We start from the raw sequence: 56,026 nt of genomic DNA on the forward strand, positions 1-56,026 counted from the left end.
CCGTCTGAAATTTTTCAGACGGCCTTTTTTGTATCTATTTTTTGTCTTTTAACGAACCTAAATAAATCGCCAATAAAGTCAAAGTGGCGCCGCTCCATTGGATGATGTTAATCGGTTTATCCAGCCAGAAATAATCGATCAACATGGCGGCGACTGGTTCGGAGAGCAGTAGTAGGCCGGTCAGTGATAAGGATAAAAGCGGGATGGCGTAAGCAATCAATGCCCAAGCAAAGCATTGCATGACGATGCCGTAGATGGAGACTAGAATCACATCGTTTAAAGTTTTGGGGTAAAGATGGGCGGCATCGAATAGCAGCGATGGGATGACCAGCGCCATTGCGCCGCCGAAGCTTAAAATCATCATCAGCGGAAACAAACCGACTTTTTCCTGCTCATGGGTTTTGCGTACGAAAACCATAGACAGGGCCAGCATGGCACCGGATACTACGCCGCTGACAAATCCCCATGCGGCATTGTCGTTATGACCGAACTCTGGGCTGCCGATTAAGGCTACGCCTATGGTGGCCAATATCAAACTTAAAATTTGCAGGGTGCTTAAACGTTCTGAATAAAAGAAGAAGCCGATGGCGGCTAAAAAGAAAATCTGCAGGCTGTTGAGCAAGGTTGAAATGCCGGGGCCTACGGCGTGAATGCTTTCGTGCCAAAGGGCAAGGTCGAATGCGAGGAAAACGCCGGATAAGATTGCGTAGCCAACTGTTTTTCTTTTTGTGGGCATTTTTTGTCTGAAAAAACGCCCGAGCAGGGAGAATATAGGGGCGGCGATCAGCAAGCGCCAGAATGCGATGGCGTAAGAGCCGACATCGACAAATTTGACGATCAAACTGCCCAAGCCGAAGACGACGCAGCCGACGACGAGCAGGGGCGCTGCATAATTTCCTGAACGTGTGTTCATCGGCTTCTCCAAGAATCAAATGAAGGCGATTATTCCATAAAATATAGCTGGGGCGCTAATGATAAATAGTCGTAAGCCAAGATAAAGGGTTTATGATGAAAGGCCGTCTGAAAACTATTTCAGACGGCCTTTTGATGATTTTCTGGCTTGATTTCGTATTGTTGTAGTATAAAATCGTTTTACGCCGTGTTTTCAGACGGCCCGATCAGTTTTGGTTTTGAGAAAAGGATTATTGGAAATGGCAAACCCTATTCGTGCGTTTTTGGATTATGTGCCGTCGGTTGATGAGTCTTGTTTTGTAGATGAGACTTCGGTAGTGATTGGCGAAGTGTCGCTGGCGGAAGATGTATCGATTTGGCCTTATGCCGTATTGCGCGGCGATGTGAACAGTATTTCTATCGGCAAACGCAGCAATGTGCAGGACGGCAGTGTTTTGCATGTATCGCATAAGAATGCGGCGAAGCCTGACGGTTCGCCTTTGATTATCGGCGATGATGTGACGATTGGGCATAAGGTCATGCTGCATGGCTGCCGAATTGGGAATCGTGTGTTGGTGGGCATGGGTTCGATTATTTTGGATGATACGGTTGTCGAAGATGATGTGATGATAGGCGCGGGCAGTTTGGTGCCGCCGCGCAAACGTTTGGAAAGCGGTTTTTTATACGTCGGCTCGCCTGTGAAACAAGTGCGTCCGCTGACTGATGAGGAAAAGGAATTTTTGACGTATTCGTCCGCGCATTATGTCCGACTGTCCGGTCAGCATAAAATGTCAAAATAAGGAAAACCAATACAATGAACGCAATTTATCTGGCTTCGGGCAGTCCGCGTCGTCGTGAGATTTTGGAGAATTTGGGTTTCACGGTACGTCGCCTTCCTGCGGATATTGATGAAACCCCCAAAGAAAGCGAAGCCGCAGTAGAGTATGTGCGCCGTATGGCCTGCGAGAAAAATCAGGTAGCAGTAGCGCAATGGTTTATTGCTCATGATCAAGAGCCTGAGTTTGCTGTATTGACGGCGGATACGACGGTGGCGGATGGTGCGGCTATTTTGGGTAAACCGGAATCCGAAGCGGATGCGGTCGATATGCTGGAACGCTTGTCCGGACGGACGCATCAAGTATTGACGGCTGTATGCGTTTACTGGCAAGGCGTGCGCCATGATGTGGTGCAGACGAGCGAAGTGCGCTTTAAAACGTTGACGGCTGAGGAGATTGCAGCCTATGTTGCCAGCGGCGAGCCGATGGACAAAGCCGGTGCGTATGGGATTCAGGGCTTGGGCGGCGTATTTGTCGAGCATTTGCAGGGCAGTTTTACCGGCGTGATGGGTTTGCCGGTTTATGAGACCGCGCAACTACTGAAATCTTTGGGTTTGGAAGCGCCACCGTTTGCTTAAAATTAGGCAAATGCCGTCTGAAAGCGTGCCGACAAAAACGCCTGTTTCAGTTACAATACTGCCTTAAACAGCTTGCTTGAAGAAAGATATGAAAGAACATAAGGCCCGGAAACGCTTCGGGCAGAATTTTTTGCAGGATACGCGGATTATTAGCGATATTGTCAACGCGGTCAGACCGCAGCCCGATGATATCGTGATTGAAATCGGCCCGGGCTTGGCCGCCATTACCGAGCCTTTGGCGAAAAAACTCAACTGCCTGCATGTTTGCGAAATCGACCGCGACATCGTACGTCGTCTGAAAACCCTACCGTTTGCAGACAAATTGGTGATACACGAAGGCGATGTATTGCAGTTTGATTTCAACAGCATTGAAGGCAAGAAAAAAATTGTCGGCAACCTGCCGTACAATATTTCCACGCCGCTTTTGTTCCGATTGAGCGAAGTGGCAGACGATGTGATCGATATGCACTTTATGCTGCAAAAAGAAGTGGTCGAACGCATGGTGGCGCAGCCGAAAACCAACGACTATGGCCGTCTGGGCGTGATGCTGCAATATTTCTTCGATATGGAAATGTTGATTGAAGTACCGCCTGAATCCTTTGATCCTGCGCCAAAAGTAGATTCGGCCGTCGTTCGCATGATTCCGGTGAAACACCGCATCGGTAAAGCGGAAGATTTTGAACATTTTGCCAAACTGGTGAAACTGGCTTTCCATCAACGCCGCAAAACCATACGCAATAATTTGAAGGAACTTGCAGGCGATGATGATTTGCAGGCAGTCGGTATCAATCCGCAGGACAGGGCAGAACACATTGCCGCTGAAAAATATGTGGCATTGAGCAATTATCTGGTTCAAAAGGCCGTCTGAAACAGTGATGGCAATTTTTAAGCAACCTCTTATTCAAAGGGGGGACTGGGTGATTCATATTTGTGGCGCAAGTTGGCGCAGTATTTTTCCGGTAAGGATATGCCGCCTGAGCGGCACCGTTTTGAAGCGGCAATTATCGGCGCAGTTTGGGTATTGACCGGGCATCGTCTCGATAGGGAAGAGCAATTTAAAGTCAATCGGTACAATCAAGGTGGAACCTCCGACGCATAGTCAGCTGCCGCTTTTGGCTGGAAACTGCCATTCCTTTGCTTTGGCAGCGGCAAGCGCAACTTAAGCCCCGAAAATTTTGGCAGTTTGGAAAGAAATAATGATTAAATTCAAAAATGTACACAAACATTTTAAAGATTTGCACGTTATCAACGGCGTGAATCTGGAAGTCAAGCAAGGCGAAGTGGTCGTTGTATGCGGTCCTTCAGGCAGTGGCAAATCGACGTTGATTCGTACGGTAAACCAACTCGAGCGCATTGAAAGCGGCGAGATTTGGGTGGACGGCATCAATGTTGCCGATCCGAAAACTGATTTGAACAAAGTGCGTGAAGAAGTGGGCTTTGTGTTCCAAGGGTTCAATCTGTATCCGCATTTGACTGTCTTGGAAAATATTATTCTTTCTCCGATGAAAGTGAAAAACCAAAGCCGTGAAGAGGCGGAAAAGAAAGCGATGGAGCTTTTGGAACGTGTCGGCTTGGCGTATAAAAAAGACGCGCTGCCCGGTCAGCTTTCCGGCGGTCAGCAGCAGCGTGTGGCGATTGCACGCGGTTTGGCGATGGAGCCGCGCGTGATGTTGTTTGACGAGCCGACTTCCGCGCTTGACCCTGAAATGGTCGGTGAAGTATTGAAAGTGATGAAAGACTTGGCGGAAAGTGGCATGACCATGATGTGTGTGACCCATGAAATGGGTTTTGCGCGCGAAGTTGCCAACCGTGTGATTTTTGTCGATAAAGGCCAGATTCTGGAAGACGAAACGCCGGAAGAATTTTTTACCAATCCGAAACACGAGCGTGCCAAACAATTCCTGCAACAGGTGATGACACATTAAACTCAGGCCGTCTGAAATTTCAGACGGCATGATCGGTTTGAATGATTTTGAAAGTTGAAAATAATGTATTTTGTTGACCGTACTGCTGTTGTGCTGAAGCCGACCGCCCGTTTTTTGGAATGGCTGAAATCCGCCGATGAAAATATGCCTGACCTGACCGTCGAGCAACTGCGCACCAACTGCTCTGTATTCCTTGTACCGCAATTTGACGAACCCGAATCCGTCATTTCTTATTTTGACGAACGCTACCAGCAGATTTTTGAAGCCGAGTTGGCCGGCTGGGACATCGATAAAAGCAAATGGCCGCAAGACATGAGTTTGAAGGCTTTTTGGGAATTTTTCGATACCGAAATCCACGATATGGTTTTGGATATGGAAGAGGCGGAATTGAACATTACGCCTGTTTTCGACAATATGATGTAAAGCCGTGCGCAGTTTTCAGACGGCCTTAAAGCCCTCGCGTTCTTTGAAAATTCTGATTGTCTTCTTACACCTTTCGGCGGTTGCCTTATGCCTTGCCGAGTTTTACGGTTGGATGATGTGGCTGGGTTTGGCGGCATTGGCCGGCAGTTTTGCCTATGCTTGGCGCAGCGTTAATTTTCAGACTCAAAATGCGGTCAGAAAAATCATCATCGACCGCCAATACCGTGCGACGGTTTACTTGAATGACGAGGAAGAGGGAAGAAGCGCGGTTTTGCAAGACAGCAGTATGTTGACGGTTTATGCTTTGTTTTTGCAATGGAATGTTGACGGAAAAATGGTTAAACACTGCATCTTGCCCGATATGGCCGACCGTGATGCCTACCGTCGTCTGAAAGTATGGGCGCGCTGGTGCCGGGAAAAAGAAGACAAAGCAGAACTTGCGGCAGATATGGATTAAACGGCTGTTTCAGACGGCCTTTTGAAGCGATAAATACAATGAAAACATTACAAGACTGGCTTTCTCATTTGGAGACTGCCCATAGTTCCGGCCTTATCGATATGGGTTTGGAACGCGTGGGAGAAGTGAAAAAACGCATGAATTTGGTGCCACAATGTCCTGTCGTCGTGGTGGCGGGTACCAATGGCAAGGGTTCCGTATGCGCCTATTTGTCGCATATTTATAAAGAAGCCGGTTTTAAAGTCGGTACGCTGACCAGTCCGCACCTTCTGCGTTACAACGAACGAATCGCCATCAACACTCAGCCGGTTTCAGATGAACTGATTGTTTCCTCATTTGAGCGCATCGAAGCGGCGCGAGGCGAAATTTCGCTGACGTATTTTGAGTTTAATGCTTTGGCTGCCGTCGATATTTTCATGCGTGAAAATGTGGACGTAATGATTTTGGAAGTTGGTTTGGGCGGACGATTGGATGCCGTGAATGTATTCGATGGCGACTGTTCGGTCGTTACCAGCGTGGATTTGGATCATCAGGCATTTTTGGGCGATACCGTTGAGCAGGTCGGTTTTGAAAAAGCCGGAGTGTTCCGTAGCGGCAAACCTGCCGTGTGTGGTCAGAATCCTGCACCTGAATCATTGGTCAAACACGCAGAAGAAATTGGCGCAAAACTGTTGATGGTTCAGCGAGATTTTGATTTTACGTCAATGGAAAGCGTACAGTGGAACTACCGCTTCCATCCGCAATCTTCAGACGGCCAAAGCCGTAACCGCAATTCCTTGCCGTTTCCTGCTTTGCGCGGTGCCTATCAGTTGTCCAATGCCGCGTGTGCATTGACGGTGTTGGAGTGTTTGAATAATCAGCTGCCCGTTGACATCGGCGCGATTAAACGCGGTTTGCTGTTGGTTGAGAATCCTGGACGTTTCCAAGTTTTGCCCGGCCGTCCGCTGGTGGTTTTGGATGTCGGCCACAATCCGCACGCAGCACGTGCTTTGCGCCGCAGCCTGATTAACCTTGCCTTTGCACAAAAACGTACCGCCGTATTCAGTATGTTGTCCGACAAAGATATTGATGGCGTGCTGGAAATCGTTAAAGATCAGTTTGACGAATGGAATATTGCGCCTTTAGATGTGCCGCGCAGCATGACGGTGGAGGCTTTGCAGGCTAAACTAGCTGAACACGGTATCGACAATGTAAATGTTTTTGAAACTGTCGCTGCAGCCTACCGCGCTGCTTTGGCTAAAGCAACCGAAAATGATAGAATCGTCGTTTTCGGCTCATTCCATACTGTTGCCGATGTAATGGCTGTTTTGAAAGAACACTAACGAGGAAATTATCATGTCCGACAATAAACAAAAAGAAACTCCAAACGGATACGATTTAGACGGTTACGAACGACTGAAACGTCGCAACCGCCGTCGCTTGGTCTTGGCCTCCGGCTTGGTGGTGGCATCGGGTATGCTGTTCGGTCTGGCGCTGACTTCCGGCGACGATAAAAATTCACCGTTTAAAGAAGCGCCTGTCGGTCAGAGCCAAGTCAAAACGGCTGACGAGCCGAGCAAGGCTGTTGTTTTAGAGCCGAATAAAGAGGATGTTGCGATGGCTGAAGAAGCAGCCCGCCATGCGGATGCCGAAGCGCAAAGTAAACCTCAAAATGCCGGCGACGAAGAAGACAATGCGCCGGTTGAAGTATTGAAGCCAAACCGTGAGTCTGCTCCCGAAGATGTCGGCGAGCCGTTGGTTTTGATTAATGATACTTTGGATGACGGCAATATTAAAGGTTTGGAAGAGTCTGAGCGTATTCAACGAGCTGAGGCCGCCAAACGCGAAGCTGCGGAGCGCCGAGCCGAAGAACGCCGCCAACGCCAGGCAGAACAACGTGCTGCGGCACGCAAGGCACAAGCCCAACAGGAAGCGGATGAAAAAGAAAACGCATTGGCTGCTAAAAAACGTGCACTTCAAGCGCGTGCTGAAAAAGCAGAGCGTGAAGCGGCTGCCGAACGCAATAAATTGGCACAATTGGAAAAAGCAGAGAAAGCCATTGCTGAGCGTAAATCTGCCAAAAACAGCAAAGACAGCGTAAAAGACAAGGCCGAGCCTGCTAAGAAAGCAGAAGCCAAAGTTGAAAAACCAAAAAATGAAAAGGCTAAACCGGAAACGGCCAAAGCAGAAAAAGCCGATAAGGTAAAAACTGCCGAGAAGCCGTCTGAAAAAGCCAAGCCTAAAGCTGAAAAAGAAACAGCAGAAGCCAAGCCTGCGAAAAAAGCTGCCATTCAGGCTGGTTATGCTGAAAAAGAACGTGCGCAAAGCCTGCAACGTAAAATGAAAGCCGCAGGTATCGACTCGACCATTACTGAAGTGATGACCGATAAAGGTAAGGTGTATCGCGTGAAATCAGCCAGTTATAAAAATGCACGCGATGCAGAGCGCGATTTGAACAAATTGCGTGTACATGGCATTGCAGGTCAGGTGACCAGTGAGTAATTTGCCTGTTGCCGATTTGTTGGCGACCACCGTCATCGTCATCTGCATCATTATCTCGTTGACACGGGGTATTATTGCTGAAGCAGGGGCGATGGTGGCGTGGGTGGTATCGTTTATTGCAGCCAGAACGCTTGCCGTTCCGTTTGCCGATGTGGTCTTTAAATCGGTTGAGTCGCATTCTTTGGCGGTTGCCATGGGTTTTGCCGCTGTGTTTTTTCTGGCATGGCTGTTGCAGAAACTGGCACGATCGCTGTTGAGCAGTTTGATGTCTGCCGTTGGTTTGGGAAGCATCAACCGTTTGCTTGGCGGCGTATTCGGTGCAGTGAAAGGTGTGATTTTGGTGACACTGGCAGTGATGGTTTTTTCACACACTGATTTGCCGAAAACGGAAGAGTGGCAAAGTTCGCACACAATTCCGTATTTTGAATCACTTGCTGATGCTGCGATGCCTTATCTGCCAGGGAAAGATACCGCAATGCCGCATCTTTCGGGTAAAGCAGCTGAAGTTGAAGAATTGGATGATTGAATTTGACGGATTCAGACGGCCTATGGGTCGTCTGAATCCGTTTTTATTTGCGTAAATTTGACATCATATTGTCAACAATTCGAGCAAACTCATCTAAATTATTTTATAATGACAGCTTACCCATTTAATCTTCAAACTCGGAGAAGCACGATATGTGTGGTGTATTAGGTTTGGTCAGTCATGAGCCGGTCAATCAGATGTTGTATGATGGTTTGCAGATGTTGCAACACCGTGGTCAGGACGCAGCAGGTATTGTTACTGCCGAAGGCAATATATTTCATATGCACAAGGGCAAAGGCATGGTGCGCGAAGTGTTCCGTACCCGCAATATGCGCGACTTGGTCGGTAATGCAGGCATTGCACATGTCCGCTATCCGACTGCAGGCAATGCGGGCAGCAGCGCAGAGGCTCAGCCGTTTTATGTCAGCTCCCCATTCGGCATTGTTTTGGCACACAATGGTAATCTGACTAATACCGAAGAGCTCTATGAAAACGTATGCAACAAACACCTGCGCCACGTTAATACCAGCTCCGATTCTGAAGTCCTACTCAATGTATTCGCACACGAATTACGCCGCGAAGTCTCTAAAAATACAGCCCCTTATCAACTTACCATCGACAATATTTTCAACGCCGTTTCCGAAGTACACCGCTTGGTGCGCGGCGCATACGGCGTAGTAGCCATGATTGCAGGATACGGCATGCTGGCTTTCCGGGATCCTTTCGGTATCCGTCCGTTGGTTTTGGGTTCGCAAATTGACGAATCCGGCAAAAAATCTTATGCTGTTGCCTCCGAATCCGTTGCTTTCAATGCGCTTGCCTATGATTTGGAACGCGATATCCAGCCGGGCGAAGCTGTATTTATTGGTTTTGACGGCACGATTATTTCCCGTCAATGCAGCGATAAAGCCAAATTAAGCCCTTGTCTTTTTGAATATGTTTATTTTGCCCGACCGGACTCCGTCATCGATGGCGTTTCCGTTTATCAGTCCCGTATGGATATGGGTGTATCTTTGGCAGAAAAAATCAAACGCGAGCTGCCTGTCGATGATATCGATGTCGTGATGCCGATTCCCGATACCAGCCGACCCAGCGCGATGGAGCTTGCCGTTCATCTCGAAAAACCTTACCGCGAAGGTCTGATTAAAAACCGCTACATTGGCCGCACCTTTATTATGCCTGGCCAAGCAACACGCAAAAAATCAGTACGCCAAAAACTCAGCCCGATGGAAACCGAGTTTAACGGCAAAAGCGTTTTATTGGTGGATGATTCCATTGTACGCGGTACGACCAGCCGTGAAATCGTCGAAATGGTACGCGCGGCAGGTGCACGCAAAGTCTACATTGCTTCTGCCGCTCCTGAAGTACGCTATCCGAATGTGTACGGTATCGATATGCCGACCCGTGAAGAACTGATTGCAAACGGCCGCAGCGCAGCAGAAATCGCAACCGAGATTGGCGCAGACGGCATCGTCTTCCAAAACTTAGAAGATTTGGAAGCAGTAGTCAAAGCACTCAATCCAAAAATCGAATCCTTTGATTCTTCATGCTTTAACGGTGTTTATCAAACCGGCGATATCGATGAAGCATATCTGAACCGTCTCTCTACCGAAAAATCAGGTTGTGGCGGCTTGAAAGTTCATCCAAGCAAAATGGAACACAGCATCAGTATCAGCGATAGCGATGATGAAGAATAAAGTAAATTGACTTACAATAAAGGCCGTCTGAAAATTAACGTTCAGACGGCCTTTAATTATGTTTTAGACACATCATGAGTACCGAAACCAAAAATTACATCACACCTACCGGTTGGCAGGCATTGAAAGACGAACTGTATCATCTGGTCAACAAAGAACGCCCGGAAATCGTCCAAATCGTTAACTGGGCGGCAAGCAATGGCGACCGCAGCGAAAATGGCGACTATCTTTACGGTAAACGCCGTATGCGCGAAATCGACCGCCGTATCCGCTTCTTAACCAAACGCTTGGAAGCAGCCGTTGTCGTCGACCCTGAAGCGCGCGAAGCCACGGACCAGGTTTTCTTCGGCGCAACCGTTGGCTTACTGCGCGGAGACGGTCGAGAACAAACCGTCAAAATCGTCGGCGTAGATGAAATCGATACCGCTAAAAACAAAATCTCATGGATTTCCCCTTTGGCACGCAGCCTGATTAAAGCGCGCGAAGGCGACGAAGTTGTCTTGAATACGCCGGAAGGGCAGGAGGTTATAGAGATTTTGTCGGTAGAGTATATTAAGATTGAATGATTATATATGAATAAAAGCTATTAAGGCTGTCTGAAAAATAGACTTCAGACGGCCTTTTATTGATTGTATCTACACTTTTAAGATTTTCCGGCTTTATCCCCGATTTTGCTTTCTTTGCCTTGAAGCAGGTTTTGAATATTGCTTTTATGGCGGTACAACACCAATGCTGCAATGAATACGGTTGCCCATGCCCAAGAGGCGTGCGGCATCATGAAGAAGGCGAAGATGGGTGCGCAGACGGTGGCGACCAGTGCGGCGAGGGAGGAAACTTTGAAACCGAACGCCATAACCAGCCAAATCAAGGCGCAGAGCAGGGCGGTTGCAGGGGAGAGGGCGAGCAAGACGCCCAATGCGGTGGCTACGCCTTTGCCGCCTTTAAAATTGAAAAATATTGGCCACATATGGCCGACCAATGCTGCAATGGCGACCAGGGCTATTGTTGCATCCGACAAATCTAAAGCATTTTGCAGACAGCGCGCCAAGATGACAGCAACCAAGCCTTTTACTGCATCGCCGAGCAAAGTTAATGCGGCTGCTTTTTTCTTACCGCTGCGCAAGACGTTGGTGGCACCGGGGTTGCCGGAGCCGTAAGTGCGCGGATCGTCCATGCCGTAATATTTTGATACGATGACGGCAAAAGACAGGGAGCCGATAAGATAGGCGGCAATAATGGCGAGTACATTGAACATTTTGGGTGCTTTACTTAAAATGGGAACGGTTATTCTATCAAAAAAACGGACAGGCAAATGGATAAAATCTTTTTGTACGGCATGAAAGCCGATACTTTAATCGGCGTATATGATTGGGAACGCGAGCGTAAACAGACTTTGATTTTGGATTTGGAAATCAGTGTTCCCGAGCGTACGGGCACAAGCGACGATATCGGCGACACCATCCATTATGGCGAAGTATGTGAAGTCGTACGCCGTAACCTTGCCGAACAGGATTTTTTACTGCTGGAAACGTTGGCGGAACATATCGCCCAATTGATTTTAAATGATTTTGGTGCGGCCAAAGTGCGCGTCCGTATTGTGAAACCGGGCATCTTGCCTGATGTGGCGCAGGTTGGTATTGAAATTGAACGTGCTCGGGAATGAGGCTTGTCTATGCCGTCTGAAAAAGGATTTCAGACGGCCTTTAATATTCAATAATTTGGAAATGAGGTAAAAAAATGGATTTGAAAGAAACTAAATTAAGCAGCGAGCCAATCTACGAAGGTTCTTTTGTTACCATTAGTCGCGATCGGGTGCGCCTGCCCAACGGCAATGAAAGCCAAAGGGTTGTGATCCGACATCCGGGTGCTGCGTGTGTGTTGGCGGAAACGGAAGACGGCAAAGTTGTTTTGGTTCGCCAATGGCGTTATGCTGCGGATCAGGCGACGTTGGAATTGCCGGCGGGTAAATTGGATATTGCAGGCGAAGATCCTGCCGAATGCGCTTTGCGTGAGTTGGCGGAAGAAACGCCATACGTTGCCGACAGTGTTAAATTGTTGTACAGCTTTTACACGGCAGTCGGTTTTTGTGATGAGAAAATGTATCTCTACCAAGCGCAAGGCGTGCGTTTGGGCAGCGAGTTGAGCAATGATGAAGATGAAATTACTGAAACTGTCTTGATGAGCAAGGAAGAGGTGCGCACTGCATTGGCAAACGATGAAATCAAAGATGGTAAGACTTTGATTGGTTTGCAGTATTGGTTGACTCAGAATTGATATGTTAAGATACGAACAAGGCCGTCTGAAAAAGCTTTCAGACGGCCTTGTTTTATTTTGTAGCCGGATTTTAACCTAATAAGGCTGGTGCAAACCGTGTAATCGTGTCGCGTAAAACGATAAGTTTGCCGTGGAAGAAATGGGACGAGCCGGCAATAGTCACAACCGGCAGGCCTTGGGGTTCTGCCCATGTCAGGGCTTTGTTGATTTCGACGACTTCGTCTTCCGCACCATGGATCATCAATGTTTTGGCGACATCGGGAACGTCGGATGGTTCCAGGCGGTCTTTGTAGTGATGGACGGCTGCACCCATCAGCAACAGCAAATCAGGCGTGCGTTCTTGGGCGGCAAAGGTGGAAACGTAGCCGCCGAATGAGAAGCCGGCCAGGGCGAATTGCGGTGCGTCTGGATGTTGCGCGCGGGCGTAGTCGATAACGGCAATGCAGTCTTGTGTTTCGCCGCGGCCGTAGTCGTGTTCACCTTCGCTGTTGCCTACGCCACGCAGGTTTGGCAGATAGCAGTGAAAACCGAGTTGCGATAAGGCTTTGGCGGCGGTTTGGATGACTTTGTTGGTGTTGGTGCCGCCTTGCAGGGGATTGGGGTGGTTGATGACGGCGACGCCGCGGGCGGACTCTTGTGTGCTTGGCAGGTAGATGGTTTCCAGCAAACCGGCCGGGCCGGGGATTTGAATGATGTCGGGTTTGAGCATGAGTGTGTCCTTGTTTGTTTTTTCAGACGGCCTGAAGCGGTTTACAGATAAAAATTCTTGCCGTTGTTTTGATTGTTGGCTTTCAAATCAGCAAGCATCCGTTTGAAGTCCAAGCCGTATTTTTCGCTTAATTTTTCGGCGCGTTTTTTCAGGTTGTCGAGATTTTGTTCTTTAGAGCTGCTTTGGAAGGCCATGACCGCTACGTTGCCGTGGCTCTCGGCAGGCAGTTCGAGCACGCGGCCGTCAAAGACGTTGAGCAGGCGTTCGACAAAGCGTTGATAACGCTGGTCGCCGCTCCACCAGTTGGTCACAAATACGCCGTTGGGAGAGAGAGCGTTGCGGCAGTCTTGGAAGAAGGGTTCTTCCACCAAAGCATCGATAATCTGTTCGCCGTCAAAACCATCTACTAAAATTACATCGGTATTGTGGCGGAACACTTTAATATATTCCGCGCCATCCGCCTCGATAATTTCAAAATTTTCGCCTTCGTGCGGCAATTCAAACAGGCTGCGCGCCACGGCGATGACTTGCGGATTGATGTCCACGGCGGTTTGCTTGGTATCGGGCAGGTAGCTGTCTATCCAACGGGCAAACGAGCCGCCGCCTAAGCCGATTTGGGTGATGTGTTTGGGCGGGTTTTCTGCAAACAGCAGCCAACCCATCATGGCGCGGCTGTACGACAACACCAGCTCGGACGGATGATCGACATTCATGGAGCTTTGAATGGTGTCGCTGCCCAAGTGCAGGGAACGGATATTGCCTTCTTCGGAAATGCCGACTTCGGGCAGATGGGATTTGGCTGGGCGCAGGCGGCGGTAAGGATGGCGGGGTGGCATGGGCAAAGACGGAAAGATGTAAAAGGCGTTATTTTAACAGAAACCATGATGTTTTGCGCTGGGGCGGTTTTCAGACGGCCTTTGAGTGTGTTGGATAGAAAGATAATGCATGTATTTAATTTTCTTTAAAATCATTGGTTTTTATAATTTCGTGAGTAACTTTGTTTTAAAATGCTTGCCAAGATGGGAACTTATCGGCATAATGCCGACTTCCTTGCCGGTATAGCTCAGTTGGTAGAGCACCTGACTTGTAATCAGGGGGTCCCGAGTTCGACTCTTGGTGCCGGCACCAGTTAAAGACTGATGGTGCTGTAAGGCATTTCAGTAAGCCGGTATAGCTCAGTTGGTAGAGCACCTGACTTGTAATCAGGGGGTCCCGAGTTCGACTCTTGGTGCCGGCACCAATTAAAAGCCCGATTGTGAAAGCAGTCGGGCTTTTTGCTTATGCTTTGATATTTTAAAAGCAGACCTTATAATACCGCGTTTCCATTTATAACAAAGGGCTGCCCGTCGGGCGGAACACACAACACCATGATTACCGTAAACACTTTGCAAAAAATGAAAGCAGAGGGCGAGAAAATCGCCATGCTGACCGCTTATGAATCCAGCTTTGCCGCGCTGATGGACAATGCCGGCGTAGATGTACTGCTGGTCGGCGATTCTTTGGGCATGGCGGTGCAAGGTCGTCATTCCACTTTGCCGGTGAGCTTGCAGGATATGTGCTACCACACTGAATGCGTGGCTCGCGGCACTCAAAATGCCATGATTGTCAGCGACTTGCCGTTTGGCGCGTATCAGCAGAGCAAAGAGCAGGCATTTGCGGCGGCGGCCGAATTGATGGCGGCCGGCGCGCATATGGTCAAACTTGAAGGCGGCGTCTGGATGGCGGAGACCACTGAATTTCTGCAAATGCGCGGTATCCCTGTTTGCGCCCACATCGGCCTGACCCCGCAATCCGTGTTTGCATTCGGCGGCTATAAAGTTCAAGGCCGAGGCGACAAGGCGGAAGCGTTGCTCAACGATGCCAAAGCGCATGATGCTGCAGGTGCGGCAATCGTATTGATGGAATGTGTTCCTGCAGAGTTGGCGAAAAAAGTGACTGAGACCGTTTCTTGCCCGACCATCGGTATTGGCGCAGGCGTGGATTGCGACGGTCAGGTTTTGGTGATGCACGATATGCTCGGCATTTTCCCCGGTAAAACCGCCAAATTCGTGAAGAACTTTATGCAGGGCAAAGACAGCGTTCAAGCTGCGGTCAAAGCCTATGTGGACGAAGTCAAAGCAAAAACGTTCCCATCTGTCGAACATACGTTTGCCGGATAAAATAAAAACCAGGCCGTCTGAAACTTATTTCAGACGGCCTTTTTGATAAATAAAAGCGTATAATCGGCGCGTGATTTCCGTTGATGAAACGGCGGAAAAGATAAAGGATTTTTCAAACCATGCAAATCATTCATACGATTAAAGAATTGCGCGAGTGGCGCAAAACTGCCGGAAAAGTGGCATTTGTACCGACCATGGGCAATCTGCACGAAGGCCATCTTGCGCTGGTGCGCGAAGCGAAAAAACGTGCCGATAACGTTGTAGTCAGTATTTTTGTCAACCGTCTGCAATTCGGACAAGGCGAAGATTTCGACAAATATCCGCGCACTTTGCAGCAAGATGCCGACAAATTGGCAGGCGAGGGCGTTGCCGTCGTGTTTGCGCCTGATGAAAAAGAGCTGTATCCGAATGTGGAACAGCGTTTCAATGTCGAGCCTCCGCACCTGCAAAACGAATTGTGCGGCAAATTCCGCCCGGGACATTTCCGCGGCGTTGCCACCGTTGTAACCAAATTGTTCAACATTGTTCAACCCGATACCGCCTGTTTCGGCAAAAAAGACTATCAGCAGCTGGCGATTATTAAAGGCTTTGTCGAAGACTTGAATTTCAATATCGAAATCGTCCCGGTCGATACCGGCCGCGCTTCAGACGGCCTGGCACTTTCCAGCCGCAACCAATATTTGAGCGAAGCAGAGCGTGCAGAAGCGCCCCGCCTCTATCAAGAGTTGCAAAACATTGCCGCAGCCCTGAAAAACGGCAATCTGGATTACGCCCAGCTCGAGGCCGAATGTATCCGCCGTTTGAGCGATGCCGGCTGGGTAGTTGATTACGTTGAAATCCGCCATGCACACAGCTTGGCAGTGGCTCATGTCGGCGATAAAGAATTGGTGGTGCTTGCCGCCGCTCGTTTGGGTACCACGCGCCTGATTGATAATTTGGAAGTGACTTTGGCTTAAAACCAAGCTACTGTTAAAGGCCGTCTGAAACCTGTTTTTCAGACGGCCTTTTGTTACAATAACGCTTTTGCGTTTCTAAGGTTTTTCCATGTCCAAACCCACTGTTTCCCCGATGATGCAGCAGTATCTCGACATCAAATCGCAACACGCCGACAAGCTGGTGTTTTACCGCATGGGCGACTTTTACGAGTTGTTTTTGGATGACGCGGTGGAAGCGGCGAAGCTGTTGGACATCACCTTGACCACGCGCGGGCAGATGGACGGCGTGCCGATTAAGATGGCGGGCGTGCCGTTTCACGCGGCGGAGCAGTATCTGGCGCGGCTGGTGAAGATGGGAAAAAGCGTGGCAGTGTGTGAGCAAGTGGGCGAAGTCGGCGCGGGCAAAGGGCCGGTGGAGCGCAAAGTCGTGCGCATCGTTACGCCCGGCACGCTGACCGACGCGGCGTTTTTGGAAGACAAGGAAACCAACCGCATTGTGGCGGTGAACGCAGACAAGAAAAACGTTGCCATCGCATGGGCTTCTTTGCAAAGCGGCGAATTCAAAACCAAGCTGACGACGGCGGACAAACTCGCCGATGAGCTGGCGCGTTTGCAGGCGGCGGAAATTCTGTTGCCCGAAGGCAAAAGCCTGCCTGATGGTTTTCAGGCAACCTCTGCCAACATTACGCGCCTGAACTCATGGCAGTTTGCCGCCGACGCGGGCGCGAAGTTGTTGACCGAATACTTCGGCTGCCAAGACCTGCACGGTTTCGGTTTGGACGGCAAAGAATACGAAGCCGCCGTCGGTGCGGCGGGCGCGCTGTTGAACTACATCCGCCTGACGCAAAACCTGATGCCGCAACACCTCGACGGCATTTCGCTCGAAACCGACAGCCAATATATCGGCATGGACGCCGCCACGCGCCGCAATCTCGAAATCACGCAAACCCTCTCCGGCAAAAAATCGCCGACCCTGTTTTCCATACTCGACGGCTGTGCCACCCACATGGGCAGCCGCCTCTTGGCACTCTGGCTACACCACCCCTTACGCAGCCGCGCCCACATCCGTGCCCGCCAAGAAGCCGTTGCCGCGCTGGGTTCGCAATACGAAACCCTGCAAGGTCGTCTGAAAAACATCGCAGACATCGAACGCATCGCCGCCCGAATCGCCGTCGGCAACGCCCGCCCGCGCGACCTCGCCGCCCTGCGCGACAGCCTGTTTGCCCTGAATGAAATTGAATTGTCCGCCGAGGGCAGCAGCCTTTTGGAAACCCTCAAAGCCGTTTTCCCCGAAACCCTGCCTGTTGCCGAAACTCTCAAAGCCGCCGTGATGCCCGAGCCCGCCGTCTGGCTCAAAGACGGCGGTGTTATCAACCAAGGCTATTCGGCAGAACTGGACGAACTGCGCCATATCCAAAACCACGGCGACGAATTTCTGCTTGAGCTTGAAGCGCGCGAACGAGAACGCACCGGCCTCTCCACCCTCAAAGTCGAGTTCAACCGCGTCCACGGCTTCTACATCGAGCTATCCAAAGTCCAAGCCGAACAAGCCCCCGCCGACTACCAGCGCCGCCAGACCCTGAAAAACGCCGAACGCTTCATTACCCCCGAACTCAAAACCTTCGAAGACAAAGTCCTGACCGCGCAAGAGCAGGCATTGGCATTGGAAAAACGCCTGTTTGAAGCCCTCCTCAAAGACATTCAGACGACCCTTCCCCAGCTTCAAAAAGCCGCCAAAGCCGCGGCTGCCCTCGACGTACTTTCTACGTTTGCCGCGATTGCAGCCGAACGCGGCTTCGTTTGCCCCGAGTTTGCCGACTATCCGGTCCTCCATATCGAAAACGGCCGCCATCCCGTCGTCGAGCAACAAGTGCGCCACTTCACCGCCAACCACACCCGCCTCGACCACAAACACCGCCTCATGCTCCTGACCGGCCCCAATATGGGCGGTAAATCCACCTACATGCGCCAAGTCGCCCACATCGTCCTCATGGCGCACACCGGCAGCTTCGTCCCCGCCGATGCCGCACAAATCGGGCCCATCGACCAAATCTTTACCCGTATCGGCGCATCGGACGACTTAGCTTCCAACCGCTCCACCTTCATGGTCGAAATGAGCGAAACTGCCTACATCCTCCACCACGCCACCGAGCAATCCCTCGTCCTTATGGACGAAGTCGGTCGCGGCACTTCGACTTTTGACGGTCTCGCCCTTGCGCAAGCCATTGCCGAACACCTGCTGCAAAAAAACAAATCCTTCAGCCTCTTTGCCACCCACTATTTTGAGTTAACCAAACTGCCCGAAGCCCACGCAACGGCAGTCAATATGCACCTCTCCGCACTTGAGCAAGGCCAAGACATCGTCTTCCTCCACCACATCGAACCCGGTCCTGCCAGCAAAAGCTACGGTATCGCCGTTGCCAAACTCGCAGGTCTGCCCAACCGCGCTTTGAAAGCGGCTCAAAAGCATTTAAACGATTTGGAAAACCAAGCCGCCGCCAACCGCCCGCAGTTGGACATTTTCAGCGCAATGCCGTCTGAAAATAGGGCAGATGAGGAAGGGAAAACACAAGAAATTGAACCTGTTGATAATTTGCAGGCCAATGAATTGGCTGAAGCTTTGGCGCAAATTCAGCCCGACAACCTCACGCCGCGCGAAGCCTTGGATGCCTTGTATCGCTTGAAAGAAATTTGCAACAAGGTGTCGTAAATAACTCAAAGGCCGTCTGAAACAGGAGAAACATATAATGAGTTTTGCTGACATTACCGTGGTTGGTATTACCGGTGCAGATTCTTATACCGAGGGCACGATGTATGCAATTATCCGCAGCTGTGCCGAATTGCCTGGAAGCCGTGGATTGCTGATCAGCCCGAGCTGTCCGCAAGGTTTGCCGGAAAATATCCGACATCAGCCTTGCCGGCCATTCGGTTATCTCGAATATAATCTGTTTGTTTTGTACCAACTGATGTATTACATCGATACTGATTATTGTTTGATCGTTCAAAATGACGGCTGGGTGTTGAACGGTCAAAACTGGCAGGATGCCTATCGGGAATATGACTATATCGGCGCACCTTTGCCGATTTTGTTGGAAACCGAAGCCGACGGGCAGTTTTTCCTGAAGGGAACCGACCAATATTTGGCCAAACAACATCTGATTCAGACTTCTCCAAATTTGGACGAGCCGCAGAATGGCGGTTTCAGCCTGCGCAGCAGACGGCTTTTAGCTATGCCACGACAACTGGGCTTAAATGTAGAAATCCGACCGCCTTTGCCGCCGAAAGACGAAAAAATTGCCGATATGGAATGGCTGATACGGCTGCACCACGAAGATATGTTTTTGACGGCGCAACATCGTTATAGATTGCAGGACTTGGGTTTGAAATTCGCGCCTCCGAATATTGCTACACAATTTTCTTCAGAAGTACCGTTTATCAATCAAATGAGGAATGTCCCTTTAGAGCGTGTCTTTGGGGCGCATTGGATGGGCAATGTGGTCTTGACCGGCTGCAACCGTGTCCGGTTTGCCCAATTGAATGAGGATAAATTGGAAACATTCTCCCGTTTTTTTAGAAATTTGGGTTATGAATTAGAATAAATGAAGGCCGTCTGAAAGTTCAGACGGCCTTTTTTAATGGCTGTTAATGTTGATGATGGTGGGCATGGCGTGCAGCCGCGCGTTTGGTACCGACAGGCACAATCAGCGTTGCGTAAGTATTGTCTTTCTGACATACGCTTTTATCGCCGTAATCGGTCTCGTTCACGACTTTGATTTTCCACAAGCCGTCAATCAACGTAATCACATTGACCACGCCGTTTTTATCGGTTTTGCCGGAGAAGCCTTGAGGCTCGCGGTGGTCATGGGTTGATTCCAAGTCCATTTCGGCCAAAGTGTCCGAGCTGGCGGTAACGGTGGCTTTAACCAAAGGCTCGCCTTTGTACAGGACTTTGACCGGCAAAATGCCGCCGGCTTTGACTTCGTTCGGATTTTGCAGCGGAACCAGTTCCAGCTCTTGGCCGATAGGGCGGGTCAATACCGCTTCATCGACTGCGCCGTTGCCCACTTGGACAAAGCTTTTGCCGAACATTTGTGCCTGTTCGCAATAGGTGGCACCGGCCAGTTGTTTTAAGGTTTGCTGTTTCCAGCCATCTTTGTTTTTCGACCAGAAAGTAGGCTTGTAGGTTGCGCTGACCCAGTAGGAACCTTCAGGCAAAGCAGCTCTGGAAACGTATTGATAGTTTTCGCCTTTATTTACCAAATCAACGGTTTTCTTTGAGTTGCCGGTCAATTGCAGCGGTTTGAAAATATGCACGCGGTCGTCGGCGATTTTTTCGACATTGGGGAAGTCATGGCTGTAACCCAAATCCGCATGCAGGATTTGGCCGGCAGGCTGATGTGTCGGTGCGGCCACCCAAACATCGTGCGCCTGTGCCGCTGCGCCTAATCCCAGCAATCCTAAAAGCATCCATTGTTTCATCGTTTCTACACTCCATTTTTCGATTATTGAACAAAACGCCTAATGATTCGGCAAATACGAACGGTACTCTTTTTTATTAACTTTGTAAATAATATGGTTTAGATTTTATAGTTATAAATAATTATTTTTTGATTTCAGACGGCCTCGGTTTATATAACCAAAACTGATAAACCCAAAAGCAAACATTATTTCCCGTTTGCCTCCGATCCCGATAAAGTATCGCCATACTTTTAATAGGAGCCGACCATGAATATCCGTACCCTTTCTTTTGCCGCATTGACCGCCGCGCTGGCGTTGAGTGCCTGCTCTCCCAAAAACGAACAATCTGCCGACAATGCAGCTTCCGCAGGCAAGGGCGGTAATGTGAAGCTGTTGAATGTCTCTTATGATGTCGCACGAGATTTTTATAAAGAATACAATCCTTTGTTTGTCAAAGAGTTTACCGCAAAAAACGGCGGACAATCGGTTGAAGTCCAACAGTCACACGGCGGCTCCAGCAAGCAGGCTTTGGCTGTCGCCAACGGTTTGGCTGCCGATGTGGTGACCATGAACCAGACTTCCGATATTGAGCTTTTGGTGAAAAAAGGTTTGGTCAAAGCCGATTGGAACACGCGCCTGCCGGACAATGCCGTGCCTTATACCAGCAACGTCGTTTTCTTGGTGCGCAAAGGTAATCCGAAACACATCCAAGACTGGGGCGATTTGGCCAAAGACGGCGTGCAAATTGTTTTGGCCAACCCGAAAACCACCGGCAACGGCCGCTACGCCTTTTTGGGTGCGTACGGTTATGGTTTGAAAGTGAATAACGGCGATGAAGGCAAAACCAAAGATTTTGTGGCCGCATTGCTGAAAAACACGCCTGTATTTGAAAACGGCGGCCGTGCGGCGACGACGACTTTCAGCCAACGCCATATCGGCGATGTCTTGGTTACCTTTGAAAATGAGGCCAACTACGTCAGCAAAAAGCTGACCCAAGACCAATTTGAAATTGTTTATCCAAGCTACACTATTCTTTCCGAAGCGCCGGTTGCCGTCGTGGACAGCGTAGTCGACAAAAAAGGCACACGCGCCACTGCCGAAGCCTATCTGCAAAACCTCTGGAGCGAACCTGCCCAAGAGTTGGCCGCCAATCTTTACCTGCGTCCGCGCAATGTTGAAGTATTGGCAAAACACAAAGCCGATTTCCCTGAGATTGAGACGTTTAATCCGAATGAGAAATTTGGCCCGTGGGAAGAAATCATGAAAAAATTCTTTGCCGACGGCGGATTATTTGACCAGCTTTCCAGTAAAAAATAGGGCTTAAACATAGAGGCCGTCTGAAACTTCAGACGGCCTTTTGTTACAATAAGCCTTTTTCTTATCCATCTTTTCCCATGTCTCAACGCAAAATCATCCATATCGATATGGACGCATTCTACGCTTCGGTAGAACTGCGCGAGCAGCCGCACCTGAAAGGGTTGCCGGTCGTTGTGGCGTGGGACGGTACGCGGTCGGTCATTTGTGCCGCTTCTTATGAGGCGCGCAAATTCGGTTTGCACTCGGCCATGTCGGTGGCGACGGCGAAAAGGCTGTGTCCGCAGGCGGTGTTTGTGTCGCCGCATTTTGATTTGTACCGCCAAGTATCGGCGCAGATTCATGCCGTGTTTCGGCGTTATACCGATTTGATCGAGCCTTTGTCTTTGGACGAAGCCTATTTGGATGTTACCCGAAATTTTGAAAATATCCCGTACGCCAGCGAGGTGGCTAAACGCATTCGTGCCGAAATTTTTGAAGAAACCGGTTTGACCGCCTCCGCAGGTATTGCACCCAATAAGTTTTTGGCAAAAATTGCTTCAGATTGGCGGAAGCCAAACGGGCAGTTTGTGTTGCCGCCGCAAAAAATCATGGCGTTTTTGGAGAGCCTGCCGTTGGGTAAGATTCCCGGTGTCGGCAAAGTCACGCTGAAAAAGATGAATGCCCTCGGTATGCAAACTGCCGGCGATTTGCGCCGTTTTGAGCGCGGCGAACTTTTAAACCATTTCGGCCGCTACGGCTACCGCCTTTATGATTTGGCACGCGGTATTGACGAGCGGCCTGTCAAAGCCGAACGTGAACGCCTGCAAATCTCAACCGAAATTACCTTGCCCGAAGATTTGTCTTTGGCGCAGGCTTCAAGTCATTTGCCGCACCTTGCCGAAGACCTCTGGCGGCAAATCGAACGCAAAAACGTCGAAGCCAAAGGCGTTACCCTCAAACTCAAAACCCATGATTTCCGCATTATTACGCGTTCGCTGACGTATTCTTCCGTCCTTCCCGACAGCGCCTCGCTGCTTCAGGCGGCGCATACTTTGTTGCAACGCATACCGCCGCAACGCGAAGACGCCTTCCGCCTGATCGGTATCGGTGTGAGTCATTTGCTGCCGAAAAACCAGCAGCAGACGCTTTGGTTATAAAGAAATAGAAAAGCATTCTTTCCGTTTGAAGATAGGGCGCAGGACAATATTGTTCCATAACCATATCGGCAGCCGTTTCAACAGGCCGTCTGAAAATTATTAGGAACAACCAGCCATGTCTTTATTCCGTCCACAACTCTGGAAAATCCCCGAAATCAGCGATGCCGAACGCCGCCGCCTGCCTGAGTTGGCAGCCGCTTTGGAGCGCCGTTTGCAAGACATTGCCGTACGCTATCCGCAAGCCGTGTTCGCATCCAGCCTTGCAGTTGAAGATATGGTCATTACCGATGCCGTGAGCCGTCTGAAACTACCCATCCGCATCATCACGCTCAATACGGGCAAACTCAATCCCGAGACCGCCGCGCTGATTTCCGAAACCAATGCGCGTTATCAAACCGAATTGGAAGTGTTTTATCCCAACCGACAAACCGCCGATGAATTTGAAGCGGAATTTGGCACGACCGCGATGTACGACAGCGTCGAGTTGCGCCGCCGTTGCTGCCATATCCGCAAAATCGAACCGCTCAACCGCGCTTTGCACAACGCCCCCGCATGGCTGACCGGACAACGCCGCAGCCAGTCCGAAACGCGCAGCGAATTGAATTTTGAAGAGCTGGATACCGGCCGCAACATCGCCAAATTCAATCCTATTTTTGATTGGGAAGAGCAGGATGTTTGGGCATATGCACACGAACACCAAGTTCCGCTCAATGCGCTTTATCATCAAGGCTATCCCAGTATTGGGTGCGAACCCTGCACGCGTCCGGTCAAGCTAGGCGAAAATATCCGCGCCGGGCGATGGTGGTGGGAAAGCAAAGACAGTAAGGAATGCGGTTTGCACAAATAATCAAAGGCCGTCTGAAAACGTTTCAGACGGCCTTTTTGACGGCTTAACAAAATGATTTATCAAGAATTTGTTTTTCGTTCAACGAAAGTGGAAAGCAGGGCGGTATCGATGTCCCATTTCCAAATGCCGCGATCCGAGCCGTCCATGCCGCGCAGGAAGAGGTAGCGGATGGCGATTTTGGGCAACGGCTTGCCGCGCAGGGCATAGTAGCGTGCGGTGGCAACGGCGTAGATCAGGGCTTGCAGATAGTAGTGATGATGTGCCACGGCTTCGTTCATCGCCTGTTGCGTGTAGGCGCTTGCATCGTTGCCCAAATGGTTGGATTTGTAGTCGATTAAAACGACATTGCCGTCTGAATCTTGGCAAACCATATCAATAAAGCCGTTCAAATAGCCTTGTAAATCATGGAAGTCAAGCAGTTGCGCGGCTTGAACGCATTCGGGCGGCAGGTTTGCTTCGCTTGAGGCAAACCAACGGCGCAAGTCGTCCAGTTTGAAATCGTCCATGTACAGGGTAAACCCCATTTCGGGCAGGCGTCGGGTCGGCGGAATCTGCGACAGGCTCTCGTTGATTAAAGGCGTAAGGCGGCAGGTATCGAGCATGGTGATTACCATCGGCAGCCATTTGTCTTCAAAGCTGTGGCGTTGCAAAACTTCGGCAATCATTTCGGATTGGCTCTCGGCAGAGGCGGCGAAGTCGAGTTTTTCCAGCATTTCATGCAAACATACGCCGGCATTGGTGCCGTGGGGGAAATGGTGGATATCGAGGCCGTCTGAAAGTGGGGGCGGCAGGTTTTCAGACGGCATGGCACGGTCTGCGCTTTCTGCCGGATCGATGGCAGGTTGCAAAGGCTCGTGTTGTTCGTCGGTTGACTTGGTATGCCGGCTCAAACCGGTAAAGCTGGTGTGGCGGATAAAGTCAAAATCGCGGCGTTTGATGCTATGTGCGCTAAAAGCTTGGTCTTGCTGGCGGCTGTATTGGTAGACGGTTTCCGGCGGGGCTTCTTCCGTGAATGCAAACTCCGTATTTTCAGGCGTGTTTGTGATAAAGCGTTGCCAGTTGGTTTTGAGCATTTCCACAACGTCTGTCGCGCTTTTATAGCTTTGGCTGACGCTTTCGCGGCCGGCATCCGGCAAACCTTCGAGCAGATAGGCAAAAGGATTGTTTGGCGTACAGTTTTTGTTGGCGGCGGCGTAGATATTGAGCTGTTCTTCGGCGCGGGTAAGGGCGACATAAAGTAGGCGTAAATCTTCGGCCGTCTTTTCGTCGGCAAGGTGGCTTAGTTCTGCTTCTGAGGTTTGCGATTTGGCCAGCAGCTCGGTTTCGTGGTTGTCAGTATGCAGGATTTTCCAGTTTTCTTTGGAATTGTCTTTGGTATCCCATGCGAAGGGGCAGTAAACCAAAGGATATTGCAAACCTTTCGACGCGTGCATGGTAACGATTTTGACCAGTTTTTCGTCGCTTTCAAGACGGATGGTTTGCGCGTCTGATGGGAAATGGCCGCTGCGCGCACGGCTGATTTGTTCGTTCAGCCATTTATGCAGGGCGGCAGGGTTGCGGCTTTGGCTGTCTTCTTCGGCCAAAAGCTCCAGAATTTGATAGTAGTTGGTCAGGCTACGCTCGTTGCCGCCTTTGAGCAGGCGTGTTTCGATGTCATGTAGGGCGGCAAACTGCTGCACGGCGGCAAAAATGCCGCCTTTCCGCCATTTTTCCATGGCTTGGGCAGACGACTCCAGCCATTTCAGCAGCTGGTGTTCGTTGTGGTTGAGTTCGTAAATCTCTTTGGCGGTATAGCCGAACAAAACGCCGGTCAAGACAAAGCGCAGCCAGTCGGTTTGCCTTGGGTTGAGCCAAAAGCCGATCAGCGCGGACAGAGAGTCTGCCTCGGCGGAATCGAAAACGGACTGGCGCGACAGCAACACGCTTTGGATACGGCGCTGTTTCAGTTTCCCTGCAATCATCGCCGCTTCGTTGTTGGTGCGCACCAAGACGGCAATATCGCCGGATTCCAACGCGCGGCCTTTGAAGTTCAGACGGCCTTCGGCTGCTTCATTGAGCGCAAAGGCAATTTCATCGGCGCAATATTCGGCGGCACAGCCGCGCAAAATCTCTTTGTCGGTTTGGTCGTCCGTATTGAGCCAGCGCACTTGGATGGCGGGGCGGTGTGGCGACAGCCGGCTTTCGGCGCGGCTAGCGGAGACATCGCTGTAATCGATGTTTTCCAATACGAAGGGGTGTTTTTTTTGTTTGAACAAGGCGCTGATGCCGTTAATCAGTTTGGCATGGCTGCGATAGTTGACAGCGAGGGTGTAATGCCTGTCCGCATCTTGCGCGGCTTGCAGATAGGCGTAAATGTCCGCACCGCGAAAGCTGTAAATCGCCTGTTTGGGGTCGCCAACGAGAAACAGCGGGCAGCCTTGTTCGATAAAAATTTGGCGGAAAATTTCGTATTGCAGCGGGTCGGTATCTTGGAATTCGTCAATCAGCGCGATTTCCCAGTTTGCTGCCGCCGCTTTTGCCAATGCGTTGCCGTGTTCATTGGTGGTCAATGCCTGATGGACATCCAGTAGCAAATCGTCAAACACACGCTCGCGGCGTGATTTTTTTTGTTCGGCAATGGATTGGTTGATGTAGGAAAGTAGGTCGAGTTGCAGGCAGATGAAGACTGCTTCTTCTGCGCTTTCCATTGCCTGCAAATCACGACCGAGATTGGCCAAGGCTTGCAGCTGAATAATTTCCGGCGCATCGGCATCGGCTTTATATTCTTTTTTCAGTTTGCTGTTGAGTGTATCGACACTGAAATGGTTTAGTTTTCCTAGTGTTTGTTTGCTTAGGCGGGGCAGACGGTTGGATTCGGAGTTTGTTTTTAAATCGGTAAAAACATTTTCAAAGGTATTTCTTCTGTAGATCTGGCCGTTAAGTTTGGGCAAGATTACCCAAAACGCTTTTTCCAAGTCTTCCAACTGGCTGCAAACTTTTTGCCATGTTTCTTGAAGGTTAGCTTGGGCTTCTTTCAAATCGCCTTCGGGCCGTCTGAATTTCAGATAGGGGCGGCCGGTATAGCTTTTGATTTCGGCAAGCATTTCTTCAGGCGTGCATTTCCGATCAAAAACCAATTGTGCCAATGTGGCATCGGTTGCCACTTTTTGCCGCCAAAAGTCTTGCGCAGGAATCAGCAGCCTCTCGCGCGAGTCGTCCGACAGCTCGACATCCAAAGGTGCGCCGCACAAAAACGCGTAATCGCGCAAGACGCGCTGACAGAAGCCGTGGATGGTGTAAATCGATGCGTTGTCAAACTGGCTCAGCGCGGCTTTGAGGCGGAGAGTCAGGCGATGGCAGCTTTCCTGTCCGTCTTGCTCGCCTAAAGCCAAAGGAATCAAGCGATTGAGAAAGTCATCGGGGGATTTTTTCTCTTTTTCGTAATATTTGTTCAGGCCGTCTGAAATATGTTCCGGCTCGCCGCCCAAGGTTTGGATTTCGTTCAAAACCTGCAACACTTCGTCCAAACGCGCGCGCAAACGGGTTTTCAGTTCTGCCGTCGCCGCTTTGGTAAAGGTAACGACCAGAATTTTCTCGATGTCTTTTTTTTCTAAAACAATCAGTCGGGTAAAAAGCGCGGCAATGCCGTAGGTTTTACCCGTACCGGCAGAAGCTTCGATGAGGTTGGTACCGTCGATGGAAAGTGTGAGCGCGTCAAAAGGAAGGGCGGAAGACATGGTTGGAACGGAATAATATTAGCGAGGCATTATCATAACAGAGATAGTGTGTTGTTTTGCATTGATGATAAAAATGCCGTCTGAAAACTTTCTGTTTTCAGACGGCATGTCTTAATGGCTATTAAATGACTTCAATAGTGCATTTTAGTAGCGCAAACGGCGTCTGGCGTAGCTTGGTTGGCGAGGATGGTAGGTATAACGGTTCGCCGCAGGAGCTTTACTGTCGTCATAGTAGTACGCAACATTATTACCGTTGATGGTCGTATTGTTGACGCTCAAACCGGTTGGAGAGCCGGTAGTGATAACAACATTGTCGCTTTGGATGGTGTTTGCCGTATTGGTTACGGTGGCGTCGTTTTTACCTTTGGCGTTGATGCCGCCGTTTGGTTTGCCTGAAGCGTAGCTGCCGTTGACATTGACGGTCAGATTTTTTTCGTTAACGCTGCTGATCGCGCCGGAAGTATTGACTTTGTTGCCTTCTACTTCAACGGAGTTATTGGATACCAGGTTGGTACCGTGCAGGTTGACGTCGCCGTTGTTGGCATTGATTTTAATATCGTTGCCGGCCACTACATTTGCGCCTGCGGCGGTAGAAGACGCGTTATCGGTTTTGTTGACGCCGACAGAGCCGTTGACGTGAGGAACGGCAACACCGGTTTCAACATTGATTGTCGCGCCAGCGCCGATACCGACATTAACGGCTGTACCTTGGTTGGAGGCAGTATTGGCTGACTCGGTGAAGGTTACGCCGTTGCCTGCGGTAATGTTGACGTTGTTGTTGGCAGTAATGTTGGATGCGATTTCAGCAGAGTCTTTGGCGTTGATGACAACATTGGTCGCATTCATATCGCCTTTGACGGCGGTAGATTCTTTTTTGTTTTCATCAGCGTAGTTGACGTTCAGGTTGGCATTCACATCAACGTTTGAACCGTCTTTGGTGTATGCGCCGACAGTCAAAGAAGCGCCTCCTTGTTTACTGCTGCTGTTGCTGGTGTTGTGGGCGGCAGTGTTGTGGTATGAACCTGCATCAATGTTGATCGCACCGGTAACATCATATTTTGTACCTTCATCAGACACTTTGTCATTTGCCAAAACGATGGCATTGCCTGCGTTGATGGTGGTTACGGTTGCAGTGGATTCATTGTGGGTCGAAGAGTTGCCTTGACCTTGTGCAGTGATTTCACCGCCGATGCCTTTGTTGGTGCTGATGCCAACAGAAACGACCAAACCGCCGCCGTTTTGTTTCACATCGGATTTTGCACCGCTGTGTGCCGCTGCATGGGTAACGTTTTTGGCAGATTCAACCACATTGCCGGTCGCGTTAATCACGGTACCTTCTTGATTAATATTGCCGTTTGCAGTGATGGTAGCGTTGCCGCCGGTGTTGATGTTGGATACATGGGATGTATTCGTTACGGTAGTTGCATCTGTTTTGGTGCTGGTAATGCCGACAGATACGCCGACGCCTGCAACGTTATTTTTTTCGTATGCAGTAGCAGATACGCCCAAATCGGTTACGCGGCCGGATTCGGTCACAGTGCTGCTGCCTTTGGATGCAACAACATTGACGTCATTGGCTGCGGAAATGTTGACAGATTCTTCGCCGTTGACTTGGCTGCCGCTGACGGTAACGTTTGAGTTGGAAGACAACTGGGTGTTTTTACCGGTCAAAATGCTGCCGTTCAGGCCGACAGAATGGGTGTCGGTGTGGGTATCGGTAAATTTGATACCGGCTTTGGCAGTCACGCTGCCGTTTTCTTTATTGGTTTCGATACCAGAGTAGCCTTTGATGGAATACTCGTTGACCTGCTTGTTTTCTACTGCTTTGGCTGCATCAATGGTCAAATCGCCTGCGGAAGACAGTTGCAGTTTTTGTGCCGCAAACAATGCAGAACCGATCACATTGATGTCTTTGTTGGAAACAACGGTCAGGTCGGCATTGGAAACCAGGGTAGAACCGGTTACTTTTTCAATGCTGCTGTTGCTGCTGGTTTTAGAGGTAGTGATATTGAAAATCGTACCTTTACGCGCGCTTTGTGCGGAAGTATCGGTGCTGGTGGCGTTTTTAATATCAACATTGCCTGCTTTGGAGCTGACGAATGTACCGGCTTGGCCTTCAACGGTACTGCCGTAAACGTTGACGCCGTTTTTTGCACCCAAGACTACGTTTGAGTTGGCAGTAATGCTGCTGCCGTGCAGGTTTTCTGTACGGTTGTTTTGAACTTGGCTTTCACCGCCGAACAGGCCGCCCCAGTATTTTTTCTGGTCATCGAGGCTGTTGGTATTAGTGGTGGTTTGAGTGCCCAAGTTGATCTTGTTGACATCGGTAACGACATTGCCGTTTGCCGCGATGCTTGCGCCGTAAGTGCTCAAATCGCCTTCGGAAATCAAACCGATATCACCGGCTGCGGAGATTTTGGTTTGATGGGCGGTAGAGTTTTTGGAAGATTTTGTAGCGATACCGGTTTTCAGGGCGGCAGTTTCATTTTTGAAGCTGACATAAGTCGAGCTGCTGTCGGTTTCGCTGTTGCTGCTCAATACGATTCCTTGTTGGGCGGCAATGCGAGCATCAGCAGCCGAGTTTAGTTCGGTCGCATCCAATTGAACTTTGCCTGTGGTGGCAATATTGACAGAGCCGGCATTGATTTTGGTTTGATGCAGGCTTTCGTCAGCAGAAGAGCTCAGGTTGTTGTTGTACCAAAGGCCTTTGCTTTGAGTATGGTCGGATTCTATGCGGTTGGTGGTTTTTACCGCGTTAGAATTGAAGTTGCCTGTGGCAGATGCGGTCAGCGCGCCGGCATTGATGTTGGCTGCGCTCAGGTTGAGGCTGCCGCTATTGTTCAAAGTCAATGACTCGGATGCATTGATATTGCTGGCGGTAAAGGTTTCCGTTTTGTTGCGGTCTGAACGGAAGTGCTGAACATTTTTCGCCTCTTTGCCGCTGGAAGACTTGTTAGCAGAATGGCTGTTAACCGTGCCTTTGATGTCGGTATCGCGGGCAAACAATTCCATTTGTGCGCCGGTCAGATTGGCAGACTGGATGCTCAGGTTGCCTTTGCTGTCGATATTCAGGTAGCGGGTGCCGGTAATCGCCGCATTTTGAATGTTTTGTTTGGCGCGTTTGTCGGTCGCGTGGATGCGGATGGTACCGGCACGCATACTGCCGAAGATATGACCGTCAAGCACCGGCGCATTTGAAGCAGCGTCCAATGCTTCGATTTGCGCGGTTTTGTAGTCGAAGTTGCTTTTGCCTGAAGAAACGTTGATGGCGTCGGCGGCATTAACATTGGCTGATTTACCGACAACAACTTGCGGCGCGAGCAGGTCAACTACGCGGTTGCCGCTCAAATTGCCGTTTACTTGCAGTTGTTTGCCATTGTCGCTGATATTAAAAGATTTCAACGTGCCGTCTGAAACGGTTGGCGTACCGACAACCAAGGATGTGCGGTTGGCATTCAGGATGCTGCCGCCGTTGTGGGTAATGCCGTTAGGGTTTGCCAAAACATAGTCTGCGGCAATACCGAAGATCTCTTGCTGACCCAAGATCAGAGAAGGGTTTTTGCTGACCACTTCGTTCAAGATCACAGATGCGGCCTGACCTTGGAAGTTTTTGTTGGCAGACAGGTTTCCGGCCAGTTGGGATTTACCGGCAGACAGGGCGTTATTCAAAACGGCACCGTGTTGGGAAACGTTGTACTTGTTATATTGGTTGTGAGAAAGACCTTGGGCCGTCGGTGCGGCAATGTTGACGATGTCAACATTGTGTTGCTGCTGTACCGAAGTTTGGCCGATGGCTTCGATATTGGCCGCTACCGCTGCATTTCCCAGGAATGCAAAGCACACGGCGACAGTTACTTTGCCAGAAGCTGAGAGCTTAGGCTGATATAAAGTGTCGATTTTCATGGATTTTAATCCTTATTTATCGTGATGGAGATTGAATCAGAAATCCCATATCGGGTATGAGATTTCTGTTGAGGAAATTTTGAATGTATTAACATTGTTATAAAATTTTTTACAATAATACCACCAGTACGGCCTTGTGTGCACTATTTCAAATGCAAATATAAACCGCCCATCTTATTGATATTAATGAAAAATTAATAATGTTAAGATGGGCGGTTTATATATTGGATAAAAGGATATATATTTACATAACTTTAAAATGGAATGCGCAAAGAAACGGTCACATGATCCTGTATTTCACTGTTTGATTGGTTGGGCATGCGCGCAAAACCTTTGCCATAGTCGGCAGAAAGTTGCCATTTATCCGCCTTGCCCAAATTCAAACCTGCAACCACACCCATGGCGCGTTGCGAACCTTCGTTATTGTTTTTGGCAACGCCGATGTCTGCACCCAGATAAGGCTCGATATAGATGCCGTGAGGCGTATTGCGGCGGAAATAAACGGTATTGCTTAACAGGACTGCGCTGTTTGCGCTCAAAGAAGTTGAACGGAAACCGCGTACATTTTGATGACCGACGACGTCCATTTCTTTGGTGGCAAACAAATCATGAGGGCTATATTGGGCATCGATTTGGTGATGGTTGCGCACGATCCATTTACCCAATGGGCGGTTTTGAATCAAATTGCTTTGCAAGGATACAGAGGTATAGCGCTTGTCGAACGGCGTATGTTCGGTATTTTTCGCAAACCCTTGTTCCACGCCGATATTGTTGAGCCAAATACCGTTTGGCAGGATGGTTGTATGCGACAGGCCGACTTGTGCCGAATAGATTTCCGGGCTTTGCAGTTCCAGTTTGCTGTCGGCAAATTTTGCAGTCTGTTTCACATAATCGATGCCGGCATAGGCGGAGGTAATGTGTTTTTGACTGCGTGAAAATACGCGGTCCGCTTTGATTCCTGCCGCTTTGGATTTGGAGCGGTAGGCATAGCGCGTTACGCTGGGCGTTAAGATGCTTTGCGATTGCGACGCGGCGGCGTAAGTGCTGAATGTCCATGCGCCATAAGGTACTTGGTAGAACATACTGCCGCCGCGACTGTAATGGCTGTCGTGATTGTTTAGATTGGTATAGCCGTTTAGATAAAGGGAGTCGCTCAATCCCAACGGGCTGCCGACATTCAGGCTGCCGCGAAGTGTCGTGGTATTGGGTTTGCTGCCTTTATTGTCGATAGTCACGCTACCGCCCCAATGTTTTTGGGCATCGTTGTTGAGTTGGATGGAGGCGGTGCCGTCATCATGCGGATAAACATCGATGCTGACGTTGTTGCCGGCAACATGGTTTGCCTGTTCAATACCTTGGTCGAGGTATTGGATGTTCAGCGGTTTGCCTTGATGATCGGGGAAGAGGGTATTGACATTGACCGTACGGGAGCCGCCGGTAATTTCACGGATTTTGCCTTCGATGACTGCCAATTTCAGGACGCGTTCAGGCGTGGTTTCAAATTTGATTTGCGTATGCGGATAGCCTTGAGCGATATATTCGGCAACGATATCCCGGTTCAGTTGGTTGATACTGTTTTGATTGATGCATTTGGGTAACTTGGCTTCAATCTTTTTGGAATCGATGAGGGTAATACCGGAAAGCTCAATACCCGTGTAATCCAAGCATTCGGTATTGTTTTCAGACGGCATTTCTTGTGCAACCGCGTCATTATCTTGCTTTTTCTGCAAATCCCATGCCGACTGCTCGCGTTTTTGGATTTCGACGGAATGAATTTGGTCGAGATTGTCGCGGAAGTCTTTGTCGAATTGGTTGGGTACGTTTTTATCGATTTGATCAAGCGGATTCGGCGTATTGGCCGCATAGGCGTTTAGCGCGGAGAGAATCAATACAGGCAAGGGAAGAAGGCGGGATTTATACATGGTGTCGTAATTTTATAGGGATAATGATTGGGTTTATTTTATCGAAAATAGCTGCTTGGGCGTATCAGTTTTTATCGTTGTCTGTAATCAGGGTTTATTAAGCAACAAGTGGATAAATTTCTATGATAATACCATAAAAGTATTAAGGGAATTTAAATAACAAAAACCTGCCTTTTCAAAGGCAGGTTTTTTTCAGACGGCCTTTGAGCCGTTAAAGATTTTGCAAACGCTCGACAGAAGGTGCGTAGTAGTAAGCACCTGATACGGCTTTAGACAAATGTTTCAACAGCAAGTCGGTTTTGCCGTCAGATTCGCCGAACATATTGAGCAGTTGAACTTCAATATTGTGCAGCGTGTTGCAATAGGAAGTGAACATCAGACCATGTTCGCCACTGAGTTTGCCGAAGGGCAGGCTGCGGCGAACGATTTTCAGGCCAACGCCGTTTTCTTTGACATTGACGCGACCGAGATGAGAGTCGGGCAGGCGCACGTCTTTGCCGAATTCGTCATTGGTTTCTTTGCTGCGGCCAACGCTGGCTTCTTGTTCGGCAGTAGAAACAGCATCCCATTTTTTCAAATCGTGCAGATATTTTTGAAGCAAAACATAGCTGCCGCCGGCATCCGGCTTGCCTTCGGGAATGATGGCAACATTGCGCACATTGTCATCGCCCTGCGGATTTTCCGTACCATCGACAAAACCGTCCAAGCCGCGGTCTTCATACAGGCGCAGGCCGTGTTCTTCAGTGGCTACTCGGATGCTATCACCGAATGCGCTGAAAACAGATTGGGCCAAGGCGTAGGCGGCTTTTTGCTCGGTGGCTTGAATGTGGATATAGAGGTCGTGTTGGGTGGAGGGTGCGAGGCCGTTGCCCAATTCTGGGAAAGGTTTGATTTCGCTGCCTTCGTCAGTATGGCCGAACGATTGCCATGCGCGGCTGCCAAAGGCAATGGTCAAACCCAAAATATCATTCGGAAAACGGGTTTTCAGTTTAGCCAGAGCCTCCAAAGAAAGACGGCAGGCAGATTTGATGTCTTCATTGCGGCCGTCTGAAATGTCTGCTTCGATAAAAATACCGGCTTGTGCGTGATCAGGAATAATGGCTGATTGGGGATGGCTCATGATGATTCCTTTCAAAATATTATGGGTTTTTACGCGGGGGATTATACACTGAAAGTTTCAGACGGCCTAAAATCTGCCTTTTGATTTTTTAGGGCGGAAAGGCATGTTTGGCAAGATGTTTTTTGTGAGCGTCATTCTGTTGCAAGTGTTTACATTCGGGCTCGGGCGTTCGCTGCAATGGTTGTTTGCGCCTTGGATTGGCAAAGTCGGCAGACGTTGGCTGATGGGTATTTCCTATTTCATTACAAACGGCTTGTTGGTCGGTTTGCTGCTGGAGTTGGGACATATAATATTCCGCGCGATGGCGTTTTGGATGGTGATCTTGCTGTTTGTGATGTATGCCGCGCTGGCGACATTTATCCTGTATCTTTTGCTGCGCCGTTTTATGGCACGCCAACTGCTGTCACGAAGCCTGCGGCTGTTTGCGCCTTTGTTTGTGGCCGGTTTGCTCGGTTTTGGGATGTATAACGCCTATACGCCTGTTGTTCGCCATCAGACTGTATTCATCAATAAGAAAATGGATAAGCCGCTGCGTATCGGCGTGGCCAGCGATTTGCACTTGGGGATTTTGTTTGGCGCGCGTCAATTGGACAAGCTAACGGACATCATGAAGCGGGAAAAAGTCGACATGGTGTTGCTGCCGGGGGATTTGATGGACGATACCGTTGATGCCTACCTTAAAGAAAACATGAAACCGCATTTGCAGAAGCTGACTGCGCCGATGGGCGTTTATGCCACTTTGGGCAATCATGACTGGTTCCGCGATCAGAAGCGTATCAAACATGAATTGGAAGCGGCAGGTTTGACGGTTTTGGCCAATCAGGTTCTGGAAGTGAATGGTGTGTTGCTGGTAGGGCGGAGCGATGATTTGGATCGCAAGCGTCCCAGTGCGGAGCAGCTTTTGGAAGGTCAAAATACCCAATTACCGGTTTTATTGATGGATCACCGTCCTACTTCAATCGAAACCCATGCCCGGCTGCCGATTGATGTGCAGGTCTCCGGCCATGTCCACAACGGCCAAGTTGCACCTGCCAACCTTATCGTCCATACGCTTTATCGTCTCGCTTATGGTTATGAAGCAATCGGCAACGGCCATTTCTTCACCACTTCGGGCTATGGCTTCTGGGGCATTCCCCTTCGTTTGGGTTCGCAATCAGAAGTGTGGATTATCGACATCAAGTCAAAGCATTGAAATAGAAATATAAACTTCAGGCCGTCTGAATTTCAGACGGCCTTTTTTATGAAAATTGGGAAAAATATTGAAATTGGATTATAATCAATGTAAAAAATCAGCCACCGATATGAGTGGCATCATAACTAGGGAACTTACTATGGGTATTATTAGTCTTGCACTTATCTTCGTATCAATCACCGCCGTCTTATTGTATTTCAAACAACAGTTGAAAGACCGCAAAAAAGACTGTCGCGAATCTTTTGTCTCTTTGCGCATTGCGCTCGACTGCCGCCATCAGGCTGTCCGTCATGTATTGGATGCATACAGCAAACACCTGCAAGAGCAGGGCATTGCATCGGATCAAAACGTTCAGCAGATGTGTGCCGAAGTCGAAACCGCATTGGCGCAAACTGTCAAAACATTTTCCGAATCCAAAATCAAACATCTGTGTGAAGCCGAAACAGCATTGAATTATGCCCTGAAAAAATTGCAAACTGCCGTCAACGGTCTTTTGAAACAGTATCCTGATAAGAAATTGGCCGGTTTGATGGAAATGCTGAATGCAGCAGAAGCGGAAGTCGCATCGGCACGCCGCACTTACAACCGCAGAGCCGGAAGTTACAACCATCATTTAAACAAGCTGCCCAACCGTCTTGTCGCCAAGCCATTAGGCTTTGACAAGCAGGCAGGATTGGTTCGTTTTACGGAAAATCAAACGCAACGCATGAGCAGCAATATGTTGGCTTAAAAATTAAGCAGTTTGCTGAATAAGCGATAAATAAAAGGCCGTCTGAAATATTAATTTCAGACGGCCTTTTGTGTACTGTTAATGAAAAGTACTTAGGCTTTGGCTAATTTATTGAGCAAAGCGGATCAGGCTGTCGGCAAGCTTATCGGCTGCAGTTTCGTAACCTTGTGCAGAGAAGTGAACGCCGTCTTTGGTTGCCAAGCCTTGAGCCATCCAGCTTTTCATGCTGCATGCGCCCCCCATTGCATCTTGCCAAGACCAGAACATGATTTTTTCGTCACGGGCAACGCGTTGCTGCATTTGTTGTACTTCGCTGAGCAAGACCGGACGGTTGCCGCAGCTGCCGTAGGCGGTTTTCAAAGATTCCGGAGCGCCGAGGATCAGGATACCTGCGTTGGGCAGGGTATTTTTGATTTGGCGGATGTAATTGCGCCATGTCCGTTCGGTAGAGGAAATATCGAGATTGCCGGAAAAGGCTTCATTGGTACCGTAGGCAAGGATGATTAAATCGGCTTTGGTTTGTGCCAAATCTTCCCACATGCCCGGCCGCCATTTTGACCATTGGGATAACTGCGCGCCGTTGATGCCCATGGCGGAAACAGTTACGCCGCGTCCGGGGCGTTCGATATTAATGAAACCGATTTGCCAAGGCATGCTGCTGCTGAGGGTCATCGGTAGGGAGGCATTGGTATGCATCAGTTGCCAACCGTTTTGTGTGGCAGGGATTTCGTGGCCGTTGACGGTCAGGGTTTGCTCGGACCAAACCGGTTTGCCGAAAATGGAGATTTGTTGCATATCCATGTTGCCGTCGGCTGCGCTTAAGGTAACGCTGCCGCCATCGGCGCGTGCTTCAATACCGCCGAAAGAAAAATCGCTGTGTGATTTGCGGCTGCTGATGGTGTTCCAACCGCTGCCGTTGTAGCGGACGGTTGCCATACGTTGGCCCTTGACGGTGTTGGGATAAACCCAACCGATGCCGCCGTTGCCCCATTGTTGTTGCAAACGGCGACGAAGGCGGTCGGTGAAATAGTCGCCGGCGGTGTGGGAGTCGCCGACTTGGATAATACGAAACTTGCCGTCTGAAGCATTGTTGAGCTGTTGGAGTTTGTTCAGCCAGGCAGGGCGGTTGGAGTCGTAGTTGCTTAACAGGCCGTCATTGGAGGCGCAGGCGGTAATAGGGAGTGCGAGAAGCGTGAGGAGTAAGGTTTTATTAAATTTCATGGTTGTGTATCGTGTGTAAAATTAATTTTTTCCATAATTTTTCCGGCCAATAGCTTTTGGCCTTCTGCGGAAAAGTGAATGCCGTCCTTACTGCGGTAACGGATGATTTTTCCATCTACTTTGACAGAGTCGGCATATTCTTCTGCGCCATTGCTCAACAGTTTGTCGGTCGGCAGCCAAATGGCTTGAGGCGACACCGTACCTGACAGGATTTTGTCGAGGTAGCGCATCTGTTCGTTGAGCTTGGCTTTTTTCATGTAAGGAATGCCCAGCCAAATGACTTGGACATCATGTGTAGAGGCTGCATCAAGAATACGGCGGACGCGGTTGAGGTATTCTGCCTCCCATTCGGGGGAGGCGAACTTCAGGTATTTTTTACCCATCGGGAAATCCCAAGGGTCGTTAGGGCCTAAGAATACAACCAAAACGCGGATGTCGGGTTCTTTTTGCAAAGTTTGTTCGATGGTTTTCGGCCAGTCGAAGAAATTGGGGTAGGATAAACCGGTGCTTTGTTTGCTGAGGTTGACCGATTGTACGCCATATTCTTGCTTGAGGTGCTTTTGTACGAAAGGTGCAACGCCCTGCATCAGCGAGTCGCCGGCAAAGAAAACTTTGTTGCCTTTTTTCAATACAACCTGCGTTGCCGACTGATCAGCCTGATTGCTTGGCTCGCTGGCTGCGGTATCTGTATTGTTAGCCGCATCGGAAGCAGCAGGGTCTTTTTGATTGTCCGATACTTCAATGTTTTCCGTATTTTCAGACGGCCTTGCTGTTTCAATGCCAGAGTCTTCCGAAGCCAAAGCGTCTTCTGTTTCCAGTGAAGCTTTCAGGCCGTCTGAAAATTCGTAGGCTTTTTGTTGCCAATCCGCACCGATACGCCACCAAGCATATTCGGATAAAGGCTCAAGCGGACTGTTTTCATGATAGGTCTGCTGCCAATAGGCATTGATGGAGTTTTGGGCAAACCACGTCAGCGCAACCGCACTGAGCAGAATAGAAACAAACAGGGAGATAAAGCGTTTCATGTTCTGCTCCTTAGAAGTTGGCATAAATAAAGCCGGGAATGCCGGATGGGGCGAAGACGATAATCAGGGCGAGGATAAGCGTGATGGGGATAAACCACAGCCATGCAGGCAGTTTGTCCAAGCCTTTTACCGATGCTTCAAATAAGCGAAGCAAATACGGGTACAGCAAAAGCATCATCGCAAATGCACCCAGCAACATAAGGTCGGTCGGCAGAGGTGCGTTCCAACCTTTATCATTGGCAAATAAGGCGCTGAACAGCATTTCCGTATCGGCAAGCGTTGCGCTGTTGAATACGACAAAAGCGAAACAAACGAAATGGAAGGTAAACAGCCAGGCGAGCGGTTTGCCGATTTTCAGACGGCCTAAGGCATTGCGGCCAACGATTTTATCGCCACAATTAAGAAATACTAAAGCCGCACCGTGCAACGCGCCCCAAATCAAAAAGCTCCAGCCGTAGCCATGCCAAATGCCAGAAAGCAACATGGCAATCATTAGGTTGAGCTGGGTGCGGCCGAAGCCTTTTTTGCTGCCGCCCAAAGGGATATAGATATAGTCGCGAATCCAAGTGGACAGGCTGATGTGCCATCTGTCCCAGAAGTCACGGATGTTGATGGCGCGAAGCGGCGCGGCAAAGTTTTTCGGCAGCTGGAAGCCGAGCAGCATGGCCAAGCCGATGACCAAATCTGAGTAGCCGGAAAAGTCGAAAAAGAGTTGGAAGGTGTAGCCATAAATCGCAGACAACACGCCCCAGCCGTCGAACTGGGCCGGATTTTCAAAAACAGGCGATACCCAGCCTTCCGCCAATACGCCGGCAAGCCACCACTTTTTGGCAATGCCCAACATAATCAGGCCAACCGCCAAAGCCGGATAAATCAGCTGGCGTGCCTGTTTGGTGCGGATTTGCACCAATGCGCCTGCTTGTTCGCCATCTATGCTTTTAAAAGCGGCTGCACGGATAATCGGGCCGGATGTGATGGTGGGGAAGAAGCTCAGATGCAGTAGGAGCTCGTGCCATTCAAAACGCTCTCCCTTAGGCTCACGGTAGCAATACACCAAGTAAGCCAGCGATTGGAAAGTGTAATAAGACAAGCCCAGAGGCAAAAGGATGTCGATGATGGCGCTTTGTCCTGTATATTGCTGAATAATCGGGCGGAAAAAGTCGAAGTATTTGAAGAAACACAAAACAGTCAATGCCGCCAAAATACCGCAACCCAGCCAAAATTTGCGGATATGCTCGTTTTCAGAAAACATCAGCACGCTGACCAGGTAAACCACAGACGAGTAAACCAAAATCAGCGCGGCAAAGATGGGGTCGATACGGTAAAGCCAGCCCAGTCCGGCAACCAAAAGTAAAACGTTTTGAACTTTCGGCAAACGTGCAAATGCCCAGTACAGCGGCAAAAATACGATAAAGAATACCGCAAACTCAATAGACAACAACGGCATGACAATTCCTTGATGTGTTTAAACTTTCAAACTTTTCGATTGATTGTTATTTTTGGGCGTTAAGTTTGGCACGAATGACTTCAACTACTGCAGGTAAAATCGAAATTACGATGATTGCCGCCATGACTAAGCCCAGATTGTTTTTGACGATGGGGATATTGGCGAAGAAGTAGCCTGCATAGGAAAACGACAATACCCACAACACTGCGCCGATAATGTTGTAACGGATAAACGTCGCGTAGTGCATATCGCCCATACCGGCGACAAATGGCGCAAACGTCCGCACAATCGGCACAAAGCGGGCAATGATGATGGTTTTCCCGCCGTGTTTTTCATAAAACGCATGGGTTTTTTCCAAATACGAACGGCGGAAAATTTTGGAATCAGGATTGGCAAACAGTTTTTGTCCAAAATACTTGCCAATCATAAAGTTGGCCGCATCGCCTAAAATGGCGGCCGCTAAGAGCAGCAATACCATGACATGGATGTTCATGCCGCCGATGGCCGCAATACCGCCGGCAGCAAACAGCAGCGAGTCGCCGGGTAAAAATGGAGTCACGACCAAACCGGTTTCGCAGAAAATCACAACAAACAAAATCGCGTAAATCCACGGGCCGTATTGGGCGGAGAGGTGGACAAGGTGTTGGTCGATATGGAGGATGAAATCAATAAGGGTAGAAATCACTAGGGTTCCCAAATAAAAAGGTCGTCTGAAAAAGAACAGACAAATGTTTCGGCCAGAAGTTCGACATTGTAAAACCAAAGCGGAATAAAACCAATGCCGTAAGCGCGTCAAGATATGTTTAGAAGTGCAGATATGTTGCAGGTATAGGCTTCAGACGGCCTTTATCCTTGATGGTGAACCGCAAAACAACGTAAAATAAAACCGATTTCAACCTAACCGGTGCGCCTTTGTGAACCAGCTCATCTTCGATTTTGCCAGCCATGATTATCCCGGCTTCGACAAATTTCTGGGAACAGAAAATGCCGAGCTGGTGTATGTGTTGCAGCACAAACATGGGCAATTTATCTATGTTTGGGGCGAAGAGGGTGCAGGCAAAAGCCATCTTTTGCAGGCATGGGTCGCACAGGCGCTCGATGCCGGACGAAATGCCCTCTATATTGATGCCGCCGCCACGCCGCTGACAGAAGCCGCGCTGGATGCGGAATATCTTGCCATTGACCAAATCGAAAAGCTTAATAATGAAGAACAGGCTTTACTGTTTGCCATCTTCAACCGCTTCCGCAACAGCGGCAAAGGCTTTTTGCTTTTGAGTTCCGAATATACGCCGCAGCAGCTCGTTATCCGTGAAGACCTGCGTACACGCATGGCGTATTGCTTGGTTTACGAAGTCAAACCGCTGACCGACCGGGAAAAAATCGATGCGCTCGTCAGCATGGCGGCCGCCCGTCAGGTAACCATCGATCCGGAAATCTTTGAATACCTGATGAACCATTGGCGGCGCGATATGGACAGCCTGATGCAAATGCTCGATACCCTCGACAACTACGCCGTTATGATGGGCAAGCGCATTACTTTGCCGCTTTTGCGTCAGCTTTTAAAACAACAGGAAACCCAATGAAAAACCTTGCCATTTTCGACCTCGACAATACCTTGATCAATACCGATTCGGATCACTCCTGGCCGCAATACCTGATTAAAAAAGGCATAGTCGATGCGGCTGAAACCGAGGCGCAAAATGAAAAGTTCTACCAAGACTATCAAAACGGTTGTCTTGATATTGATGCTTTCCTCAAATTTCATCTCGCGCCTTTAGCCCGTTTCAGCAAGAAGGAATTGGCTGAGTTTCATCGCGAGTTTATGGCCGAATATATTGTTCCGCACATTTCTCCGATGCAGCGTATGTTGGTGCAAAGCCATCAAATGGCGGGCGACGAAATGTTGGTTATTTCTTCGACCAACGAATTTATCATTACCCCTATCTGCCAGCTTTTCGGTATTCACAATGTTATCGGCACACAGCTTGAAACCGGCGAAGACGGCCGATATACCGGCAACTATATCGGTACGCCCAGCCTGAAAGAAGGCAAAATTACCCGATTGAACCAATGGCTTGCCGAGCGTGGCGAGACATTTGAAAGCTACGGTAAAGTTTATTTTTACAGCGACTCCAAAAACGATTTGCCTTTGTTGCGTATTGTGGACGAACCTGTTGCCGTCAATCCGGATGCCGAGCTGGAAAAAGAAGCCAAAGCAAAAGGTTGGCCGATTTTGAATTTCAAATAACGATCAATCAGGCCGTCTGAAATATTTAACCTAACCACAACCCTAATAAGGATAAAACATGAAAACGACTAAACTCCTCGCCTCAGCCCTGTTGTTTGCCGCTGTATTCGGTACTGCACAAGCAGCCGATACCGAAACTCTGGAAGCCATGAAAGCGCAAAACGGCAGCGTTAAAACCGTTTTGATGGATGTCTTCACAACTCCTGCCGGCAACGTTGACCGCGTGAATATCATTCAATCCAGCGGCAATCCTGAAATGGACGAACGTGCAGTGAAAAGCGTTTCCAAATATCCTTATCCAAAACGCAAAACCGCATCTAAATATCAGCACACTGTTACTTTTGAAACCAATGTTGAAGTAATCAATAACTGATTCGGACGCAAGGCCGTCTGAAAAACAGAAGGCGTTTTGATTGGGAAATTCCCTGTCAAAACGCTGTTTTATTCTTTAAACAAGTATAACCAAAATTGCCGTAAAACCACACGCTCCGGTGCTATACTGAAACAAATAAACCGCTTAATCATACATCATGTCTCCCCGTCCAGTTACCATTACTTCCTACAATATGCACAAAGGCATGTCCGCACTCAACCGCAAAGTGCAAGTCAACCGCATGGCTGACGCGCTGGGTGCATTGGGTTCGGATGTTTTGTTTTTACAAGAAGTCCAAGGACAACATCTCAACAGAAGCCGCCGTACCGACTTTCCCGATGCACCGCATTACGACATCATCGGCGACAGCCTCGATTATCATCGCAGCTACGGCAAAAATGCCGTCTATCCCAAACGACACCACGGCAACGCCATTCTCAGCCGCCTGCCGCTGAAAACGGAAAACAACCTCAACATCAGCGTCAATAAACTCGAACAACGCGGCCTGTTGCATTGTGAGGTCGTACCCGAAGGTTGGGAAGATCCGCTGGTGTGTTTGTGCGTCCACCTCAACTTGCGCGAGCCGGACCGCCTCAAACAATACCGAGCCATCAGCGACTACGTTGGCCGGTACATTCGTCCGGAAAGCCCTTTGATTATCGCCGGCGATTTCAATGACTGGCGGCAGAAATCAGCGCGTGAGCTGGGCAGTGCATTAGATTTGAACGAAGTATTTGTCGATAATACAGGCAAACGCCCCAAAACCTTCCCTTCGCGCCTGCCAATCCTCAGCCTTGACCGCATTTACACGCGTAATCTTGATGTCATCGATTCTGAAATCCACAACAGTAAAGACTGGCAGCATTTGTCAGATCATCTGCCCTTGAGTGTAACGGTTAGACCTCATCGTAAAATGAATATGAAATCAGATAGAAAAATGTAAGGCTGCAATCTTTTTTAAAGCACTATTGGCAATAGATTGAAAGAAAAAGTTTTTTCACTCAGATATTTGAGACAAAAACAGGCCGTCTGAAAAGTTTCAGACGGCCTGTTTAAGTTTATAAAAAAGCGCAAACCTTTTTATATCAAAAGTTTGTGCTTCAAATCTGGTGGAGGCGGGGGGAATCGAACCCCCGTCCGAAAGTCCTCTACAGAGCGTTCTACATACTTAGTTGTGTCTATTTAGAATCTCGTCCCCATCATGCCGACCAACAGGCCTTCAGAGAACCAGTTACCTTAAATCTCGTTTCCTGCCAAGTAACCCGACAGAAAACCAGTCAATGTAGAATGACGTTGCGGTAGCTTGCGCTACACAGCCCATTGACCAACTGCTGCAACGGCAGGCCTTAAGCGGCCAGTGCGTAAGTTTCGTCGTTTGCGACTATTTTGATTCAGTGTTTAACGGGAAATCTGAGACCCCGGTATGCCCGCATCTGCTTTGCAACCCCCGTCGAAACCAAGATCGCCCCCAGATAGGAAGGGTTGATTATACGCATGTCGGCGGGCTTTGCCAAGTTGCTGTTTGATTAAAAAGGCCGTCTGAACAGCGGTTTGCTTTTTCAGATGGCCTCTTTGTTTAGGTTTATTGACGGTAGTTTTGCAAGAAGCGTTCGAGTTTGCCCATGGCCTCTTCAATTTGATGAACGGGCGGCAGGGTAACGATACGGAAGTGGTCGGGGCGTATCCAGTTGAAGCCTGTGCCTTGGACGAACAGGACTTTTTCACGTACGAGCAAATCGTAGATGAATTTCATGTCGTCGTGGATGCTGTACATTTCGGTATCGATTTTGGGGAACATATACAATGCGCCCATGGGTTTGACGCAGGATACGCCGGGAATCTGGTTGACCAGTTCCCATGCTTTGTTGCGTTGCTCGAGCAGGCGGCCGCCGGGGAGGAGGAATTCGTTGATGCTTTGGTATCCGCCCAAGGCCGTCTGAATGGCATGTTGCATGGGCGTGGTGGCACAAAGGCGCATAGACGAGAGCATGTCCAAGCCTTCGATATAGCCTTTTGCATGATGTTTCGGGCCGTTGAGTATCATCCAGCCTTGACGGAACCCGGCAACGCGGTAGGCTTTTGAGAGGCCGTTAAATGTCACGGTCAGGAGGTCGGGGGCGAGCGCGGCGATATGGTAGTGTACTGCGTCGTCGTAGAGGATTTTGTCGTAAATTTCGTCGGCAAAAATAATCAGGCCGTGTTTGCGTGCCAATTCGGCGATTTCGAGCAGGATTTCTTTGCTGTACACCGCGCCTGTCGGGTTGTTGGGGTTGATGACGACGATGGCTTTGGTTTTAGGCGTAATTTTGGCTTCCATGTCGGCCAGGTTGGGAAACCAGTTGTTTTCTTCGTCGCATAGATAATGGCGGACGGTGCCGCCTGCCAGTGTTGCGGCGGCGGTCCACAAAGGATAGTCCGGTGCGGGAATCAGGATTTCGTCGCCGTCGTTGAGCAGCGCCTGCATGGACATGGTAATCAATTCGGAGACGCCGTTGCCAATGTAAACGTCGTTGACGGTAACATCGAGCAGCCCTTTGGTTTGGTAGTAGTGGACGATGGCTTTGCGTGCGGAGTAAAGGCCTTTGGAGTCGCAATAGCCTTGAGAAGTGGGCAGGTTACGGATGACGTCAACCAAGATTTCGTCAGGCGCTTCAAAGCCGAACGGAGCCGGATTGCCGATATTGAGCTTGAGAATTTTGTTGCCTTCTTCTTCCAGTTGCAGGGCTTTTTTGTGAACCGGGCCGCGGATGTCGTAGCAAACGTGATCCAGTTTGGATGATTTGGGGAATTTCTCCATGATGTGTGTTCCGTAAAATTGTTAACAATGGGATAAATGTACTCTTTTTGCGGGTAAATTAAAAGGGCTTCAGACGGCCAAGGCTTACTTATTGCGCGCTTCGGCACGGCGAACCGTCACGCTTTTACCGCCTATGCCCCAGTTGTCCATATCGATTTCGTCGATGACGACAACGGTCGTCTCAGGGTTTTTATTGAGAACGCGTGAGAGTAATTCGGTAACGCCGCGGATCAATTCGGCTTTTTGCTCCGCGCTCGGGGCTTCGCTGCCGCCGGTTACTTTAATGTTGACGTAGGGCATGGTTTCCTCCTTTGAAAATAATGTTTATATGTTATCTTATTTTTATCAGGCCGTCTGAAATTTAATTGCAGGATTTTTCATTGCCCATGCCTGCTTTTACAAAGAATTAAGTTTTTTGGAATGGATTGTTTTTACAATGCGGTTTTATTTTGGATGGATATCATCATGAACCGTTTTCTCCAAACTTTGATTGTGGCCGCTCCGATGGTGATTGCCGCACCTTATGTGGCGGCGGAAACGCATCCGGCGCAAAAGCAGATGCAGCAGAACATTGATTCTGTGTTGAAAATCGCACGCAATACGTCTTTGACAGAGGCGCAACGCGTGAAACAGGTTGAGCAGTATGCCAACCGTTATCTGGATTATGAGCGTATTTCGGCTTTAGCGGTCGGCGCGCCATGGCGTGAATTTTCTGCCAAACAGAAAACCGATTTTATCCGTGCATTCAAAGACATGGTCATTGCGATGTACTCGCATTCCGCGTTAATTGGCGCGGCGGATGCAAATGTGCGCCTGTTGCCGAAGATGACGGCAAACGGCAATAAGTTTGACGTTTTCTCAGAAATTCAAACCAAAAAAGGCACGAAGTATGAGGTGGCTTACCAACTTTACCAAAGCGGCGGTGTGTATAAGATTTACAACATCCGCGTGGACGGTACCAGCTTGGTAACGGTATACCGCAACCAATTTGGCGAGCTGATTAAGAGCAAAGGCATTGACGGTACGATTGCCACTGTCGAAGCCAAGGGCTTGAAGAAACAATAAGGCAGATTGATAAAAGGCCGTCTGAAACTTGTTTCAGACGGCCTTTTTGTATTACGGGCTGATTAGGCGCGTTTGCGGAATTCGCCGGTACGGGTATCGATTTCGATTTTGTCGCCGTTTTCGATGTAAGACATCACTTGGATTTCAGTGCCGCCGACCAGACGTGCGGTTTTCATCACTTTGCCGGAAGTATCGCCTTTAACGGCAGGCTCGGTGTATTCAACTTCGCGAACGATGATGGTAGGCAATTCTACGGAGATTGGGTTGCCTTCGTAGAAAGTGACTTCGCATTGGTCTTCCATGCCGTCAACGATGAATTTCAACGCGTCGCCGATGTTGTCGGCTTCGATTTCGTATTGGTTGAACTCTTCGTCCATGAAGACGTACATTGGGTCGGCAAAGTAGCTGTAAGTACAGTTTTTGCGGGACAGGATTACGACGTCGAATTTGTCGTCGGCTTTGTAAATGGTTTCAGTAGCGGCACCGGTCAGCAGGTTTTTCAGTTTCATGCTGACTTTGGCGGAAGAGCGGCCGCCTTTGATGTATTCGGTTTTTTGAACGACCATAGGATCGTTGCCGACCATGAATACGTTGCCGGCGCGCAGTTCTTGTGCTGTTTTCATTGTGGTTTTCCAATCAAATCGGTTGTAATAAAACGCGCTATTTTAGCGTATTTTTTTGTGCTTTGAAATAAAGGCGGCAAGTTTTTCGACGGCACTTTTTTGGGCAAAAAGTCCGTCCCGCCATTTTGCCGCGCTTTGGCGCCATTCGTTTTGATGTGCCGTCAGGGTTTGCCATGCCTGCAGGCGTTGGTTGTCGCTGAGTGCTTTACCGTTGTTGAGTTCGTCGGAAAGGAGGCGGTGTGCCGTGGCGACAACATCCGGATAAACTTGATGCGCTTTGTCCCAAAAAGCGTGCAGCTTGTCGAGATGGATATTTTCTTCTTGCAGATAGATGTGCCAAAAGAAAGGTTTTCCGGCGAGCTGGGCGCGAACAAAGCTGTCTTCGCCGCGTATGACGGCGCCGTCGGCAAGGTTGAGCAGTTTGTCAAAATCCTGTTGGGCAACGAAAGGGATTTTGATCAGGGTAATGTGTTCGCTCTGATACACATCGCCGTCTTCAAGCAGGGCGTTTTGCGGTACTAGGCCGCTGTTTTTCAGGCTGGCGATGATTTGTGTACCTGCAAGCAGCAAGGTAATGGGTTGGCCGGCCTGTTGCCACATGGTCAGCCATTTTGCCCAAATATCGCTTTGATAGCCGAAAAGCAGCCATTCGGGCGCGTTTTTTGCGGGAAGTTTGAGTTGTCGGCGTAAGGTTTCCGTATCAAAGCGGGCAAATTCGGCGTAATCACGTTCGCGCAGCAGGCCGCCGCTTTTTTCGCTGAAACCCATAAACCAAAAGTATTTCTGTATGCCGCCGGCTTGGAGCGAGGGCATTAAGTGCAGCCTCTCGTTGCTGTCTTCTGCGCTGAGGTATTCCCAGTTGAGCCAAAGCGGTTGATGTTGGCGAATGATGGTTTGAACGTTGTCGGGCAGTTCGCAGGCGAAGGTTTCGATGACGATGTCTGGGGTAGGGGCTGTATCGGTATCTTCGGCATGGTCGGCTTGCCAGGCGTGAATGCCGATGCCTTGATGGATATTGGGAATCGAGGCCAAATCAGGGCAGATTGCCTGAAGGGACGGGAAATCGTCTGTCCATAAATGCACTTGCCAGCCGAGTTCCCGTTGCAAAACACGCGCTAGCCGCCATGAAACGCCGATGTCGCCGAAGTTGTCGATGACATTGCAGAAAATCCAGCAGGTATAAGGTGAGGTGGTGTTCATGGAAAAATATGCCCAAGGCCGTCTGAAAACATCAGAATGCGCCGAAATAGTGGAATAAATAAACAATCAGCAAAACAATCGGGATAAACATCCAAATGCTTTGCCGTTTCAATTCGGGCTCTTGTTTGAGGTGGTGTTTGATGACGTCAAAGAGGACGAATTTAAATAGGAACGTGGCTTCGCAGGCAAGGATGATGCCGTTGATGAGGTGTTGCGTTTTGTCTTCGGGCGGATTGAGGGCAAACCACAAAAGGGTGGCGAGCGGAATCAGGCAGACGGCGAGCCAGCGCAGAAGGATGGGTTTGGACATGGTGTGTGTGCAAGAAATAAAAGAAACATTATACCCTGTCGTCTTTCAGACAAGTGCAAATCAGGCTATCATTCGGTTTATTTGAAGCGAACATTTATCCCTATGCAAACCCAAGCCATCATCCGCCATATCGTTCAATGGCTCAAAGATTACGCCGAGCAGGCGCGTGCCAAAGGTTTTGTCGTCGGCGTATCCGGCGGCATCGATTCTGCCGTGGTTTCCACACTTGCCGCGCAAACCGGTTTGTCGGTTTTGTTGTTGGAAATGCCGATTCGTCAGAAATCCGACCAAGTCAACCGCGCGCAAGAACACATGGGCCGTCTGAAACAGCGTTATCCCAATGTAAAAGCGCAAAGCGTTGATTTGACTCCGGCGTTCGATACGTTTGCCGATACCGTTGACGTCAGCGAAACCGAATTTCCCAATAAACAGCTGGCACTGGCCAATGCACGCAGCCGCCTTCGCATGACGACGCTTTATTATTACGGCCAGCTTCATGGTTTGCTGGTGGCGGGGACGGGCAATAAAATTGAAGATTTCGGCGTCGGTTTCTTCACCAAATACGGCGACGGCGGCGTGGACATCAGCCCGATTGCCGATTTGACCAAAACTCAAGTGTACGCGCTGGCAGCCGAGCTGGACGTATCGGAAGACATTCAAAAAGCCGTACCGACAGACGGCCTTTGGGATACCGAGCGTACCGATGAAGAGCAAATGGGTGCATCTTATCCTGAACTCGAATGGGCGATGAGCGTGTACGGCAGCCACAAGCCTGAAGATTTTGAGGGCAGGCAGCGCGAAGTTTTGGCAATCTATACCCGATTGCACAAAGCCATGCAGCACAAAGTCAATCCGATTCCGGTTTGCAAGATTCCGGAAGAATTGTTTTAAGTTTGAATATCAAAAGGCCGTCTGAAAACGCTGGATTAAGGTTTTCAGACGGCCTTTTATATTTTATTTCAATAAGAATTGGGAATATGCTTGAAGAACAGCATCATTAGATACCAAAACAGTGTAGCCGCGGCCGCCCCCAGCAATACCCACGCGCTGATTTTGGCGATTTCCCGAATGGTGCGCTTTTGTTGGCGGCTGAACAAACGGTTCACAATCAATGCCGCGATGGCGCAAAAGAAAAAAAATCGCAAAAGCCTGCCTATCATTCCACATCCTCCCAAAAATATTGCCTCTAATTAGGGCAGGCCGTCTGAAGCCTCATGCACAAAACAAAAACGAAACGTTATAATACCCCTTTTGCCGCATCACTTGGAAATTACAAATGACAACAAATGCCTCAGTGGGCATTGTAACGCCCCGGAAAATTCCGTTTGACACACCGCTTGCTCTGGAAAACGGCAAAACCTTACCTCGTTTCGATCTGATGATTGAAACCTACGGCACGCTCAATGCCGACAAAAGCAATGCCGTCCTTATCTGCCATGCCTTATCAGGCAATTATCATGTTGCCGGCAAGCACAGTGCGGAGGATAAATACGCCGGTTGGTGGGACAATATGGTCGGCCCCGGCAAACCCATTGATACCGAACGCTTTTTTGTGGTCGGTTTGAACAACTTGGGCGGCTGCGACGGCAGCACCGGCCCTTTGTCCGAGAATCCTGAAACCGGCCGCGAATATGGTGCGGATTTTCCGGTTGTAACCGTCAAAGACTGGGTGAAGTCCCAAGCCATGCTTGCCGATTATCTCGGCATTCAAAAATGGGCGGCCGTTGTCGGCGGCAGCTTGGGCGGTATGCAGGCATTGCAATGGACGATTTCTTTGCCCGAACGCGTTGCCCACGCGCTCGTTATCGCTTCCGCGCCTAAACTTTCCACCCAAAACATCGCGTTTAACGATGTTGCCCGCCAGGCGATTTTGACCGATCCCGATTTCCACGAAGGTAATTACCGCAGCCATCATACCGTTCCTTCACGCGGTTTGCGTATCGCGCGCATGATGGGGCACATTACCTATCTTGCCGAAGACGGCTTGGGTAAAAAATTCGGCCGCATTTTAAAATCAGACGGCTATCAATACGGCTATGGCGTTGAATTTGAAGTGGAATCTTATCTGCGCTATCAAGGAGACAAGTTTGTCGGCCGTTTTGATGCCAACACTTATCTGCTGATGACCAAGGCGCTCGACTACTTCGATCCGGCCGCCGATTACGGCCACAACCTCACGCGCGCCGTGGAGAATGTGCAGGCCAAATTCTTCGTTGCCAGCTTTAGCACAGACTGGCGCTTCTCGCCGCAACGTTCGCATGAATTGGTCAAGGCATTAATCGCCGCGCAAAAATCCGTGCAATACATTGAAGTCAAATCCAATCACGGCCACGATGCGTTCTTGATGGAAGACGAAGCCTATATCCGCGCGGTTGCCGCTTACATGAACAACGTTTACAAGGACTGCCAAAAATGAATCTGCGCGACGATTTGCAACTCATTTACGATTGGATACCCGAAGGCAGCCGCGTACTTGATTTAGGCTGCGGCGACGGTGAGCTGTTGGCCGCGTTGGTGGAACATAAAAATTGCACCGGCTACGGCGTTGAAATCGATACCGACAGTGTAATTGCCGCCATATCCCGCGGCGTGAACGTCATTCAAGCCGATTTGGAAGAAGGCTTGGTAGCGTTTGGCGATCAAAGTTTTGATGTGATTGTCTTGAGCCAAACCATTCAAGCCATGCAGAACACGGAAAAAATCCTGCGCTGCCTGATGCGCGTGGCCAAGCAGGCTATTGTCAGCTTCCCTAACTTCGGCTACTGGCGCAACCGCTTTCAAATCGCCGTCGGCGGCCATATGCCGGTTTCCGAGCGGATGCCGTATCATTGGTACGATACGCCCAATATCCATTGGTGTACCCTCAAAGACTTTGATTTGCTGTGTGCCAAAAACAAAATCCGCGTGCTTGAGCGTGCGGTCATGACGGGCAACCGACAGGTTAAACATCTGCCGAATTTATTGGGCAGCCTGGCGTTTTATCGCGTAGGTTGATGCGGTTATCAATAAAGGCCGTCTGAACAGGTAATCACGAAAGCATGGCTTTTGCGGATACCTGTTCAGACGGCCTTTTATTGTTAAAGTCGGTTTAAGCCTGTTTCAATTTTTCCAACAAGGCCAAACTGCCGGCATCGACCAGACGGTAGGTTTCGTCAAAGTCGCCTGTGTACCACGGATCGGGAACGTGGTTGTAACCTGAATCGGGGATAAGGTCGGTCAGTTTGAAGATTTTGCCGGGGTGGAAACCGAGCTGCTTTTCGGTTTCTCTGAGGTTGTTGTCGTCCATCACGATGATGTAGTCGAAATGATCGGCATCGCTGGGTTTGATTTTGCTGCTGGTAAAGCCTGACGGGTCGATGCCATGTTGCTTGAGCGCGCGGCGTGTGCCTTCGTGCATGTCTTCTCCGTCGTGCCAGCCTGATGTGCCTGCGCTGGCTGTAATGACGGCATTGCCCATGCCTGCTTCGCGGGCCCGATGGCGCAGGACGTATTCGGCCATGGGGGAGCGGCAGATGTTGCCGAGGCAGACGAAAAGGATTTTGTGGGTTTTCATATGCGTGAAAATGAGCGGTAAGGTTTGAAAATAAATGCAACACGCTAAACCGTTTTCAGACGGCCTTGGCGTGTTGCATTTTCAATTTAGTTTACATGGCTGAAGAAAGGATTGTGGCCTTCCAGTTTTAACGCTTGGGCATAAGTAGGGATGTTCTCGTTTTCGCCCAATGGGTTGTGCAGCAGGTAGAGGTGCTCGATTCGGCATTCGGCCATCAGGTCGAGGAAGTTTTGCTGAACGATGGCGATATTGTCGGTTGAGGCCAGCTCCCAAGTGAAGGTCTGCGGAACGATTTCAAACGCGCTGTCTGTTGCGTTGAAGCTGAACTGGAGCTTACCGTCCGCTTTTGCTGCGGCAACAACGCCGACACGTGGGCTTTGCATACGGATGGCGCGGATGGCGTTGGTGGCAAAGACGTCCATCGCCATGCGTTGGCGGGTGTGGCTGCCGTCGGTAAGCGCGTCAAGCGGCGTATTGGGCGAGAGCGGGTTGGTAAAGAGGGTAACGCCGTCAAGGGCGAGATGCTCTTGCCAAACCTGCATCAATGGCAGGCCTGCCTGTTGCAGGTTGAGACCCAAGGCCGTCTGAATGTCTTTATTGCCGTAGCCCAGCGCGTAAACAACATGGACGGATTGACCTTCGGGCAGCGTCAATGGTTTGTATTCGAATTTTTGCAGGAATGCGCCTGCCGCTTCATCGTTTTGCTTAGCTTGGAACCAGTCGCCCGGGGTAATGCTGCTCAAGTCGGTAGATTGGACGAGGTAGGGCAGCCATTGTGTGTTTTGCGTGAGGGCGCGCAGGTTGGGGTAGTTTTGCAGGCAGGCGAAGAGGGCTTCAGTAGGCAGCGTGAGCGGCAGGGTTTGTTCTTTTTTGCAACCGGCGACCAAAACGACAGGTAGGGCAAACCATTGGGCTTCGTTATTGTTTTCTGCTTTCAGGACTTCGCCCACGCTTTGAATCAGGCTGGTGTAAGTGCCGACATCGGGCGCCATGGTCATCGCCAATGAAAGATTGATGTAATGGTTTTGGCTGAGCATGGTGCGGATTTCGGTTTGCAGTTGGCCGGCCGAAAGCTTGCGTGATGCGGAGGAGGAGTTGTGCGCCAGTTGATAGGCATTGAGCAGAAGGTAGTTTTTGATAGGGCTCTGCGGATAAGGGCGGGTATCTGGAAGAACAAAGGTTTTCATGACGGTTTGAAGTGTTGTGTTGTAATTGTGGCGATTATAGCAATTTAGTCAGTCGGTGTGCTTGTTAATACATGAAATTCAAATGACGGCAGGGTGTGTGCTTCATTTTTATGCAGTTTCAGTGTCGGTATTTTGAGGCTGAAGAGGATGGTGCCCGATGTGTTATAATCCATGACCAAACATAATTCAGAAAGGAACAAAATCATGCGCTTGCTTCATACTATGCTGCGTGTCGGCAATCTCGAACGCTCTTTGGACTTCTATCAAAACGTATTGAACATGCAACTGCTGCGCCGCCGCGATTATCCTGAAGGCCGTTTTACCTTGGCTTTTGTCGGTTATGGTGATGAAGCGGACCATACTGTTTTGGAACTGACCCACAACTGGGATACCGAGTCTTACGACTTGGGCGATGCTTACGGCCATATCGCGATTGAAGTCGATGATGCTTACGCGGCGTGCGAACGTGTCAAAGAGATGGGCGGTAAAGTGGTACGCGAAGCCGGTCCGATGAAACACGGCACGACCGTGATTGCGTTTGTCGAAGATCCGGACGGCTACAAAATTGAATTTATTCAAAAGAAAAGTGGTAGCGATTCGGTGCAATATTCATCTTAAGACATAAGATAATGGAAAAGGCCGTCTGAACATTCAGACGGCCTTTTTTTGATCAGCCCAACTGTTTTTGCTTTTCGCTCAACAGGGCGTGTACGTGAAGTGCGGTAGCATAGCGGTCTTCTCCCGCTTCAATCGGATCGAGGAAATGCAGCTCGACCATGCTGGAAGGTTGGCTGATGACCATGCAGATGGATTGCCAGAGGCTGATGTCGCCGTAGTAGGCAGTGTGCGGGTTGGGGCTGCTGCCGTCCGGATTCGGATAGCGACAGAGCACCGGAATAATCGGTACGCCTGCATCATAGGCCGTCTGAAAAAAGCTGGGTTTGAACGGCAGGATTTCACGGCCTTCGGTACTGGTGCCCTCGGGGAAAATGGTGACGGTATCGCCGTTTTTCAGTGCTTCGGTCACGCCTGCAATTTTGGCGGAATTGCCTTTGATGCCGCGGTTGCGCGAGACGTAAACCGTTTGCGCCTGTGTAGCGAGGTAACCGACCACCGGCCATTTGGCCACATCGTCTTTAGCCACGAAACGGCCGGGGAAAGCGCCGTTGACCGCCATAATGTCTAACCATGAAATATGGTTGCTGATAAGCATCTGGCCGCGGCCTTCTTGCGGCGGCGTGCCGAAAGTTTGCAGTTTCATGCCGCAGGAAGCAAGCACGCGCAGCGACCATAATTGGATTGCGCGCAGTTTGCGTTTGCTGCTGTAAAAGGGAAATAGAAAAAACATTTCGGCCATGCCGTACAAAAGGCAGCCGGCAATACAGAGAAGACGGAAGATAAAACGGATTTTAGCGGTCATTGTGTGTGTTTTTATAAAGATTAGGCAGGCCGTCTGAAGTTTCAGACGGCCTTTTATTATGAATCGGTTTTAGGGGCGAAACGCTGCAAGTAGCGGTCGGCAAGGTGGTTGATGTCCATCATGATCAGCACATCCGCGCAGTTGAATGCTTCATCGACGCAAGGCTCGCCGCAGAACCACGCGCCTGCTTTGAGATAGCCTTTGATCAGTGCGGGTACAGGTGGATTTTCAGACGGCGTGATGCTGTCCCATTTGAGCGGGTTGAGCGGTTTGACACACCATTGTGCCGGAGCGAGGTATTTGTCTTTCAAAGCATGATACAGGCCGGCCGCATCGTTGCCGCCGTCGCGCATTTCGATACTGCCGCAACCAATCATAAAGCGCAGGTTTTCGTCTTTCATGAATTTGACCAAACCGGTCCACAACAGCATAACCAAGCCGCCGTTGCGGTAGTCCGGGTGGGTACAGGCGCGGCCGAGTTCGACGGTTTGTGGCAGAATGTCTTTTAAAGGCTCAAGGTCGAATTCATGCTCGCTGTACCAACCGCCGACTTTTTTTGCAGTTTCTTCTGTAATCAGGCGGTAGCAGCCGATAACTTCGCCGGTTGCATCGTCAAACGCGAGCAGATGGTGGCAATGTTCATCATAAGGATCGACATCGCGGCCGTCATCACTTTCGATTTCCGCCCCCAGTTCTTGGGCAAAAACCTGATAGCGCAATCTTTGGGCGGCTTCGATTTCAGCTTGGGTTTCTGCAAGGCGTACGCTCAGGCCGATTTTGGGGCTCGTTTGATTGAAACGGCTGGGGGACATGATGTTTCCTGTTTGAAGAAAATGGCTGATTATAGCGGATATACGGATAGATTTATATTGATTTGCTTTGCGGTAGGGCAAATTATGTCGGGTTGTTGGAAAAAGGCTTCAGGCCGTCTGAAACTGATGGTTGTTTAGAAAGATGGCCAGGAACATTTGCCAGGATGTTTGAAATTTATGACACAAATCAAAATATTTATCCGAACTATTTAATATGAGAATAAAAATATATACAATATAACTAGTTCAAAAGTATTAATACGATTGAACGAGATATTTTTAATATTTAAAAATGGAGAATATAAAGATGAAACTAAATGTATCGCTCAGTCCTTTGTGTTTGGCTTTAGCGCTTTTTTCCGGTACTGCGTATGCGGATGGAGTTATTGTTGCCGGAACCATGCACAAGACGGGTTCTTTGGCTGTCGGTAAAGAATCCGTATCGGGCGAAAATGCCGCTGCAGTTGGCGACAAGGCTAAAGCAAGTGGCTATAAGGCGGCGGCTTTGGGTTA

At 49.6% G+C, this 56,026-nt stretch carries 56 protein-coding genes, 2 tRNA genes and 1 other RNA gene (1 of these 59 running past the window's edge); 35 read left to right on the forward strand and 24 right to left on the reverse strand.

Annotation, left to right across the window (positions count from 1 at the left end; translation table 11 throughout):
* Positions 1-34: 34 nt before the first annotated feature.
* Positions 35-913, reverse strand: a complete 879-nt coding sequence (locus tag HMPREF3047_RS05680; protein ID WP_070712527.1) for a DMT family transporter — start codon at positions 911-913, stop codon at positions 35-37.
* 238 nt (positions 914-1,151) lie between these two features.
* On the opposite strand from HMPREF3047_RS05680, the gene HMPREF3047_RS05685 reads away from it, so the two are divergent.
* The 12 genes from HMPREF3047_RS05685 to greB all read left to right on the forward strand — a co-directional run bounded on the left by HMPREF3047_RS05685 (position 1,152) and on the right by greB (position 10,380).
* On the forward strand, positions 1,152-1,691 hold the full coding sequence (locus HMPREF3047_RS05685) for a gamma carbonic anhydrase family protein (RefSeq protein ID WP_070712530.1): 540 nt from the start codon (positions 1,152-1,154) through the stop codon (positions 1,689-1,691).
* A 14-nt stretch (positions 1,692-1,705) separates the two neighbouring features.
* Positions 1,706-2,305 carry a Maf family protein gene (locus HMPREF3047_RS05690; RefSeq protein WP_070712532.1) on the forward strand — a complete coding sequence of 200 codons (600 nt, stop codon included), beginning with the start codon at positions 1,706-1,708 and terminating at the stop codon, positions 2,303-2,305.
* 88 nt (positions 2,306-2,393) lie between these two features.
* Positions 2,394-3,173, forward strand: coding sequence for a 16S rRNA (adenine(1518)-N(6)/adenine(1519)-N(6))-dimethyltransferase RsmA (rsmA, locus tag HMPREF3047_RS05695; RefSeq protein ID WP_070712535.1), 780 nt, complete (start codon positions 2,394-2,396; stop codon positions 3,171-3,173).
* A gap of 60 nt (positions 3,174-3,233) precedes the next feature.
* Positions 3,234-3,404 (forward strand): hypothetical protein, encoded by a 171-nt coding sequence (locus HMPREF3047_RS11585; RefSeq protein WP_283127038.1) that lies wholly within the window; start codon positions 3,234-3,236, stop codon positions 3,402-3,404.
* Positions 3,405-3,501: 97 nt separating this feature from the next.
* Entirely contained in the window at positions 3,502-4,230 is a 729-nt protein-coding gene (locus HMPREF3047_RS05700) for an amino acid ABC transporter ATP-binding protein (RefSeq protein ID WP_070712538.1), read from the forward strand.
* 63 nt (positions 4,231-4,293) lie between these two features.
* A complete protein-coding gene (locus HMPREF3047_RS05705; RefSeq protein WP_003747228.1) occupies positions 4,294-4,653 on the forward strand; it encodes a hypothetical protein in 360 nt (119 codons plus the stop codon).
* Positions 4,654-4,657: 4 nt separating this feature from the next.
* Positions 4,658-5,110 (forward strand): protein YgfX, encoded by a 453-nt coding sequence (locus tag HMPREF3047_RS05710; RefSeq protein WP_070712540.1) that lies wholly within the window; start codon positions 4,658-4,660, stop codon positions 5,108-5,110.
* Between the two features lie 38 nt (positions 5,111-5,148).
* Complete coding sequence (gene folC, locus HMPREF3047_RS05715; protein ID WP_070712542.1) at positions 5,149-6,432, forward strand: bifunctional tetrahydrofolate synthase/dihydrofolate synthase; 1,284 nt, start codon at positions 5,149-5,151, stop codon at positions 6,430-6,432.
* 13 nt (positions 6,433-6,445) lie between these two features.
* Positions 6,446-7,591, forward strand: coding sequence for a cell division protein FtsN (gene ftsN / locus HMPREF3047_RS05720; RefSeq protein ID WP_070712544.1), 1,146 nt, complete (start codon positions 6,446-6,448; stop codon positions 7,589-7,591).
* Entirely contained in the window at positions 7,584-8,117 is a 534-nt protein-coding gene (locus HMPREF3047_RS05725) for a CvpA family protein (RefSeq protein ID WP_070459894.1), read from the forward strand. Before ftsN ends, HMPREF3047_RS05725 begins: the two co-directional genes overlap by 8 nt.
* A 152-nt stretch (positions 8,118-8,269) precedes the next feature.
* Complete coding sequence (gene purF, locus HMPREF3047_RS05730; protein WP_070584150.1) at positions 8,270-9,814, forward strand: amidophosphoribosyltransferase; 1,545 nt, start codon at positions 8,270-8,272, stop codon at positions 9,812-9,814.
* Between the two features lie 74 nt (positions 9,815-9,888).
* Complete coding sequence (gene greB / locus HMPREF3047_RS05735; RefSeq protein ID WP_070712546.1) at positions 9,889-10,380, forward strand: transcription elongation factor GreB; 492 nt, start codon at positions 9,889-9,891, stop codon at positions 10,378-10,380.
* A gap of 77 nt (positions 10,381-10,457) precedes the next feature.
* On the opposite strand, the gene plsY is transcribed toward greB, so the two are convergent.
* Complete coding sequence (gene plsY / locus HMPREF3047_RS05740; protein WP_070712548.1) at positions 10,458-11,069, reverse strand: glycerol-3-phosphate 1-O-acyltransferase PlsY; 612 nt, start codon at positions 11,067-11,069, stop codon at positions 10,458-10,460.
* 57 nt (positions 11,070-11,126) lie between these two features.
* Between plsY and folB the strand changes: the two genes are divergently transcribed.
* Positions 11,127-11,477: a dihydroneopterin aldolase gene (folB, locus tag HMPREF3047_RS05745; RefSeq protein ID WP_070712550.1), complete on the forward strand. Its 351-nt coding sequence runs from the start codon at positions 11,127-11,129 to the stop codon at positions 11,475-11,477.
* Between the two features lie 74 nt (positions 11,478-11,551).
* On the forward strand, positions 11,552-12,088 hold the full coding sequence (locus HMPREF3047_RS05750; RefSeq protein ID WP_070712552.1) for an NUDIX hydrolase: 537 nt from the start codon (positions 11,552-11,554) through the stop codon (positions 12,086-12,088).
* Between the two features lie 70 nt (positions 12,089-12,158).
* Here HMPREF3047_RS05750 and HMPREF3047_RS05755 read toward each other — a convergent pair whose 3' ends face one another.
* Positions 12,159-12,797, reverse strand: coding sequence for an alpha/beta hydrolase (locus HMPREF3047_RS05755; protein ID WP_070712554.1), 639 nt, complete (start codon positions 12,795-12,797; stop codon positions 12,159-12,161).
* 41 nt (positions 12,798-12,838) lie between these two features.
* A complete protein-coding gene (locus HMPREF3047_RS05760; RefSeq protein ID WP_070712556.1) occupies positions 12,839-13,633 on the reverse strand; it encodes a polyamine aminopropyltransferase in 795 nt (264 codons plus the stop codon).
* 216 nt (positions 13,634-13,849) lie between these two features.
* Here HMPREF3047_RS05760 and HMPREF3047_RS05765 point away from each other — a divergent pair.
* The 6 genes from HMPREF3047_RS05765 to HMPREF3047_RS05790 all read left to right on the forward strand — a co-directional run bounded on the left by HMPREF3047_RS05765 (position 13,850) and on the right by HMPREF3047_RS05790 (position 19,490).
* Positions 13,850-13,925, forward strand: a tRNA-Thr gene (locus HMPREF3047_RS05765).
* A 36-nt stretch (positions 13,926-13,961) separates the two neighbouring features.
* A tRNA-Thr gene (locus HMPREF3047_RS05770) sits at positions 13,962-14,037 on the forward strand.
* 127 nt (positions 14,038-14,164) lie between these two features.
* Complete coding sequence (panB, locus tag HMPREF3047_RS05775; protein ID WP_070712558.1) at positions 14,165-14,956, forward strand: 3-methyl-2-oxobutanoate hydroxymethyltransferase; 792 nt, start codon at positions 14,165-14,167, stop codon at positions 14,954-14,956.
* 119 nt (positions 14,957-15,075) lie between these two features.
* Positions 15,076-15,912 (forward strand): pantoate--beta-alanine ligase, encoded by an 837-nt coding sequence (panC, locus tag HMPREF3047_RS05780; protein WP_070712560.1) that lies wholly within the window; start codon positions 15,076-15,078, stop codon positions 15,910-15,912.
* Between the two features lie 88 nt (positions 15,913-16,000).
* Positions 16,001-18,601, forward strand: coding sequence for a DNA mismatch repair protein MutS (gene mutS / locus HMPREF3047_RS05785; RefSeq protein ID WP_070712562.1), 2,601 nt, complete (start codon positions 16,001-16,003; stop codon positions 18,599-18,601).
* A 37-nt stretch (positions 18,602-18,638) separates the two neighbouring features.
* The gene (locus HMPREF3047_RS05790) at positions 18,639-19,490 is read left to right on the forward strand and encodes a DUF5672 family protein (protein ID WP_070712563.1); all 852 of its coding nucleotides are present in this window, start codon (positions 18,639-18,641) and stop codon (positions 19,488-19,490) included.
* 43 nt (positions 19,491-19,533) lie between these two features.
* Here HMPREF3047_RS05790 and HMPREF3047_RS05795 read toward each other — a convergent pair whose 3' ends face one another.
* Positions 19,534-20,370 (reverse strand): DUF4198 domain-containing protein, encoded by an 837-nt coding sequence (locus HMPREF3047_RS05795; RefSeq protein WP_070712566.1) that lies wholly within the window; start codon positions 20,368-20,370, stop codon positions 19,534-19,536.
* A 252-nt stretch (positions 20,371-20,622) separates the two neighbouring features.
* Between HMPREF3047_RS05795 and HMPREF3047_RS05800 the strand changes: the two genes are divergently transcribed.
* The 3 genes from HMPREF3047_RS05800 (at position 20,623) to HMPREF3047_RS05810 (ending at position 23,649) form a co-directional block, all read left to right on the forward strand.
* Positions 20,623-21,666 carry a sulfate ABC transporter substrate-binding protein gene (locus HMPREF3047_RS05800; protein ID WP_199900787.1) on the forward strand — a complete coding sequence of 348 codons (1,044 nt, stop codon included), beginning with the start codon at positions 20,623-20,625 and terminating at the stop codon, positions 21,664-21,666.
* Positions 21,667-21,743: 77 nt separating this feature from the next.
* The gene (gene dinB / locus HMPREF3047_RS05805; RefSeq protein ID WP_070712571.1) at positions 21,744-22,802 is read left to right on the forward strand and encodes a DNA polymerase IV; all 1,059 of its coding nucleotides are present in this window, start codon (positions 21,744-21,746) and stop codon (positions 22,800-22,802) included.
* A gap of 115 nt (positions 22,803-22,917) precedes the next feature.
* Complete coding sequence (locus HMPREF3047_RS05810; RefSeq protein WP_070712574.1) at positions 22,918-23,649, forward strand: phosphoadenylyl-sulfate reductase; 732 nt, start codon at positions 22,918-22,920, stop codon at positions 23,647-23,649.
* 59 nt (positions 23,650-23,708) lie between these two features.
* On the opposite strand, the gene recB is transcribed toward HMPREF3047_RS05810, so the two are convergent.
* The 4 genes from recB to HMPREF3047_RS05830 form a co-directional block, all read right to left on the reverse strand.
* A complete protein-coding gene (gene recB, locus HMPREF3047_RS05815; protein ID WP_070712576.1) occupies positions 23,709-27,365 on the reverse strand; it encodes an exodeoxyribonuclease V subunit beta in 3,657 nt (1,218 codons plus the stop codon).
* A gap of 144 nt (positions 27,366-27,509) precedes the next feature.
* On the reverse strand, positions 27,510-31,268 hold the full coding sequence (locus tag HMPREF3047_RS05820; protein ID WP_070459940.1) for a hemagglutinin repeat-containing protein: 3,759 nt from the start codon (positions 31,266-31,268) through the stop codon (positions 27,510-27,512).
* 254 nt (positions 31,269-31,522) lie between these two features.
* Positions 31,523-33,190 carry a ShlB/FhaC/HecB family hemolysin secretion/activation protein gene (locus HMPREF3047_RS05825; protein ID WP_070584172.1) on the reverse strand — a complete coding sequence of 556 codons (1,668 nt, stop codon included), beginning with the start codon at positions 33,188-33,190 and terminating at the stop codon, positions 31,523-31,525.
* A 211-nt stretch (positions 33,191-33,401) separates the two neighbouring features.
* Entirely contained in the window at positions 33,402-34,310 is a 909-nt protein-coding gene (locus HMPREF3047_RS05830; protein WP_070584173.1) for a Dyp-type peroxidase, read from the reverse strand.
* Between the two features lie 103 nt (positions 34,311-34,413).
* Here HMPREF3047_RS05830 and HMPREF3047_RS05835 point away from each other — a divergent pair, with 103 nt between their 5' ends.
* Together HMPREF3047_RS05835 and HMPREF3047_RS05840 are read left to right on the forward strand one after the other, a co-directional pair.
* A complete protein-coding gene (locus HMPREF3047_RS05835; protein WP_070584175.1) occupies positions 34,414-35,502 on the forward strand; it encodes a metallophosphoesterase in 1,089 nt (362 codons plus the stop codon).
* A gap of 139 nt (positions 35,503-35,641) precedes the next feature.
* Positions 35,642-36,232 carry a LemA family protein gene (locus HMPREF3047_RS05840; RefSeq protein WP_070712578.1) on the forward strand — a complete coding sequence of 197 codons (591 nt, stop codon included), beginning with the start codon at positions 35,642-35,644 and terminating at the stop codon, positions 36,230-36,232.
* Between the two features lie 108 nt (positions 36,233-36,340).
* On the opposite strand, the gene HMPREF3047_RS05845 is transcribed toward HMPREF3047_RS05840, so the two are convergent.
* From HMPREF3047_RS05845 to HMPREF3047_RS05860, 4 genes are read right to left on the reverse strand one after another with little or no spacing between them, the layout of a single operon-like run.
* Complete coding sequence (locus HMPREF3047_RS05845; protein ID WP_070712579.1) at positions 36,341-37,453, reverse strand: SGNH/GDSL hydrolase family protein; 1,113 nt, start codon at positions 37,451-37,453, stop codon at positions 36,341-36,343.
* Positions 37,450-38,478: a peptidoglycan O-acetyltransferase PatB gene (patB, locus tag HMPREF3047_RS05850; protein ID WP_070712581.1), complete on the reverse strand. Its 1,029-nt coding sequence runs from the start codon at positions 38,476-38,478 to the stop codon at positions 37,450-37,452. Before patB ends, HMPREF3047_RS05845 begins: the two co-directional genes overlap by 4 nt.
* A gap of 10 nt (positions 38,479-38,488) precedes the next feature.
* Positions 38,489-39,925, reverse strand: a complete 1,437-nt coding sequence (locus tag HMPREF3047_RS05855) for an MBOAT family O-acyltransferase (RefSeq protein ID WP_070712583.1) — start codon at positions 39,923-39,925, stop codon at positions 38,489-38,491.
* A gap of 46 nt (positions 39,926-39,971) precedes the next feature.
* The gene (locus HMPREF3047_RS05860) at positions 39,972-40,610 is read right to left on the reverse strand and encodes a DedA family protein (RefSeq protein WP_070584185.1); all 639 of its coding nucleotides are present in this window, start codon (positions 40,608-40,610) and stop codon (positions 39,972-39,974) included.
* Positions 40,611-40,839: 229 nt separating this feature from the next.
* Here HMPREF3047_RS05860 and hda point away from each other — a divergent pair, with 229 nt between their 5' ends.
* The 4 genes from hda to HMPREF3047_RS05880 all read left to right on the forward strand — a co-directional run bounded on the left by hda (position 40,840) and on the right by HMPREF3047_RS05880 (position 43,489).
* A complete protein-coding gene (gene hda / locus HMPREF3047_RS05865) occupies positions 40,840-41,508 on the forward strand; it encodes a DnaA regulatory inactivator Hda (RefSeq protein ID WP_036490522.1) in 669 nt (222 codons plus the stop codon).
* Positions 41,505-42,173 (forward strand): histidinol-phosphatase, encoded by a 669-nt coding sequence (locus HMPREF3047_RS05870; RefSeq protein ID WP_070584186.1) that lies wholly within the window; start codon positions 41,505-41,507, stop codon positions 42,171-42,173. Before hda ends, HMPREF3047_RS05870 begins: the two co-directional genes overlap by 4 nt.
* Before the next feature lie 58 nt (positions 42,174-42,231).
* Positions 42,232-42,546 carry a TonB family protein gene (locus HMPREF3047_RS05875; protein WP_003747161.1) on the forward strand — a complete coding sequence of 105 codons (315 nt, stop codon included), beginning with the start codon at positions 42,232-42,234 and terminating at the stop codon, positions 42,544-42,546.
* A 157-nt stretch (positions 42,547-42,703) separates the two neighbouring features.
* Positions 42,704-43,489 (forward strand): endonuclease/exonuclease/phosphatase family protein, encoded by a 786-nt coding sequence (locus HMPREF3047_RS05880; protein WP_039862165.1) that lies wholly within the window; start codon positions 42,704-42,706, stop codon positions 43,487-43,489.
* Positions 43,490-43,653: 164 nt separating this feature from the next.
* On the opposite strand, the gene ssrA is transcribed toward HMPREF3047_RS05880, so the two are convergent.
* From ssrA to HMPREF3047_RS05895, 3 genes are all read right to left on the reverse strand, one after another.
* Positions 43,654-44,016, reverse strand: a transfer-messenger RNA (tmRNA) gene (ssrA, locus tag HMPREF3047_RS05885).
* A gap of 112 nt (positions 44,017-44,128) precedes the next feature.
* Positions 44,129-45,343, reverse strand: a complete 1,215-nt coding sequence (locus tag HMPREF3047_RS05890; protein WP_036490528.1) for a pyridoxal phosphate-dependent aminotransferase — start codon at positions 45,341-45,343, stop codon at positions 44,129-44,131.
* A gap of 84 nt (positions 45,344-45,427) precedes the next feature.
* Complete coding sequence (locus HMPREF3047_RS05895; protein WP_003682441.1) at positions 45,428-45,643, reverse strand: tautomerase family protein; 216 nt, start codon at positions 45,641-45,643, stop codon at positions 45,428-45,430.
* Between the two features lie 165 nt (positions 45,644-45,808).
* Here HMPREF3047_RS05895 and HMPREF3047_RS05900 point away from each other — a divergent pair, with 165 nt between their 5' ends.
* Positions 45,809-46,408, forward strand: coding sequence for an MlaC/ttg2D family ABC transporter substrate-binding protein (locus tag HMPREF3047_RS05900; RefSeq protein WP_036491216.1), 600 nt, complete (start codon positions 45,809-45,811; stop codon positions 46,406-46,408).
* A 62-nt stretch (positions 46,409-46,470) separates the two neighbouring features.
* On the opposite strand, the gene efp is transcribed toward HMPREF3047_RS05900, so the two are convergent.
* The 3 genes from efp to HMPREF3047_RS05915 are packed head-to-tail and all read right to left on the reverse strand — an operon-like array spanning position 46,471 to position 48,541.
* Complete coding sequence (gene efp / locus HMPREF3047_RS05905; RefSeq protein ID WP_036490530.1) at positions 46,471-47,031, reverse strand: elongation factor P; 561 nt, start codon at positions 47,029-47,031, stop codon at positions 46,471-46,473.
* A gap of 42 nt (positions 47,032-47,073) precedes the next feature.
* Positions 47,074-48,231, reverse strand: coding sequence for an elongation factor P maturation arginine rhamnosyltransferase EarP (earP, locus tag HMPREF3047_RS05910; protein ID WP_070712585.1), 1,158 nt, complete (start codon positions 48,229-48,231; stop codon positions 47,074-47,076).
* Positions 48,232-48,262: 31 nt separating this feature from the next.
* Positions 48,263-48,541: a hypothetical protein gene (locus HMPREF3047_RS05915; protein WP_003747149.1), complete on the reverse strand. Its 279-nt coding sequence runs from the start codon at positions 48,539-48,541 to the stop codon at positions 48,263-48,265.
* A 102-nt stretch (positions 48,542-48,643) separates the two neighbouring features.
* Here HMPREF3047_RS05915 and nadE point away from each other — a divergent pair, with 102 nt between their 5' ends.
* Entirely contained in the window at positions 48,644-49,432 is a 789-nt protein-coding gene (gene nadE / locus HMPREF3047_RS05920; protein WP_003747146.1) for an NAD(+) synthase, read from the forward strand.
* Positions 49,433-49,500: 68 nt separating this feature from the next.
* On the opposite strand, the gene HMPREF3047_RS05925 is transcribed toward nadE, so the two are convergent.
* Entirely contained in the window at positions 49,501-49,701 is a 201-nt protein-coding gene (locus HMPREF3047_RS05925; RefSeq protein ID WP_003747144.1) for a protein MIGRI, read from the reverse strand.
* A gap of 116 nt (positions 49,702-49,817) precedes the next feature.
* On the opposite strand from HMPREF3047_RS05925, the gene HMPREF3047_RS05930 reads away from it, so the two are divergent.
* Together HMPREF3047_RS05930 and metW are read left to right on the forward strand one after the other, a co-directional pair.
* Positions 49,818-50,957 carry a homoserine O-succinyltransferase MetX gene (locus tag HMPREF3047_RS05930; RefSeq protein WP_070712587.1) on the forward strand — a complete coding sequence of 380 codons (1,140 nt, stop codon included), beginning with the start codon at positions 49,818-49,820 and terminating at the stop codon, positions 50,955-50,957.
* A complete protein-coding gene (metW, locus tag HMPREF3047_RS05935; RefSeq protein WP_004519858.1) occupies positions 50,954-51,535 on the forward strand; it encodes a methionine biosynthesis protein MetW in 582 nt (193 codons plus the stop codon). Before HMPREF3047_RS05930 ends, metW begins: the two co-directional genes overlap by 4 nt.
* Positions 51,536-51,629: 94 nt before the next feature.
* Here metW and HMPREF3047_RS05940 read toward each other — a convergent pair whose 3' ends face one another.
* Together HMPREF3047_RS05940 and HMPREF3047_RS05945 are read right to left on the reverse strand one after the other, a co-directional pair.
* Positions 51,630-52,094: a low molecular weight protein-tyrosine-phosphatase gene (locus HMPREF3047_RS05940; RefSeq protein ID WP_070608359.1), complete on the reverse strand. Its 465-nt coding sequence runs from the start codon at positions 52,092-52,094 to the stop codon at positions 51,630-51,632.
* An 86-nt stretch (positions 52,095-52,180) separates the two neighbouring features.
* Positions 52,181-53,281: a conjugal transfer protein gene (locus HMPREF3047_RS05945; protein WP_070712589.1), complete on the reverse strand. Its 1,101-nt coding sequence runs from the start codon at positions 53,279-53,281 to the stop codon at positions 52,181-52,183.
* A gap of 204 nt (positions 53,282-53,485) precedes the next feature.
* On the opposite strand from HMPREF3047_RS05945, the gene gloA reads away from it, so the two are divergent.
* Positions 53,486-53,899, forward strand: coding sequence for a lactoylglutathione lyase (gloA, locus tag HMPREF3047_RS05950; protein ID WP_003685011.1), 414 nt, complete (start codon positions 53,486-53,488; stop codon positions 53,897-53,899).
* Positions 53,900-53,951: 52 nt separating this feature from the next.
* On the opposite strand, the gene HMPREF3047_RS05955 is transcribed toward gloA, so the two are convergent.
* Both HMPREF3047_RS05955 and HMPREF3047_RS05960 read right to left on the reverse strand, forming a co-directional pair.
* On the reverse strand, positions 53,952-54,701 hold the full coding sequence (locus HMPREF3047_RS05955; protein ID WP_070712591.1) for a lysophospholipid acyltransferase family protein: 750 nt from the start codon (positions 54,699-54,701) through the stop codon (positions 53,952-53,954).
* Positions 54,702-54,757: 56 nt separating this feature from the next.
* Positions 54,758-55,513: a GNAT family N-acetyltransferase gene (locus HMPREF3047_RS05960; RefSeq protein WP_070712594.1), complete on the reverse strand. Its 756-nt coding sequence runs from the start codon at positions 55,511-55,513 to the stop codon at positions 54,758-54,760.
* A gap of 307 nt (positions 55,514-55,820) precedes the next feature.
* On the opposite strand from HMPREF3047_RS05960, the gene HMPREF3047_RS05965 reads away from it, so the two are divergent.
* Positions 55,821-56,026, forward strand: partial view of a YadA-like family protein gene (locus tag HMPREF3047_RS05965; protein ID WP_070712596.1) — the start only. 1,126 nt of this gene lie beyond the right edge of the window; 206 of the gene's 1,332 nt are visible here — the first part of the coding sequence; its start codon is at positions 55,821-55,823; its stop codon lies beyond the right edge, outside the window.

Source organism: Neisseria sp. HMSC075C10, assembly GCF_001815615.1.
GTDB lineage: Bacteria > Pseudomonadota > Gammaproteobacteria > Burkholderiales > Neisseriaceae > Neisseria > Neisseria subflava_A.

Excerpts from the sequence above, each read along its gene's own strand:
- HMPREF3047_RS05680 (WP_070712527.1), bottom strand. The coding sequence starts at position 913 with ATGAACACACGTTCAGGAAATTATGCAGCGCCCCTGCTCGTCGTCGGC.
- HMPREF3047_RS05685 (WP_070712530.1), top strand. The coding sequence starts at position 1,152 with ATGGCAAACCCTATTCGTGCGTTTTTGGATTATGTGCCGTCGGTTGAT.
- HMPREF3047_RS05690 (WP_070712532.1), top strand. The coding sequence starts at position 1,706 with ATGAACGCAATTTATCTGGCTTCGGGCAGTCCGCGTCGTCGTGAGATT.
- rsmA (WP_070712535.1), top strand. The coding sequence starts at position 2,394 with ATGAAAGAACATAAGGCCCGGAAACGCTTCGGGCAGAATTTTTTGCAG.
- HMPREF3047_RS05700 (WP_070712538.1), top strand. The coding sequence starts at position 3,502 with ATGATTAAATTCAAAAATGTACACAAACATTTTAAAGATTTGCACGTT.
- HMPREF3047_RS05705 (WP_003747228.1), top strand. The coding sequence starts at position 4,294 with ATGTATTTTGTTGACCGTACTGCTGTTGTGCTGAAGCCGACCGCCCGT.
- folC (WP_070712542.1), top strand. The coding sequence starts at position 5,149 with ATGAAAACATTACAAGACTGGCTTTCTCATTTGGAGACTGCCCATAGT.
- ftsN (WP_070712544.1), top strand. The coding sequence starts at position 6,446 with ATGTCCGACAATAAACAAAAAGAAACTCCAAACGGATACGATTTAGAC.
- purF (WP_070584150.1), top strand. The coding sequence starts at position 8,270 with ATGTGTGGTGTATTAGGTTTGGTCAGTCATGAGCCGGTCAATCAGATG.
- greB (WP_070712546.1), top strand. The coding sequence starts at position 9,889 with ATGAGTACCGAAACCAAAAATTACATCACACCTACCGGTTGGCAGGCA.
- plsY (WP_070712548.1), bottom strand. The coding sequence starts at position 11,069 with ATGTTCAATGTACTCGCCATTATTGCCGCCTATCTTATCGGCTCCCTG.
- folB (WP_070712550.1), top strand. The coding sequence starts at position 11,127 with ATGGATAAAATCTTTTTGTACGGCATGAAAGCCGATACTTTAATCGGC.
- HMPREF3047_RS05750 (WP_070712552.1), top strand. The coding sequence starts at position 11,552 with ATGGATTTGAAAGAAACTAAATTAAGCAGCGAGCCAATCTACGAAGGT.
- HMPREF3047_RS05755 (WP_070712554.1), bottom strand. The coding sequence starts at position 12,797 with ATGCTCAAACCCGACATCATTCAAATCCCCGGCCCGGCCGGTTTGCTG.
- HMPREF3047_RS05760 (WP_070712556.1), bottom strand. The coding sequence starts at position 13,633 with ATGCCACCCCGCCATCCTTACCGCCGCCTGCGCCCAGCCAAATCCCAT.
- panB (WP_070712558.1), top strand. The coding sequence starts at position 14,165 with ATGATTACCGTAAACACTTTGCAAAAAATGAAAGCAGAGGGCGAGAAA.
- panC (WP_070712560.1), top strand. The coding sequence starts at position 15,076 with ATGCAAATCATTCATACGATTAAAGAATTGCGCGAGTGGCGCAAAACT.
- mutS (WP_070712562.1), top strand. The coding sequence starts at position 16,001 with ATGTCCAAACCCACTGTTTCCCCGATGATGCAGCAGTATCTCGACATC.
- HMPREF3047_RS05790 (WP_070712563.1), top strand. The coding sequence starts at position 18,639 with ATGAGTTTTGCTGACATTACCGTGGTTGGTATTACCGGTGCAGATTCT.
- HMPREF3047_RS05795 (WP_070712566.1), bottom strand. The coding sequence starts at position 20,370 with ATGAAACAATGGATGCTTTTAGGATTGCTGGGATTAGGCGCAGCGGCA.
- dinB (WP_070712571.1), top strand. The coding sequence starts at position 21,744 with ATGTCTCAACGCAAAATCATCCATATCGATATGGACGCATTCTACGCT.
- HMPREF3047_RS05810 (WP_070712574.1), top strand. The coding sequence starts at position 22,918 with ATGTCTTTATTCCGTCCACAACTCTGGAAAATCCCCGAAATCAGCGAT.
- recB (WP_070712576.1), bottom strand. The coding sequence starts at position 27,365 with ATGTCTTCCGCCCTTCCTTTTGACGCGCTCACACTTTCCATCGACGGT.
- HMPREF3047_RS05820 (WP_070459940.1), bottom strand. The coding sequence starts at position 31,268 with ATGAAAATCGACACTTTATATCAGCCTAAGCTCTCAGCTTCTGGCAAA.
- HMPREF3047_RS05825 (WP_070584172.1), bottom strand. The coding sequence starts at position 33,190 with ATGTATAAATCCCGCCTTCTTCCCTTGCCTGTATTGATTCTCTCCGCG.
- HMPREF3047_RS05830 (WP_070584173.1), bottom strand. The coding sequence starts at position 34,310 with ATGAGCCATCCCCAATCAGCCATTATTCCTGATCACGCACAAGCCGGT.
- HMPREF3047_RS05835 (WP_070584175.1), top strand. The coding sequence starts at position 34,414 with ATGTTTGGCAAGATGTTTTTTGTGAGCGTCATTCTGTTGCAAGTGTTT.
- HMPREF3047_RS05840 (WP_070712578.1), top strand. The coding sequence starts at position 35,642 with ATGGGTATTATTAGTCTTGCACTTATCTTCGTATCAATCACCGCCGTC.
- HMPREF3047_RS05845 (WP_070712579.1), bottom strand. The coding sequence starts at position 37,453 with ATGAAATTTAATAAAACCTTACTCCTCACGCTTCTCGCACTCCCTATT.
- patB (WP_070712581.1), bottom strand. The coding sequence starts at position 38,478 with ATGAAACGCTTTATCTCCCTGTTTGTTTCTATTCTGCTCAGTGCGGTT.
- HMPREF3047_RS05855 (WP_070712583.1), bottom strand. The coding sequence starts at position 39,925 with ATGCCGTTGTTGTCTATTGAGTTTGCGGTATTCTTTATCGTATTTTTG.
- HMPREF3047_RS05870 (WP_070584186.1), top strand. The coding sequence starts at position 41,505 with ATGAAAAACCTTGCCATTTTCGACCTCGACAATACCTTGATCAATACC.
- HMPREF3047_RS05875 (WP_003747161.1), top strand. The coding sequence starts at position 42,232 with ATGAAAACGACTAAACTCCTCGCCTCAGCCCTGTTGTTTGCCGCTGTA.
- HMPREF3047_RS05880 (WP_039862165.1), top strand. The coding sequence starts at position 42,704 with ATGTCTCCCCGTCCAGTTACCATTACTTCCTACAATATGCACAAAGGC.
- HMPREF3047_RS05890 (WP_036490528.1), bottom strand. The coding sequence starts at position 45,343 with ATGGAGAAATTCCCCAAATCATCCAAACTGGATCACGTTTGCTACGAC.
- HMPREF3047_RS05895 (WP_003682441.1), bottom strand. The coding sequence starts at position 45,643 with ATGCCCTACGTCAACATTAAAGTAACCGGCGGCAGCGAAGCCCCGAGC.
- HMPREF3047_RS05900 (WP_036491216.1), top strand. The coding sequence starts at position 45,809 with ATGAACCGTTTTCTCCAAACTTTGATTGTGGCCGCTCCGATGGTGATT.
- efp (WP_036490530.1), bottom strand. The coding sequence starts at position 47,031 with ATGAAAACAGCACAAGAACTGCGCGCCGGCAACGTATTCATGGTCGGC.
- earP (WP_070712585.1), bottom strand. The coding sequence starts at position 48,231 with ATGAACACCACCTCACCTTATACCTGCTGGATTTTCTGCAATGTCATC.
- HMPREF3047_RS05915 (WP_003747149.1), bottom strand. The coding sequence starts at position 48,541 with ATGTCCAAACCCATCCTTCTGCGCTGGCTCGCCGTCTGCCTGATTCCG.
- nadE (WP_003747146.1), top strand. The coding sequence starts at position 48,644 with ATGCAAACCCAAGCCATCATCCGCCATATCGTTCAATGGCTCAAAGAT.
- HMPREF3047_RS05925 (WP_003747144.1), bottom strand. The coding sequence starts at position 49,701 with ATGATAGGCAGGCTTTTGCGATTTTTTTTCTTTTGCGCCATCGCGGCA.
- HMPREF3047_RS05930 (WP_070712587.1), top strand. The coding sequence starts at position 49,818 with ATGACAACAAATGCCTCAGTGGGCATTGTAACGCCCCGGAAAATTCCG.
- metW (WP_004519858.1), top strand. The coding sequence starts at position 50,954 with ATGAATCTGCGCGACGATTTGCAACTCATTTACGATTGGATACCCGAA.
- HMPREF3047_RS05940 (WP_070608359.1), bottom strand. The coding sequence starts at position 52,094 with ATGAAAACCCACAAAATCCTTTTCGTCTGCCTCGGCAACATCTGCCGC.
- HMPREF3047_RS05945 (WP_070712589.1), bottom strand. The coding sequence starts at position 53,281 with ATGAAAACCTTTGTTCTTCCAGATACCCGCCCTTATCCGCAGAGCCCT.
- gloA (WP_003685011.1), top strand. The coding sequence starts at position 53,486 with ATGCGCTTGCTTCATACTATGCTGCGTGTCGGCAATCTCGAACGCTCT.
- HMPREF3047_RS05955 (WP_070712591.1), bottom strand. The coding sequence starts at position 54,701 with ATGACCGCTAAAATCCGTTTTATCTTCCGTCTTCTCTGTATTGCCGGC.
- HMPREF3047_RS05960 (WP_070712594.1), bottom strand. The coding sequence starts at position 55,513 with ATGTCCCCCAGCCGTTTCAATCAAACGAGCCCCAAAATCGGCCTGAGC.